Source organism: Bacillus sp. X1(2014) (assembly GCF_007678255.1).
In genome coordinates, this window is record NZ_VEED01000002.1 from 461,372 (window position 1) to 519,042 (window position 57,671).

Here is a 57,671-nt window from a genome sequence, read left to right on the forward strand (position 1 = left end):
TCCACTTCTAGACCCTCGTCACGGAAAAATCCTTTCTCCATGGCAATATAATGTGGGGCATAAAAGATGGAACGGATGACTTCTGAAAAACGAACCTGTGTCAGTTTATCGCCATTTTGTTTTGGGACAGTACCCTCTTTTGAGCTTGTGGTTTGTGCGGAATTCCCACAGCCGGTTAACATCAACGAGAGTGCGGTAAAACAGGCCATCATGACTCCTGTGATTTTTTTCTTTTTGTTCATCGTTTAATTCCCCCTTAAATTTTGATTGATTTCTTAGAAACCAAATAATTTAATGCCATATCCTTTCCATAATTCTGAATCTCCTGATGTCCTGCGCAGGCAAGCGGCATCGCGGTAACCCGCTCTCGCAGAACATAAATCTCGATTTCAGGCAGCAAATATTCCAGGGCATATGCTAGTGGAAGGCCATTTTCTAAGATTTCCACTGAGTGTGGATTTCCGATAATAAAGGTCAGCCCCAGGCGTCTCGCTTCCAAGACCAACGGATGATCTTCCCGTACTCGGCTGATGCTTGCGATAATCGTATCGGTTTCCGGATACAGGTCAAGAGCTTGGTGAAGATGTTCGACGGTAAACCCGGTATGCGGGAAAAAGTGAAGGATATGCTTGACAGGCGTGTCCTCCTTCCCATTCAGAATCCCAGCTGGATTGGCTAATGTCGCCTCTTCCAGAAAATCGGTGGAGCGGATTTCTTGTTCGGATTTTAATAAAGTGGAATCAAACTGGCGTCCGATGTATCCATCAAGCCGCTTCAGAATATCTCCTGCTGTTTGGATTCCTTCTAAGGCAATTCCTTTGTGCAAGACATTCCCATGAATTCCTCCAAAGCTAGTATCAGTTTTGAGCTTCTGATGTCCATGTAAATAGGCTAATCCGGGATGCAGCCCATGAAAGGCTTCATGCAGTTCAATCACGGATAGATTGTAAAGGGGTAAGTACTGGGCGAAGGGAACTCCGCCAGAATTGGCCGCATCCGCAACCGGATGATGGACGACCAGTAGATCGAGCCCCATCCCGGACGCTAATTCAATTCCACATTCTGTCATGGTCATGGCCACTCCGATTTTTTTTACTGGAGCATTCATATCGCCATACACAAGTCCTGGGATTTCAACTACACTTTTTCCAGGGATATTGGACGTCTTCATCAATACAAATGGATTGCTTCCTTTGGCAATTTCATTCCAATCCATTACCATCCGCCCTTTGGTAATGACATTCAAGGCTTGCAACACATCATGGATAGTACACTCATTCTGCATATTTATCATTTTCTCCCTCCTATAACTTTTATAAAAAAATAAAAACCGCTTACCATGAAAACACACCAAAGCAATAAGCTTTAGTTCGTTTCATGATAAGCGGTTTGAAAGCCTCTCCAAAATGGGCCCTAAACCTGCTCATCGTTCTGTTTTATTCGATTGGTTCCTTAAAGATAACGACCGTCAACGCCTGCTCGGTACGTGGATCATAGTCCTTAAAGATAACCTGAATCGGAAGACTTAGAGTTTCTTCGATCTTAGAAGCTAGTATTTCTTTGAAAGCATCGATGATCGAAGAATCGACGGCTCTTGTCAATAATCGCTGTGTTTCATCTAATACTTTCAAAGCGGGGATCCGTTTATGCTGGGCATAAATAAATACCTTGTCCCCCACCAATTCAATTCGCTGTGATTTGATCCCAATTCCAAACAGCTCTTGATTCACCGTGTTGTAGATTTTAATAATTTCAAGTTTTAGTTGGTTAGCGGAGAGCTGCAGCTTCATCCTTTCACCTCTATTTACGTTTGCTATGTATCATAGTAAGTTTGTACATATCCATAATATACATTGATTAAAAACTATTGTCAATATTCTTAATATTAAAATATTTATATACTTCTATTCTTTCTTTATTTCCAAATAATAGGACATAGGGGTCGACATAGGGGTCAGTCCCCCGGTGAAGTAAAGCTTAAACGCATCAGGGGACTGACCCCATAATCCTTCTAAAGTTTTCTAATTTGACCAACTCTTAATTAATAATATATCTTAAGACTTAGGAAATCTTAGGATAATAAATTTTGAATGAGGTGCAGCAGTGAAAGAATTACAGAAATTCGCAAAAGGATATCATGAAGAAATGAACTGGGAAATTAATAAAGATAATTATGAGAGAACTCGTGCTTCACTTTTAAATAACTATATGCTGTTAACAACAGAAGTCGCGGAAGTTGCTGAAGAACTTCGAAAAGCTTTTAATTTGACCAATAGTCACATTTCAAAAGGCAGTGATGAAAAAGAGGCATTTGATTTGGCTAAAGAATCGATCAAAGAGGATTTAGGTAAAGAATTTGCTGATTGCTTAGCCTATATTATTAAAATGGCAAATTACTTTGAAATTGATTTAGAAGAAAGCTTTTATTCAAAAATGGCTGAAGTAAAGAACCGAAAAAATAAAGATGTCGGGTTAGTAAGGTAAGGAATTAGCTTGATTACAAATGATCACCAATATTGAAACAAAAAATAACCGAAAGAGACTTCTTTCGGTTAAATATAGGATAATCCTCAGTTCACTTAGAAGAAAGAATGCAATCATAAATTATCCTAAATATTTTAATGGTTTTGGCAGAGCGTATTTTCATCATTTGATGGGAACTATAGAGACCCAAACACATGGCTTACTTCCAACTCCAACTCCCTTATCAGTGTAAATTCTTCTTTCCTAGGTGCTAATTCTTTTACAATACTGGCATAATACCAATGCTGATCTTTCATGCCATGGTTAAAACGCTCCCATACCATCTCGCCAATCGTTTTACGGTCTTCCTTAATGGATTGCAGATTATGTAATTTATCCGCAGTGATGACTTGTATTTCTTCTATAGATAGATTTTTTAACATATCAATGGTATGTTGTTTTCTAACACGCCAAGGGAGGGTTTTATCAGGTTCCGAAGCAGCTCTGACTAAATTCGCAATATGCTCACCAAATTGCTCTGCTAATGTTTCATAATTTGTATCGGTATCTTCAAGTGTATCATGAAGAATACCTGCAGCGATGACTGAATCCGAACATTTCTCCTTTTGTAAAAGAATCCCCACGGCAAAAGGATGAGAGATATATGGGATATCTGTTGCTTTTCTCGTCTGATTTCGATGGGCTACTGCTGCAAAATTAATTGCTTTTTGAACGATATTCATCTTTATTTCCCCCAGTATAACGGATTTCATGATTTTATAGTTTTATTTTATACTGATTCCGCATCAGTATATGCTGGTTAATTTAAGCTTTAGAAAATTATTTGGAACTGCAGCACCTCTTCCAATATCTGTAGTTATAATATTAGGCTGTCCCCTTACCGGTAAAAACCTCATCGTAACGTTGAAAGTGTTTGGTAATAGATGATTGCTATTCAGTTTCGTTCAGCTTACTAGGTTCAGCAACAAAAAAATAATCCCCCATCTTCCATGATTCGGAACAAACGAGGGATCATTAACTTATATTCTTTTTCTTTTTAAACATAAAATACCTCTCTTTCCTTTTCATTTAAACTCTCTCTCATTGCCTCTTCCCACCACCGATGGCCTTCTGAATTACGATTTTTCATAAGATTTAACCGTTCATTCACATGCTTTGCCTTGATTAACGTTTCTTCCTCCTCCATCATTCCACAACAGATTTCATAGATATCATCAAAGTGAGCGAGTGACATTTCCAACACCTTCTTTCAAAGTTTTGAGAAACTATTGAATCTTTGCCCTCCTTCCTTACTTTGATTATATGATGAATATAGCTATAAATCATTTTAAAATTTGTCAATATTTTGAATTTATACACTCCATCTGGAAACAGCACCATTCCAATTAGTGTGGATGGTGCTGTTTTAATTAGAAGACCATTTCCTCACGCAAAAATATCGGTACAGGACTTCCTTATTCGAGGAGTGAAACTTTTCTATCAAAGCTATATGTAATTAAATCAAGTATTTCTCAGATTCCTTCGTATAATGCACGACTTGATTAAGATGACCATTTTTAAGTTTTACTGCCCATTCTGGATCAGCTAGTATGGCACGGCCAATGGCTACATAGTCAAATTCGCCTGCTTTGATTTTTTCGTCTACAATTTTGAGATTTTCTTCAATTGTTACATGATCATTGTCCTGATTGCTCAAAAAGGCACGGTTAATTCCAACAGAACCGACCGCAATCGTTGGTTTATTGGTAATTCGTTTCGTCCAGCCGGCTAAGGTTAATGAAGGATCTTCATCTTTAAATTCAGGTTCCCATATACGTCTTGTTGAGCAGTGGAAAATATCTACACCAGCTTCAACTAATGGGGTGAGCAATTGTTCAAGCTCATTAGAGTTCTTAGCTAATTTAGCTTGATAATCGGTTCCTTTCCATTGTGAATAACGAAAGACAATTGGAAAATCAGGCCCAACTTCTTTCCGGCAAGCCCGAACAATATCTGATGCGAATTTTGTTCGCTCTCCTAAATCACCGCCATAATCATCTGTACGCTTGTTCGTTAGTTCCCAAAAAAATTGATCAATTAAGTATCCGTGTGCTCCATGCAACTCAATTCCGTCAAAGCCGATGCGCTTCGCATTTGCAGCCGCTTCGGCGTATGCATCAATCATTTCAGCCACTTCTTCTTTCGTTAAAGCCTTTATTTTCTCATTTCTCTGGCCTCTTAAAGTTAATCCAGACGGACTAACAGTAGGTGCGTCAATATTTGGTTCACTGCCTGTTTTTCGGGCAGCACCTACATGCCATAATTGTGGAATAATTTTGCCGCCGGCTTGGTGGACTTCATTCACTACATTTGCCCAGCCATTTAAAGCTTCCTCACCATAAAAACGGGGAATATCAGGGCTCATTACTGCAGCTGGGTGATTAATCGCTGTCCCTTCAGTTATGATAAGCCCAATTCCATTCTCTGCACGTTTGCGGTAATATTGTGCAACATTTTTTCCCGGGATTCCTTCTGGCGAAAACATGCGTGTCATTGGGGCCATCACTAACCGGCTAGCTAACATGTCATTTCCAAATGGTACAGATTGTAACAAAGTATGACCTGCGAACTTTTGATCCAAGGCGAGCACTTCCTTTTATTTATTCGTTTTATCCTGCACCCTTTATTCTATAATTCGTCTATAAAAATATAAACTGATAAGTCCTATGTTTATACTAATATTAAAAACTTAGGCGATTTAGCAGGTTATTTATAAAACGACAAACAAACTAGTCGCGGTACTTTTTATCACAGGAATTCCTACCACAAAACAAAATAGAGTGCAAGGAATCCCACATTATTGGGTGTTACTAAGCACTCTGTATAAAATTCTAATATTTTTTTCTTACTTTCTCTTTCACAGATTCCTTCTTCAATAATTCCTTCACTTTCTGAAAATAGAGAAATGTTAGTTCACCGCTCTGATTACCCCGATGAAGCATGGGATTTCATTCGAATTTCGTAGGAGCTGAAGACTTTTCCATATAAATAGGCAAAACTGAATTGTAAACCAGAAGCTATGTAGAAAGGCAGGGCTAGTGAACCCAATCCAAAAAGATAGCCGGTAAAATACGGTCCAATCGAGATAGGCAGCCTGATTGAAAAGATATTGATGCTTGATGCGAAACCACGGCGCATGTCACGAGTCAAACTCACACTCAACGCTTGCTGTGCCCCTTGTGTACCTCTGTTTAAAGCCGTTCGTATGATATACAAGACAGAAACAAGTGCATAGGACGATAGTAAGGGCATCAAAATCAAAAGCAGGCTTGCAATGAGACGAACCAGCACAATGGACCTTATTGTCCCGTGTTTGTTGGATAATCTTGCTTGTAAGACCGAGGTAACACCTGTCGCAAAAAAAGTGACAGCCAATGTGCCTCCAATCTGTATACTGCTTACCCCGAATTTAGCCGAAAACCAATAAGACATCATGGGTCCCGTAAGTCCAATGGCAATCCCGTTAAGTATGTTAATGGCTGCGAGCTTTAAGACCGCAGAATTTTCTTCGCGCAGGATTCTCTTTTCTTGATTCCCTAACTCCTCTTTTATATATCCTGGTTGTTTATCAATTTTTCCTTCCTGAATGGTTAAAATGATTGCCGCTGTCACAAAGGATAAAACGAAGATAAAGAAGAATATAGGGCGATAGGAAGTGCCTTCTTTAAGATTATGATTCCATAAGGCCGTGATCCCCGCCAGCACTGCACCTGCCGCCATTCCGAAAAAGCTAAGAGCATTATTCAGACTATATACCTTTCCACGCTCTATTTTTGGGATAAAGGCCGCCAGCCAAGCCTGCTCCGCCGGGGCACATGGACTGGGAGAACCGGCGTCCGCTTTCCCAAAACCTGAAAGTGTGATTGCAATAAATAACAAAATAGTATTTGTAGATAATATCCCAATCAACGCACATCCGGCTGTTAATAGTTCAGAAAAAAGGATAAAGGGTTTTCTCCCCAGTCGATCGCTATAAATACCTATGACTGGGGCTAGTCCTACACCAAGCAAACCTCCGGCAGCAAGCACACTTCCAATCGCCGCTGTACTCCAACCCAGTGCAGCGAGGTATAGAGACAAATCAACAACTAGCATGCCTTGTCCAATACTTCGAATAGCATTGACCAGCATAAGTTTTTTGGCTGCCGGATGAATTTGTCCGGCTCCTTCATCATCGTTCTTACCAAACACAAACTTCAACTTTATCACTTCTTTTCTATTTTTCTTACATCATTTTAAATAATTACGAGGGGATATTGGTAAACCATTGGTTATTTACTCTACTTAAAAGAGTTCCAAATTCTCCTGTCATTTATTCACATCCATTTCGGTTTACCTATAAAGGAAACATCACAATGGATGCATTATGCCTTTAGAAAACAAAAACCCAAATAGCGGATACAGCATAAGTTGTTTAAAATGGTGATGTTCGAAGCAAAATAATCCGAAAGGATCTGGCTGACCGATGAAAAACGAGGATAGTTTATTAGAGAGGGAAGGAAGCGACATGGTTAAGCATCCAAACAAATGGGAGGAATTCATACAAAATATTAAACAAAATATCTATATTGTGTATCTCGCATACCGTCATTCGAAAACACCATGGTATGCTAAAGCATTTTCATTATTGATTGTTGCCTATGCGTTAAGCCCCATAGACCTTATTCCAGATTTCATTCCCGTATTAGGTTATTTGGATGAAGTTTTTCTGCTTCCCTTGGGGATATTAGAAGTGTTCACCCTGATACCGAATCAAGTATTGCAAGAATGCAGGGTGATGGCCTCCCGAACGCCTAAAATGCTGCGGAAAAATTGGGCGGCAGCGATTGTTATTCTCCTCGTTTGGATCAGTTTCGCGACCACGGTTCTTTTTAAATGGGTCATATAAAAAAGGCGCAAAGGTTATGTATGCAGTCCCTTAGCACCAAATTTGCAATCACATATTTTTATTAGAGTTTTATGTTTTTTTTGATGCGGGTCTGTCTAGCTGAAATCTCCGATAAATGATAGGTGATGACTGTATAATGGGGGTGCAATTAGCGTCCTGTACAGCTTTTTCAATCAGATAATGTTTTGGCGCCCATTGGCAGACTGGATCCATCGCATAAGCGTCCCCAGTTAAAGCAAAAGCCTGGCAACGGCACCCACCTCCGTCTTGGTGTCTTAGTTCACACGAAAGGCAGGGTTCTGGCATCCATTCTTCACCGCGGAAATGGTTAAAAGACTCTGATTCATACCAAATATGACTTAGTGACGAGTCAAGAATATTTTCAAAGGAAAAACCCTCAATCATCCCGGCTGTCGGGCAAGGAAGGACTGCCCCATTTGGTGCTACCGTTAAGCCAATCGTCCCCCATCCCCCCATACAAGGCTTAGGTGCCTGAGCATAATAATCAGAAATAACCCAAATGATTTCGATTTTTTTCCCAATGCGCGCTTTTGCGGCGTCATAGATTTCACGGGCACGCTCAATCTGAACACGGCTTGGCAAAAGCTGCTCCCGATTGAGCAAAGCCCAGTTATAATACTGTGTATTCGCCAGTTCCAGACGTTCAGCACCCACCTCCTCGGCGAGTTTAATAATCTCATCCAAATGATCAATATTCATTCGGTGCAACACGACATTTAATGATAAATACATTCCGGCGTTTTTTACCGCTTTGCAAGCTTCCCTTTTCTTGTCAAAAGCCTTAAAACCGCCGATGATGTCCGAAAGCTTTGCATCGCCTGCCTGAAAGCTCACCTGCACATTTTCCAGTCCGGCATCACAGAGCCGGGCAGCCTTTTCAGTTGTTAATCCAATGCCGCTGGTTATGAGATTAGTATACATCTCTAATTTATTTGCATGGCGGATAAAAACTTCCAAATCGCCTCGCAAAAGTGGTTCTCCACCGGAAAAATGAACTTCTACAACTCCCAGATCAGCCGCCTCAGACAAAACACGGCACCACTCCCCGGTCGATATTTCCGTTGCCTTTGAAATCATTTCTAAAGGGTTCGAACAATATGGACAATGCAAAGGACAGCGATGAGTTAGCTCCGCGACCAAGGAATATGGGGGGGGAGCCCCCTTATTATTCTTTGTTATCGACTGAACCATGTTTATGGATCACCACCCAACCCTGATCCTCCATTTCCCGGAGAAACTCAGAAATATCTGCTTTCATCGTTTTCAAATCAGGCAAAGCACTTGTATCTGCAGTTTCTGTGTCTGCCTTTAGTGAAGCCCTTATTTTTTCAGTGATGGTGTTCACGGTTTGTCTTCCGTCACATAAAGTAAGAATAGATGCAGCCGTTTCGTTCAAGACCACGACCTTTTCCGGTAACAAAAGAAGATTCTTTTCCCTTACTTTATCAAATTTTAATCGCGCCTTTGCTGCGAGTCTTGGAATACTGTCAGCTAAAATTGACTCCACCACCTTTCATTTATTTTTCGGGTGAGTGATAAAATCATCGTTCACTCTTATAGGGGATATGCGTTTTCGATGGCATCAAGCTGTGCCCACAACACATCACACTTGAAACGCAGTGCGGCAACAGCCCGCCTTTGATCTTTCGGAGTTTGGCAATAGGTTAACACAAGTTTAAGGGCTGTATCGGCATCACGCGGCGCCTGTGAAAGGCGATTTTGAAAATATTCCAGTCCTGCACGGTCAATCCATGGATAAAGGCGCTCAATGACCTTCATTCTCTTTGACATTAAATCAGGAGAAAACAATTCGGTTAGGGAGGAAGCAACGGCTTCCATCCATGGTTTTGTCCCCGCAAAGTTTACATAGGCATCAACAGCAAATCGAACACCCGGAACGACTCTGACCTCCTGCGCTACTTCTTCCCGGGATAACCCCACAGCTTCACCAAGCCGAAGCCATGCTTCAATTCCACCTTCTTCCCCTTGCGTTCCGTCATGGTCAATGATTCGCCCAATCCATTCACGTCGCATATCCCTTGACGGCAGCCTAGAAAGAATAGCTGCATCTTTAATCGGAACTGATTTTTGATAATAGTACCGGTTAGCCACCCAACCGCGGATCTGTTCTCTGCTTAATTTTCCTTTATGCATCGCTACATGAAATGGATGTTTGTCATGATAGAAGGAACTTCCAACAGCTTTTAATTGCTCTGTGAATTCATCCCTCGTCCATAATTTTTCCTTTGTTTCATTTAACACCTTTTCTAGGTTAAGGAAATCACCTTGATCCAAAATGTTCACACCTCCACTTCCATACCGTCATAGGCAATCTCAAAACCTAGCCGTTCCAATGTATGCCTTTCCATTGAGTCCTTCTTAAGAATAGGGTTGCTGTTGTTTATGTGAATCAGAATTTTCCGTTTGGCTGAGTATTTGGCTAGCTTTTCAGCAATGCCCGATGGCCCGCTAATTGGTAAATGTCCCATATTTCTTGCATCGCGCTTGGTTGCACCCAACTCAACCAATTCAGTTTCTGACCAAAAAGTTCCGTCCACCATCAAGATATCCGCCTTCTGAAAGCAAGCTTCTATAGCCGGGGTGATCCTTTCTAAAGTAGGAAAGTAAGCAAGGCATCTGCCGGTACTCTCATTATAAAGAACCAGCCCGACCTCCCATAAATCTTCCGGGTCATTCTCCTCCTTGTTTGACTGGGTATAAAGCGGCGGTTTTTTAGAAACGGGGACCGTCTCGATGATGATGGTTCCTTCTCCTCCTACACCCGGAAGTCCTATCCGCTTGCGATGATCAGGGTGAAGAGACTGCCATTCCCATGAACAATAGTTTTTCAGTATGGGTAACACTGGAAAGAATGACTGCAAACACTTTCGTACTGTCTCGGTTCCATAGATGTTTAAACAAGAACCCTCCCGTAATGACAATAACCCAATCGTATGGTCGAACTCGGCATCGGTTAAAATAACACCAGCCAGCGGAGTCTCTCTTATACCTGGACCCGGATGCAGGGCAGTAAACGATTCAATCTGCCTGTGAACATCCGGTCCCGCATTAATGAGATACCAATCCTTTTCATTCGCACTTACAGCAAGCGATGATTGTAATAACGGCTGGTGCGAATCGTTTCCTTCGCGGACACTATGGCAATTTGGACATGCACAATTCCACTGCGGAAAGCCGCCACCAGCCGCTGCTCCTAAGACTCTAATTCGAATTTGGCTTCAGTCCTTTCACTGGAGACTTGAATACCTTCTTTGCCAATATCCCTAGGTTTACCTAATGCCCTTCCAACTTGCCACCCAATCGCTATATTCACTACAGCCATGAGGGGATACAGGAGATAGTCACCCACTGGTTCTGGGAGCAGGAGATCGACGGCCAACCATCCTCCGGCTGTTGCACACCCAATAATCGCGCCAATCATTGATTTTAGGTACCGCTTTATTTTCATATGCCCTACCTCCATTGATTTATAAAACTATTAAATGCATGCGCAAGCAGGCTGTGCTGTTAGCCAATATAGGCATACATTGTCACCTCAGGAGATGTATTGATCACTTTATACTCAGGCTTCACCCACATATTCGCTACCCCCTTTCATGACACCCACATTGAAAATTCTCACCTGCGCGGGGGTGTCGGATTTTCCCTTTCAAAATAATCTATGTAGATAGATATCTCAAAATAACCAGAATTTTGACCTGAAGATGTCCTAATGTGGTATTGGATTTGGCAATATATTGCAAAAAGGGACAAGAACAAAAAGAAACAACCTAAGTCCGGATGATGATTGAACTCAGGTTGTTTACGTTATGATTATCTACTTACTAATATAATGATTTATTAAATGATCTAACTCTCGTTGTTATAGATGCAACTCCAAGAAACGTATCAATCTTTTAGAAATCCAACTAATCAATAAAAAGATATATCCCGTACGGCTCAAGAATAACTTGGGATACTTTTAGTTTTTTCAACTTCACCTCAGTACTGGCTACTCTTTAAATGAAAATTAACTGTCCATTGTCCATTTTGATTCATTATTCCATGTGTGTGAAATGACAATTCAGAATTATCTGATCTGTAATGTTGCAGCTGTGCTATGATCGTTCCTTTATACTCATTATCACTTATTTTCTGAAACGATTCTGATTCCTCACGAACTAACGTATTCCCAATCCAAATATACGGGTTCCCAATCAAACTTTTAGTATCCGGACTAACTTGGATATTTGAATTTGTGGTTATCGTATAATGCAACTGAATGTCTTGGCCATGGTTTATTATCGAATAATCATTGATAGTTAACCTGATTCCGTTATACTCGGATGAACCTAAGCCATTACTTGACTGAGCATTGGTCAATGTTGGGTAGGCAAATCCAAAGAGTAAGGAAATGCATAAGGCGGCACCAATGAATCGCACGGTATAAATCGGTAATTTCCTCATATTAACACCATCCTTATTTTTCGTGAATATCTGATGTTTCGTCAATGTATAATTATCCTTTTAAGAAACAATCTGAGTCCGAATTAGAGAATCAGACTCGGATTGTTTCTGGAGTAAAAATCATTTCTTTTTGGATAGCCATTCCGCTAGTGCTTCAGCCTCTGCACCTTTGGCCATACCTGCTGGCATGCGGTCGCCACCATTAAGAATTTTATTCAATATGTCCTCTTTAGACATAGTTTTACCTATGTGTTGAAGATTTGGTGCTGTTGCGCCTTGAAGATTATCCCCGTGACAGGAAATACAACTTCTTTTGTAAACCTTTTCCGGATCGATAACAACGTCTGCTTCCCCTTGTAATTTTGCATTTTTATTTATAGCTCCAGGTTTTAACTTACCTCCGAGACCATAAACAACAACCTTCGTACCACCAGTAATGACTGCAACATATTCTTTGCCGTCAACCGTATATATGGAAGGTGCCATTTTGATTTGTTTTCCTCCACTTTGCATGCTCCATAATACTTTACCTGTTTTAATATCAAGAGCATTTACCTTTCCATCCAATTCCCCGTAGAAAGCAAGACCGGCGGCCGTACTTGTGAATCCGCCATACATCGGCTCGTCCGTTTTATTTTGATATACTTTTTTCCCTGTATTCATATCAATTGCTGTAATGGTACCAGAAACCTCAACATCCTTTGGCAAAGGAAGGATCTTTGTTCCTGGGAAGGTATTATTATCTTTTGCAATCTCTTTTGCATCTTTAGCGGCTACCATTAAATTAGGACTATTAATACCTGGAATAAGCACATAGTTGGTGTCAGGGTCATATGTCTGTGGAGCATAGCTTTCTCCACCTGGTGTTCCTGGCCATTGGAGAACTGCTTTACTCTCATCGCTTGGTACGTCCGAATGCTGAATCTTTACAAAAGGTACCCCATCATAAATGGTCTTCCCTGTTTTTGCGTCCCACGCATACCACTTTCCATTCTTACCGCCTTCAACCACAACCTTTTGCTTTTTCCCGTCAACCTTTGCACTGAGAATCATCGGTGTTGCGGCAGCGTCATAATCCCATATATCATGATCAACTTGAGTAGATGACCACTTAAACTTCCCTGTTTTACTATCTAAAGCAGTGATAGAATCGGTATATGGATTTTTTCCTTTTCTATCTGCATCATAAAAGTCCGGAGCTGGATTCCCTACTGCAAAATACATCATATCAGTATCTGGATCAAACGACATCGGTGTCCATACGGAACCACCCCCCGTAAATTTACCTTTCGCCCAGCCCGTTCCTCTTTTAGGAACGGTCCAAAATGGCTCTTTCCATAGCGGTTCCAGGGTATCTGCTTTAAACGCCCAAACAAAACCTCGTGTACCATTATCACCGCCGCTGCTACCAACGTAAACGTTGCCATCATAATACATCGGAGCTGAAGATTCATAGTATCTGTTTTCTAATTTGATAGTAGGTTCATGATCCCAAAAGTTAACCATTTTTAACAGTTTTCCGTTCTTCGCATCCAGTTTGGCCAGCCGATTATCGATCATCAAGACAAATACATTCCCATTCGCCACTGCGACACCCCTACTTGCCACATTGGACTGCCATGGCAAACCATTAATATGATCAAGTACGTCCTTGGGCGGTGTCCATGCCCAAAGCTTCTTTCCACTTGCGGCATCGATTGCAAACACATGATTTTTCGAACTAGTCACATACATGATCCCGTCGTGGACGACAGGGAAATCTTCTTGTAAATTTGGAATATCCTTATTCCAATCTAAGATATCCTGCTGCCATGCAATCCCCATTTTTGTTACATTCTCTTTTGTTATCTCTTTATAAGGCACATGTCGGGTATGTTGAAGGTCATACCCCCAATTTGGGAATCCTGTCACATCTTCCTGACTTGCCTGGTTGGATTCCTTGGTTTCCTCTTTTTTGTTATTAGCATTATTCTTCTTATTATTTGACTGACAGCCAACTATAACGATACTTGCTAACAAAACTAAACCTAATGACTTTAAATATCGCATCACGAAAATACCCTCCTGACATTATGAAATAAAACATCGATTTTTGATGATGAATTTTTCCACTTTCAGTCTTTAAACCTCCTTAAGATATTCAAATTTTTATAAGAACATTGGTATAATTACCTAAGGCACAAAAATTATGCAAATAGTCCTAATTCTTCCTTCTCTCTTTTAGTTTAATTGTACTGTTGGACGACCCATTACTTATTTTAGGCATAAAAAAAGGCAAAATGGGTCAGTCCCCCATTGATGTAAAGCTTCACCACGCTGGGGGACTGACCCAAAATTCTATAAATGGATTTTAAACATATTTTAATCCAAGGAAAACAAAAACCCGAACAATGGACTTTTTAAATGTCCATTGTTCGGGTTATAGTTAAAATAGCATGGGGATTGTAGCTGCTGCTATTCTGGTCGTTCATCCAAGGTGTGATACCAAACAAGCGGACCAAGGTGACCGAACTCCCCAACCGCCTCCTCCATCAACCTGTGTGCCTCTTCATATGCGCAGGCAGGTAAAATATCCAATTCATGATACCCCATATTTCCATAGTTATAGACAAGCAAAAACCTATCTGTCTCCCAAAGCTCAAGTCGAAACACATGCCAATGGTTCCTCACTTTCAATTGAATCCCTGTGTAGAATGTTTTCTCTCCCAGCTGTTGATAAGCAAACTCCGCTGTCCCTCCTTTATAGGACCTACCTTCCTCAAATACAAGTGGGTAACCTTTCGTATATAGGTGTTCCATACCTTTCAAGGTTTCAAGACTGGTTTCCCTTTTTGTCGCCACAATCACAGGAGACAGCCTATCTACTCCTATTTCATGGTATTCGATGGTACCACTGTCATCCCATTGAATATGGAAACCCGCATCCTGAAGCACATTTGCCCACCTTCCGAGATCTGCAGAATTTTTCAATTGTTCGCAAGAGAGAAACAATCCATCCTCCGTTAACAAACGATGGACTATTTCTAAATAACCACTGTCACCATAGGTCGGATTCTCCTTCATGTACTCTAGAAGTGACCAATAGTTTGAAATCATGATAGGCCCCATAATCTCATGAAAGGTCCGTGATGATATGATTAAATCAAAAGAATTCAGGGAAAAGTGCTCAATTACCTCCATAAAATCCATTTGGTAAAAACTCACATTATTAAGCCCTTGCTTTATTGCCAACTGCTGTGCACATTGAATTCCATTTCCACACTGTTCAATGCCAACGATCTCCGCATCTGGAAAAATCGAGGCGTACCAACAAGACAGCAACCCATTATCACAGCCAATTTCCAAAATCCGCTTCGGCTTTAAATGAGTTTGCTGATTGATCCAGTTGAGCAAGGACTGATGGAAATTCATCGTCCATGATTCTACCGCCAAACTGAAGGCCAGTGTTCGGTTTTTCACTTCATAAAGATTCCCTTTTAGTTTGCGCTCCATAATGGGTTGGAGTTCCTTAGCCAAGAAGGAGTCAACATGGGTTACATGCCTCCAAAAGTCTTCTTTGGTTAAGCAGTTTTTGATACCCAGTGACTTAAAATAGGCTGAGACGCTTTGTGACTTTAATTTAGTATTTATTAACATAGTATTATCTCCAGTTTAGGCGTATTTAGTTTGTTTCAAAAGGGTCAGCACCTATTAGTTGGTATTATTATCTAGTACTAATTATAGCATAAAAAAAGCTTTACTCCTTAGTGAAGTAAAGAAAATGGAAGAAATTCGGAATGCCCACCCCCCCTAAAAATATTCCTATAAATCTTAGAAATATACTTGACTAATCGTAAGAAAGAGACCGCCGCAGCGATCTTCATCTTTAACCTATTGCCCCCTATAGTTAAGTAGAAATCTTCACAATCCTAAAATATACCTACTTATTCATGAAAAGCGACCGGTTGTTGAATATCTTAATTAAAATATATTATTTATAGATTTTTATATTCCTGAAAATAGTTAATACAATGCTAAACGCCTACAAAAACCTATAATTTGTAGGTGTTTGTTTATTGCAAAAGGTTCATCGCAAAAAATCGATTCTGCTCCAATACACAATGTAGAACGACCATTAACCCTTAGCACTTATCTGCCAGCCGCAATTAGCTTTATTATCAAAAAATAGGGGATTGGCCCCAAAGTTTCCCATCAAAAAAAGAGAGTGCTAGGTAATCCCACATTAATGGCACTTACCTTGCACTCTGTTAATAATCTAATATTTAATTGATAACCTTCTCTTTTACAGACTCTTTCTTCAACAATTCCTTCACTTTCTGATCGATTCGCTCAATCTCCGCTGAAGAGTTCTTCCACCAGTTTCGACTCCAAATCCGTTCGATGGTCCAGCCTCTGCTTTCTAGGAACCGTTGACGGTAAACGTCTCTTTCCTTTGCATTTGCGGAGCTGTGATACATGGCTCCATCGCACTCGATACCCAATATATATCGGGAAGAATCATGCGGGTGAACAATGGCCATGTCAATTCGGTAACCTGACATCCCTACCTGAGTGGTAACCTCATAGCCGAGGTTTCGTAGTTGATGATACACTTGCTCTTCAAACGGAGAGTCGAAATGTAATTCTTTTTCCTGTACATGAGTATTTACATTTTCATTGACTTCTTGGACAACCGCATTGATCTGCTCCACTTGTGAGTTTGAAACAGCCCGTACATATTTTAGATAGGCCCTTAGTAATTTCGGACCTATTTGCGAAGTGTTTGCCACATTCAGTTCTTCTGGCTCAATACTTGAAACCACCGTGATTCCTTCTTTAGCCCGTGTAACCGCAACGTTCAGTCGGTTTTCTCCACCCTTTTGATTCAGCATCCCAAAGCGGTTATACACCTTGCCTTCCTCGTTTTTCGCATTCCTTGACCGCTTTTAATTCGGAGATAATACAATCCATCATTGGTTTCCCAGCTTTATCAAAGTTATTTTCTCCCCAGTTTTTAATGGCAAGTTCTCTCGTTTCAGGATTGTAGCGAATCAGCTGGTGATGCGTGATGAATCGTTCCATTAATGAATGAATACTTTCAATGGAATAGCCCATATCAAAGGCCATCTGCTTTTTCGTAATCTGATAGATTCCAATTTGAGTACTACACTGATTCGTTAAAAGATATAAATAAAAGTATCTGTCCTCTGGTGTCATTTCCTCCGAAACCATTGGATCCATCCAAAAATCAATACGCACTTTTCTAAACTTTGCCATCTTCAACCATGCCTTTCTTCTAATAAAATTCATTCATATATCATATAGAAAGAAATGAAGAAAAAGGTCATAGGATTTTCACTAGAATGTGAATTTTAAATGACACCTTTTCATCACCATGTCCTTAGCGCGGGGTTTAGGTGTAAGCCCTTACTTCGGTACTTCTACAATATCGAGATTGCCAAGGTAAAGCTAACTGCCAAATTTCAAATTTGAGGGCATTTTGGAGCTTAAACCTCAAAAAACGCCTCCAAATTTGATTTTTGGAGGCGTTTTTTGCAATTTCATTAACTTTTGAGCTTATTTTCAAACGAAACTATTATATTAAATTCCATGTTTGTCCATTTCTTATTATGCTTTTTTAACATATTTTAAATTAAAATCAAAACCTGTGTTCAATTGGAGGCTCTTATGTATAATCAAATTAATATTTTCAACCTGAACGTAAACGGGATGGCACAAAATGCAAGCATTAATATAGGAAAAACCTTACACAATAGCCATACTGCAAACTTAAAATTATTTGGTGCTAATTTTTCAATGGGAAATTTTTCACCTGCTAAATCCATAATTATTACGGTGATTCAAGATTCCAATATAAGTGATCAAGGTCAAAATGAAAATCCATCTTCATCAGACAAAAGTCAATGATGGTTCTAGACCGAGACTTTGTAATAACTCCTTTGCAAATTCCTTATCCTTTGGCGAACAGTGACTATCACTGTTTGCCTGGTGGACTTTCTTCAATGTTAATAGGGAAGAATGTAAAAGAAGCACAGTTCACAATTGAGCCCTGTGCATTTTTCATATCTTTTCGCCATTATTCTATTGAAAAGTACTAGCAAATTCCAGGAAATCTCGTTTTTAAGCGTTTGGTGACAGGAACGCCTATCTCTTTTTCCAGAAGACGTTTCATCATAATAGCGACATGCTTGGCATTATTAAGGAAATCATGCTCCACGAGCGTTTGAATGTACTCACAGTAGGTGCTTTTCAGTCATCTCTAAGGAAAAAACGAGTGGCAGAAATCCTGCCCAACCCGACATTTTTGCAAAATGAAGCATTACGTCGGTTTGACCCATCGATGGTCTGGCAGCGAAAATCGTCATTTTCCCACTCAATAAAAGGACCACTGGCCAAGTAGCATCCCAGTCCATGCAATTGAGTATTCCTTTTAATTTACATTGTTATAGATACAATAGAACAGATGTGTTATAATATATATAGAACAGATTGGAGGGAAAGTACATGATTATTCGAATTGAACCTGATTCCGATATTCCCATTTATCAACAAATCACCAATCAAATAATTGAAGGAATCGCTGGAGGATTGATTCAGCCAGGTAGCTCCCTGCCGTCTGTGAGGGCTTTTGCAGCAGACCTTGGGGTCAACATGCATACAGTCAATAAAAGCTATCATCAATTAGAGAAAAAGGGAATTATCCGCATAGCTCCTAAATCCGGTGCGATGATCTCTTCCCCACAAGATTTCAATGAATCTTCAAGCGAGAGATTAAAGGATGAATTTAAACCACTTATCGCAGAATCTCTTGTTGTAGGAATGTCCAATGCGCAAATTCAGGAACTTGTCACTTCTATTATTGAAGATTTAAAGAAGAGCAATAAAAATCTCAAGTAAAAAGGAGGCGCATTTATATGACTTTGGCCATTTTTCTTATCATTGCAATTATTCTGGTTGGAATTCAAACCGCAGTTCCTTTTTTAGTTAAACGGACCGTTATATTTGGAGTCACAGTCCCCGAAAAATACCTAAAGAACGAAAAGCTTACATCATATAAAAAGGGATATGCACTACTAGTTTCATTTCTTTCATTTCTGGTTTTAGCCGGCTATCTTCTTTGGGCACTATTAAATAAACCTTCTGAAGAACAAACTGTGCTGGTTGGTACGCTTATCCAATTTGGTATCATTCTTTACAGTCTTTCCCTGTATTTTTTCTATCACGGAAAAACGCTTCAATTAAAGAGGAAAAATAACTGGGGAGCGGGTCTAAAACAAGTAAAAGTCACTGATTTATCCGTCCGGAACCAGGATGAAATGCTTCCTTGGTATGTATATTTACTACCAATCGTAATTACTGTCGGGTTCATCGGATACACTATTCTCCAATACGACCTTCTGCCGGAACAGATTCCAACTCACTGGGGAATTAACGGTGAAGCTGATGACTTTACAGAAAAAACGCCCATGTCTGCAATCTTAATGCCGCTAACATTTTTAATTATGCAGTTCATGTTTTTAGCCATTCATAGTGGGACGAAGAAATCCGGGATTAAATTAAGCGCTACTAATACCAGTGCTTCGCGCATGCGCCAGCTCACTTTACGGAAAAATTCAAGCTGGTTTATGTTTATCATTAGTTTCTTGCTGACGGTTATGTTTAGTTTCTTTCAATTAAAAACAATTCACCCTGATTTATTTGATGGAATGACCATTGCAGCAGCACCCATCATTTTCCTTGTCATTACATTAGCCGGAACCATAGTCTTTGCTGTAAAAGTAGGACGATCAGATAAACTCGGCATGGATGAAGCTGAAGAGGGAATAACCGATTTCGACGAAGATGCCAATTGGAAAGGCGGCCTCTTTTATTTCAATCGAAAGGATCCGTCCATCTTTGTTGAAAAAAGATTTGGCGTTGGCTGGACGCTCAATTTTGGCAACCCTCTCGGTTATCTTGTTGTCTTCGTACCGTTGGTAATCATCTTAGTGATTTCTTTTTTGTAGGTACGGTCCATTCAGTGCCTGTCCCCCACTACTCTAGCGCAATAAAGTAGTGGAGGGCAGGCATTTTTTCATTTCGCCACATAATTTTTCATTTGTTTTGACAAAATAACAAATATACTGTAAATTAACATATGTACGAACAATAGGATTTAATTTTACTAGAATATTCGTGTTTGGGAGTGTAATTAATGGATAATGTATTTGATTATGAAGATATTCAACTGATTCCTGCTAAATCTATCGTTAACAGTCGTTCTGAGTGTGATACGAGTGTCACATTTGGTGGACATACATTTAAATTGCCAGTTGTACCTGCAAATATGCAGACGATTATAGATGAAAAGCTTGCGATTTTCTTCGCGGAAAATGGTTACTTCTATATTATGCACCGTTTCCAGCCTGAAAAGCGGATTTCCTTCATCAAAGACATGCAAGGACGTGGACTTATTGCATCTATTAGTGTGGGTGTTAAAGAGGGAGAATACGATTTCATTAACCAGTTGGCCGATGAAAAGCTAACACCTGAATTTATTACCATTGATATCGCCCATGGCCACTCCAACGCAGTGATTAATATGATTAAACATATTAAGAAACTTTTACCGAATAGCTTTGTCATTGCAGGAAATGTCGGAACTCCAGAAGCAGTAAGAGAATTAGAGCATGCCGGTGCAGATGCTACGAAAGTAGGAATTGGACCTGGGAAAGTATGTATTACGAAAATTAAGACTGGATTTGGAACAGGCGGCTGGCAGTTAGCTGCACTAAGATGGTGTGCCAAAGCGGCAAGCAAACCAATTATCGCTGACGGCGGCATCCGTACACATGGTGATATCGCGAAGTCCGTTCGATTTGGAGCATCCATGGTCATGATCGGTTCTTTATTTGCAGGTCATGAAGAATCTCCTGGGGAAACAATTGAAAAGGACGGAAAGTGTGTGAAAGAATACTTCGGCTCCGCTTCGGAATTCCAAAAAGGCGAACGAAAAAATGTTGAAGGTAAAAAAATGTACGTAGAACACAAGGGCCGTTTAATCGATACATTGATCGAAATGGAACAGGATCTTCAGTCTTCTATTTCCTATGCCGGAGGCAACAAGTTAAAAGACATCCGTACGGTTGACTATGTCATCGTGAAGAATTCCATCTTTAATGGTGATAAAGTTTATTAAAAAGTAACTGCCAGTCCCCCACACTTTGTTACCAAATGAGAGGGACTGGCATTTTTGTTATTTTTTAAACTAAAGCTATGAACGAAAAGTACGGCTATACAGGGTGTACTTTTCAATCTTTTCGCGATTTGGTTCATACCCGATACCCGGAAGCCTAGGAATGGTAATCATCCCATCTTCAACGGTTACCTCGGGGTCGATAATATCTTCCTTCCAGTAATGGGCTGAGGCGGCCGTATCACCTGGAAGTGTAAAATTCGACAAGCTTGTGATCGCAATATTATGTGCCCTGCCCACTCCAGACTCTAGCATTCCTCCACACCAGACGGGAATTCCATTTGCCTCGCATAGATCATGGATTCGTTTGGACTCGGTTAAGCCTCCTACACGGCCGATCTTTATGTTAATAATTTTACAACTTCCCAGTTGAATCGCCTTTCTTACATCTTCGACACTATGGATACTTTCATCCAGACAAATCGGAGTCTCAATTTGCGCTTGCAGCTGCGCGTGGTCGATGATATCATCAAAGCCTAATGGCTGCTCAATCATGGTTAAATTGAATTGGTCCATAGCCTTAAGCGTATCGAGATCATCTAGTGTATAAGCGGTATTTGCGTCAGCCATCAATGGAATATCTGGATACCGTTTACGTATCTCTGCTAAAATATTTAAATCCCATCCTGGTTGAATTTTCACCTTAATGCGCTTATATCCCTCTTGCAGACTACCTTCTATCAAACTCAATAGTTCTTCGACCGTATCCTGAATCCCAATACTGACACCAACTTCAATCTTTTCTAACTTTCCTCCAAGAGCGGAAGCAAGACTTACTCCCTGCTGTTTAGCATATGCATCCCAGATCGCCCCTTCCAGAGCAGCCTTCGCCATGTAATTTCCTCGAATATGATGGAACCGTTCGGAAACCTCATCCGGATGAGAAATCGGCTCTTTCAGAAGAAGGGGAATCAAAAAATCTTCCATCATATGCCAATTGGTTTTGACGGTCTCTTCCTTATAGGTGGCATCTATCGCAGCAACGGATTCTGCCCATCCCGTAATGCCATCCTTTGTTAGGACCTCCACTAAAATAAAATCTTTATCATATTCCGTTCCAACCGCTGTTGTAAAAGGGTGTAAAAGATCCATTTTCATATGTCGTAATACGATTCGTTGAATTTCCATTCTATCTATCCCTCACTCCGTTTTAAGTATGTTTCTTCGTTAATACATAGTGATGGAGGTAAGGAAGATTACTCTTTCGTAATGCCGTAACCGTCCATCCTCTGCTTAAATAATAGCTAAAAACCTCGCGCGTTTTCAGTCGCCAATCCAATGCAGTTTCTAAATCATTCGCTTTAATGGTTTGGAATTGATTCGGAACAGGTACATACAGGACATTCACATTCCATTCGTGATCAAGTAGCACTGCTTTTGGAATCGGGAAGCCCTGAGCATCCACTTCCACTTGAATCAAAAGGTGCACTTCTTCGACTTTAGCAGAATCTTCCGATGGCTTCGACGTTTCCCCAGTTATGTCCCATTCCACTAAAAAACGATCAGATGGTAAGCCTGCATTAAGAATATCAGGCATTTCACCGTAACAATTTTCAATATACTGCGTACAAACTCCACCTAATTTGCTCAAATTAAGATATCCATTAACCGTTTCTAGTGGATCATATGTCCACACGATTAATCGGTAGCCCTTTTGAAGAGCTTCTTCTCGCTGCCTTAATTTTAATTTTTCACCGATGCCCATTTTTTGAAAATCTGGGTGAATTCCCATACTGTGTGAGCAAAGATAGATAGTTGTCCCATCAAATCCAGGAAAACTATATTGAAATCCAATTAATCGTGCTCCAGAAAAAGCGCCAATTACCAGCCCGCCATTTTTTACAACGGCAATGCTATGATTCACTGGGACCGGATCTTCATCCGCCCAAATAAGACTTTCTAAATCTCTCACGGCTGTCAATTCCTCTGCCGAATGTAACATACGTATCGTAATCGGTTCTAATATATTCATCTTAAGTAACGATCCTCCTGAAAATTGTTTAGATGACACTTTTTAGAAAACTTTTTAAACGATCACTATTTGGATTGCTGAATAGTTGAAGTGGCGGTCCTTGTTCCTCGATGACACCGTCACACATATAAATCACTCGATCAGCTACTTCTCTAGCAAACTTCATCTCGTGTGTTACGATCAGCATCGTCATTCCTTCTTCAGCTAACCCCTTCATCACATTGAGAACCTCACTAACTAGTTCTGGGTCTAACGCAGAAGTCGGTTCATCAAAGAGCATAATTTTCGGATTCATCGCCATCGCCCTTGCAATTGCGACCCGTTGCTGCTGACCTCCGGAAAGCTTCCTAGGGTATACATCCTTTTTATCTTTAAGACCGACTCTTTCGAGGAGGATTAAAGCCTGTTCTATGGCTTCTGTTTTAGACTTCTTTAACGCCTGAATTGGCGCCTCTATAATATTTTGTAAGACGGTAAGGTGCGGGAATAGGTTAAATTGTTGAAATACCATTCCCACTTCTCGTCTAATTTGTTGAATACTTCGCGGTGAATAGTTTAATTCCATTCCATCAATCGTAATTCGACCAGAAGACAGGGTCTCAAGCCCGTTCAGACAGCGGAGGAGCGTACTTTTACCCGAGCCGCTTGACCCAATCAGAGCAACAACCTCGCCAGGATACACTTGTAAATTAATCCCTTTTAAAACTTCCAGCTGATGGAAACTTTTATGAACTTTTTCAATTTCAATAATAGGATGAAGATGATCTTTCACATGATTTGACACATTAGGTCCTCCTTGACTATCGTTCGCTGATCGACAACTTAAATTCTACTTTTCTTAAGAAAAACGAGAATATCGTGGTCATCACTAAGTAAAGAACGGCAGCTGTAATATAGAATTCAATAAATGCATAATTCGTTGATGCAAATCTTTGTGAAGTCATCATCAATTCTGATACGGTAACAAGCGACGCAAGCGATGAATCTTTTAATAATGTGATAGATTCATTGCCTATCGCAGGGATGCTTACTCTTAGCGCCTGCGGGAGAATAATTCTTCTCATAATTGTGGGATAACTCAGTCCAAGTGACTGAGCTGCTTCCATCTGCCCTTTTGGGATGGACAAGATCCCTCCTCTTAAAATTTCAGCAATATAGGCACCGGCATTTATTCCTAACGCCAGCACTGACGCGGTAAAGGGATCTAGTTCAATCCCGATTTGCGGAAGGCCGAAGTAAACAAGAAATAGTTGCACCAACAGCGGGGTCCCCCTCAGGACCCAAATATAAAAGTCGGCGAACAATGACAAAATCTTAAACTTTGAAATCTTCAGGATTACAATAATAATTCCCATCACTAACCCAAGGATTAAGGAAAGAATCGAGATTTCAAGGGTCAGGATCGATGCCTTGAGTAAAAATGGAATGTATTCAGTTACTAGAGAAAAATCTAACATATCTTTAGCTCCTTATCGGATGTCTTTTCCAAACCATTTTTTACTAATTTCTTCATATTTACCGTCTTTTTGCATTTCAGAGATCACCTTATTGATTTCTTTACGGAAATCATTGTCTTCTTTGCGGATGGTCATGCCCGCTAATTCAGTATTTAATAGTCCGCCAATTGCTACTAAACTATAATTCTGATCGAGGATAATTTTGGCACCGACACCTTGGTCTGTTGAAACACCATCAAGACGTCCATTTACTAAATCTTCAAAAGCAAGAAAATCATTCTTATACAGTTTCACATCGGCCCCAAGCTTGGTGACCTCTTCTGCTGCTGTAGTTGAGATCGTTACCCCAATCTTTTTCCCTTTCATGTCTTTTGGGTCTTTTATCGAAGAATCTTTTGGAACAAACAACTGATTACCAGTGGTAAAATATGGGTCGCTAAACGATACTTTCTTCTTTCTTTCCTCGGTAATCGCCATATCGGAAATGATAATATCAAACTTTTTGCCGGTTAATGCAGGGATCATACTATCCCAGGGGTTTGATACTAAAACCGCTTTCACACCAAGTCTTTTTGCCACTTCTTGAGCAATATCCACGTCAAATCCTTCTAACTCATTGCTTTTATTAATGTAGTTATATGGAGGGTACGCTCCCTCAAGGGCAATCTTTATTTCTCCCTTATCCTTAATCGACTGAAGTGTATCCCCTTTTGCTGAACCACTAACATCCTTGCTCCCACCACACGCAGCCATGATCAGGACAAGACACGCTATACACAAACCAACCATAAACTTTTTCATCATAATCCCCCATCACCATTTATTTTTATGATTATTTGATGCAGCCTTATAAACTAGATTTGATAATATTTTTGTTCCATAGAGGAGCGCTTCTTGATTAAATTCCATCTCCGGATGATGAAGACCAGGACGCAAGTCACAGCCAAGTCCAATCATGGTCGCCTTTATTTCAGGATTTTGAAGGGTATAGAAATGAAAATCTTCACCTCCTTGTGAAATACAGTTATCCACCACATTTTCTTCTCCCATGACAAAGGCCGCAGCCTCCTTTGCCATCTTAATCGCTTCTTTATTTAATCTTGCGGCTGGAACAAATTCTTCCACGGAGGCGCTTATTCTTGTCCCAGTAAGAGCACCTACTTTCTCTAGCAGATCTAATGTTCTGGACTGCAGCTCTTCCATCGCTTCATTTGTTGCTGCTCGTAAATCTAATATAAAATTTGCCGTTTCAGGAATGACATTGGAGGAATTTCCCCCAGCATGTAAGCCCGTCATTTTTATCGAAAAAGAATCAGGGCTTCTTAGTCGAATGTTTTGCAAGGCTTGGATTACGTAAGATGCGGCTTCGATCGAATTATTACCATCTTGGGGCCGCGATGCATGGGCTTGTTTCCCCTTAATGACTCCATAAATGGTGGCACAGGAACTATGCACGATGGCAGGAGCGGCTTTCCCCATCGGAACTTCCATCCAGGGTCGAAGATGTACACCAAATAAGTAGTGGACACCTTCCAATGCTCCATCTTGGATCATTTGTAGTGCACCTTCGCCTTTCTCCTCTGCTGGTTGGAAAATGAAACGAACCGGCTTTAATCGAGCTGGTTTACAAGCCGCAAAAGCCAAGGCAGTATGTAGTACCATCGTGCTGTGAGCATCGTGCCCACAGGAATGATTGGGTTGGACCTTTCCTTTCACTTCTTGTAATAGGGCATCCAAATCCGCGCGTAAAGCAATGATTTCGTCGCCTTCACCTGGTATATCGGCAATAATTCCATAATGACCAGCGAAGGTCTTAAATGATATCCCCGCTCTTGCTAACTCTTCCTGAATATATTGGGAAGTCTTTTGTTCTTGCCAGCTAGGTTCAGCCAATTGGTGCAGGTCAGCATAAGTCTTTAAAATGGTTTGCTCCTGCTCATTTATGTAATGAATAAGCTGCCTCATGAAATTTCCCCTTTCCTCACAAGTGTTCATTCAATAAAAACATGGTAATTCGTGTACAGCTCTTCTAATTTCTGCTGCCGAGCTTGAATCCGATGAGAATCTTTCACCTTCATCCCGGCAATGATGAAATCCAACAATATGATGGCTGGTGTGATGGAATGGGCGGCCGACTCTGAATCTTCCTCCGTGGTTAATGTAAGGTCAGCGATTCGACCAATCGGAGACAATAAACGATCTGTCACGCAAATTAATGGTATCCCCTGTTTTTTGGCACACTCTGCAATATGAAGGGTTTCCTTCGAATAGCGCGGAAACGAGATGATAAATAAAACAGAACGGTCACTTAAATCGCCCAACCGCTCGTAGATTTCTCCAGTTGATGGGCAGAGTGTGACTTGATCCCGAAGAGAATGGAGCTGGAATGAAAACCAGTGTGCCGGTGCATAGGATGCACCCATTCCCAAAATGAAGATTCGATCGGCATTGATTAATTCATTAACAACCTTCCATAGTTCTGTTTCATTCAGTTGATGATTGGTTTGCCGCTGGGACAGAATTTCCTTTTCCAGAATCTCTGTAAAGAGAGACGTGTGCTCTTCCTCTTTCCTTTCTACTTGCGCATCTGAACTAAATGGATGCAAACTTTTGTTTACGATCTGCTGTTGAATGTAATTCTGCATTTCACTGAAACCATTAAATCCTAATGCGTAGGATAGACGAATGACGGTCGTTTCACTAACTTCTACCTTTCGTCCAATCATCATCGCTGTGCTAAAAGCGGATTCATCCAGTTTCTCTATCAAATGTTTGGCAACTTTCTTTTGCCCAGGTGACAAGGTATCATATTTTTCTTTAATAATCGTTTCAAAACTTTTCATACGGCCCTCCATATTGTGCAGTTAATACTTCATTTTTTATAAATGTTGCAGTAACTGCTTTATTGTTTTTTATTATACTTCATTTCTTGAATATTTAGAAATATTTTTTTATTAAATATTGCTTTTTTTTAGCATGTTCGGAAAATCCGGGTCAGTCCCCCGTCAAGTTAAAGCATTAACATACTGAGGGACTGACCCCAAAGTTAATGGAATACAAAAAACCCCGATTCTTTATTATAAGTAGGATCGAGGTTCTAATATATTGAAAATAGGTTATTATGGAGGATTCTTTATGGAGAGTTTTAGCTATTTTTCAACTTGTGAATTTCCCTGGAGTGTTCGGAAATCATCCGGTCATAATATTCAAGGTCATATTTTGTGGCCATAGAATTTTTGATTTCTTTCACATCATCTATAACAATGTTTACTTTCGTTTCCATTGCATCCATTCTTTCGTTTGTTTCGGAAATCTTTACATTCGTGGCTGCTACTGTATTTATTAATTGATGTAATAAATCACCTTGTCTTTTTTGTTCAGTAGTTAATCTGTGGTCCATGTCAGTGATTCTTTGATCCATGCTAGTGATTCTTTGATCCATGTCAGTGATTCTTTGGTCCATGCCAGTTATTCTATGATCCATGTCAGTGATTCTTTGGTCTATCGTGTTTACCTTTTGGTCCAAGGTATCAAGTTTGTCCAATATCAACATGAGTGTTTTTTCCATCCTTCTCACCTCCCTATTTTTATTGCTTTTATTATAGCAGGTTTATGTAGATATTTGTCGAGGGGTCTCAAATTGCTGTTCTACATGGAAAGGAAACATATAGCGTGTAGATCAAAAAAAGGTGCCTGACACCATTCATAAGATTGGATGGTGTCAGGCACTCTTTTAATTTTTCCTATACTACTTTTTGATGCTATTTTTTAAAAGCTGCATCAAGGTACTCTTTATGAATCTGATCTTTATAATTAAATGCTTTCTGGATGTAGCCTGCATCGGCTAATGTGTCGATGGAATCTTGCTGTGCGTTAATAGACTCTTTTGTAAATAGGATATTAGGTTTTTCCGCTGTGATGATTTTCTTAATGAGATCAGCTGGAAGTTTAGTTGCACGTGAGTATATTTCAGATGCTTCATCTGGATTTTCAATTTGCCAATCGGCTGCTTTTTTGTACACTCTTAAATAGGCCTGAACAATTTCAGGATGTTCTTTTGCAAAGCCTGACCTGGCAATAATAGCGCCAGGAGCAAATATTTTTTTGTTTACATCTAAAGTTAATGCAATCCCTTTTTCAACATTATTTAGGTAATAAGGATTCCACGCAGACCATGCGTCTAATTTTTTGGATTCAAAGGCCGCTTGTGCATCATCGGGTTGAAGATTGATGAGTTTCACATCATCTGTCGTTAAACCATTTGCTTTCAAAGCTTTAATTAGATACACATGTGCCGTTGTCCCAAGAGGAACACCCACTGTTCTGCCTTTTAATTCTTTAATCGTCTTTATATCCCCATTTTTTTGTACTAAAATCCGAACATTCGATTCACCTGTACCGGTTTGGGCAATCACTTCAAATGGCAGTTTTTTATCTAAACCTGCGATTAACGCACCATCTCCTAAAAACGATAAATCAACACGATTGGAAGCAAGTGATTCTAAAAGCGGGGGTCCGCTTGTGAATTCACTCCATTTTACATCGGCATTCAGTGCCTTAAACTCTTCTTCGAACCAGCCCTTTTCTCGAGCAATGACTAGAGGACCCATTTTTCCATTTAATGCAATATTCACTTTAACTGGAGCACCTTTGGCATCCGTTTTTTCTGTGGATGAATTGCATCCTGCTAATAAAAAGATCATGGAAATGACCAATAATAATCCTAATAAGTGCTTACGATATTTCTCCATATTTAAACCTCCTCGTATCACATGGCTTCACCCGCTGCATGTGTGTATCCTGATTATGAAAAAAAGAGGTTCGCAATGAGCGTGATCTCCTTTTCGGAACCTCTATTTATTCAATGAGTTAGATTTTATTTCTTCACTAGTAATTGGCTAACTTCATTTTCTTGATTAACAGGTACGTCTTTTCCGACGGTTACACGCCGCACCACCCGATGACGATCTCCGTAGTCTGCTACCGCATAATGCTGCGTGGCCAAGTTATCCCAAATAGCCACATCCCCTTCCGTCCATTTCCAGCGTACGGTATTTTCTAAACGAGTCACGTACGAATCAAAGATACTCAACAATCGTTCAGATTCACTTGTTGTAAAGCCTTCTAACCGTCCCGCAAATCCTCCTAATAACAAATGTTTTTTACCGGTTTCGGCGTGAACATGTACCACTGGATGTCTCGTTTTAAAAACCGTTGATTCAAAAACATCACGATATTTTTTTGTTACCTCATTAACATCAATATCACTTCGTTTATACTGCGCATAATCAAATTCATTGGAATGAATTCCCCATAACTTATCAGCTAATTTTTTTAAGCCATCCGGAAGGTCTTCATACGCTGTATTGGTGTTTGCCCAAACTGTATCACCGCCAACTTCCGGAATCGTTACCCCTCTTAATACGGAGTATTTCGGAACTTCAGGAACAAACGTAACATCCGTATGCCAATGATTCGCTTTTGCACCTACCGCAGAGTCCAATTCAAAAATATAGTTTGTATTATTTTTTACCGGTACGGTTGGATGTGCATATGGTTCGCCTAATAATGATGCAAATGCTTCTTGGCTCGCATCCGTTAAATGATTTTGGCCCTTAAAAAACACTACCTTGTACTCGTTTAGTGCTTGTTTAATTTCATGTAAAATACTTGGTTCTAAATCCCCGCTTAATTGAACACCTTGAATTTCTGCACCAATTCTTCCTGCTTGCGGCACCACTTTTAATTGTTTTGTTTGAAAAGCTGTCATTTTCAAATTCCTCCTCATTATCATGTTTTAATTTTTTTCAACCACTACGTAAATCTCTCTCTTGATCCGCCTCCTAACTTTTTATTTCCCACTTAACCTAGATAAATAGTTGGTTTAATAACCAAAAAACAAAAAGAGATCTAACAAAGTGAGCCTGGAGGCTTCTCTTTGTTAAATCTCTAGTCGTCTAGTGGATTCTTATCACTATTTTTAATTGGTCTATATTGGAAAGTGGTTTGGTTATGAATGCATCTTAACAGGGTTTGAAATAGTCTGTCAATTATTTTTTAAGTAATCCTATAAATTTAGTTGGATTTAAAGTATTGATTATTCATAATCGCCATGGTAAGTTATTATCAATTAATTCATTCGAATGAATCGACTAGTCTACTGGAGATTCGGTGAAAAGACACATTTGTCTTTTCGCTGAATCTCTTTTTTTATTTTTGGCTGTGTTAGAGGTTAATGTTGATTTTGGCACTCTGTTGATTGGAGTGGAAGGCACGAAGACTCCTGCGGGAGTACGGGGCAGGGGAGACCCCGCAGGAGCAAAGCGACGAGGAGGCTCCCCGGCACGCCCGCGGAAAGCGAAGTGCCTGGAACGGAAATCAACAGACAAGTTTAACACAGCATTATTTTTAGAAAGGATGAAGAACATTATGGTATCCACAGTGAAAATTAATCATGTAAGAAAAACGTTTAACAGTGACAATGAAAGAATTAAAGTTTTAGAGGATTTCAATCTTTCCGTAAAATATGGTGAGTTTATGACCATTATTGGTCCCAGCGGTTGCGGAAAAAGTACATTATTAAAATTAATTGCCGGACTTGATTTAGATTTTGAAGGCGAAATTGCGATAGCTGATAAGGCAGTGAATGGACCCTCTAAGGATCGCGGTTTTATTTTTCAAGAGCATCGTTTGTTTCCCTGGTTAAACGTAGAAAACAATATTTCAGGTAACTTGTCATTAAAAGATCCAGAAATACGTTCAAAAGTCGACCATTTAATTTCACTTGTAAAACTTAAAGGATTTGAAAAAGCCTATCCGCGTCAATTATCAGGGGGGATGTCACAACGTGTAGCAATTGCTAGGGCCTTGCTGCGGAATCCTGAAGTGTTATTGCTAGATGAACCATTTGGTGCATTAGATGCATTTACTCGCAATCATCTCCAAGAAGCTTTACTTGAAATATGGGAGGAAAATCAGACGACTATGATGCTTGTCACCCACGATATTGATGAGGCGATCTTTTTGTCCTCTAAAGTCGTCGTCATGGATGCAAAGCCAGGGCGAATAAAGGGGATTGTCCCTATTGATTTGCCTTATCCAAGAACAAGGATTAGTAAAGCATTTCAAGAATACCGAACCGTTATCTTGAAACTTCTTGATCACCAAGTTAACGAAATAGAAGATTGGAGCATTTAACTAAAAATAGAAAGGATGATGTACATGTCTACACAAACAATCGCTCAGAACAAAGCCATTTCAATTAAGAAGAAGAAGTCACCATTAACTAAAAGCTACTCTATATGGCGAGGATTTACTCTGCCTGTTGTCGTATTGTTTTTATGGCAATTGTTAAGTTCACTCGGTATCTTGTCCGAACAATTATTTTCTTCACCATTGCTAATTGTCACCCGCTTCATTGAGCTAGTCCAGTCAGGAGAGATGGCTAAACATTTGCAAATTAGTTTATTTCGAGCATTTCTCGGCTTTGCTATCGGCGGTTTTCTCGGATTATTAATAGGTGTCATTGTTGGCATGAACAAAAGGGCGGAGGAATATTTAAACCCTAGTATCCAAATGCTCCGAACTGTCCCACTGCTTGTGATTACACCGCTATTTATCATGTGGTTAGGGTTTGGTGAATTATCGAAAATATTACTCATTGCTTTAGGTGCTTTTTTCCCTTTATATTTACAAACCTTTTTAGGCATTCGAAATGTAGATAAAAAACTTTACGATGTTGCTCAAATATTAGAGTACAGCCGAATAGAGCAAATCACTAAGTTAATGATTCCAGCTTCTTTACCTAATATTTTACTAGGTATACGCTTAGCTCTAAGCGCTGCCTGGATGTGCTTAGTTGTCGCAGAGTTATTGGGCGCAGATAGAGGTGTGGGCTTCATGATCCAAGATGCCCGTTCATTTATGCAGACAGACACTGTCTTTGTAGGCATTATCATCTTTGCCCTTGCTGGTAAAATATCCGACTCGATCGTCCGCTTTTTAGAAAATCGTTTACTTAAATGGCAAGATAGTTTTAAAGCTTAACCCAATATTAAAGAATCCACATTCAAACCCTTAACTAAGAAAAGTCGGCTAAGCCTCCAAATTACTACAACATTTAAAGACTACTTCCTTATTATATGGGAAGTAGTCTTTTCTGTAGAAAAAACTATATTAACTGATATTGTTGGCCTTTTTTCTTTTTATAATCATGATACTTATAAGATAAAGATCAATTAATTACGAAAAAACCGCATAAATGAAAAAATCACTGTGCGGTTTGATATATATTCGATAGGTATTAATTCGCCTTTTTCTCCTCAATTCCAGAAATCCCCCATACCTTTCGAAGTTCTGTAGGGATAAGAAACGGTGTATATTCATAATCAGTCACAGCAAGTGTCTGGCGTTCCAACAGCGCCAAACCCAGACGATTGATTATGCAGCCGAAGAATCCTGTATGATCGGAATCAAGAAATAATCCCATTAGTTCCTTGTGTTTCATTAACTTTTTCCAACTCGATTGAGGAATTTCCATCCAATCAGAGATCTCGTCTCCCACCATTTCTCGAATCAATGCGGGTATGACATTATCAAAAAACTCACCTGGTATAAGACCGGCATGATATTCAAGCAAAGCGCGAGTCATTTGTACCCCCTCGGGAGAAGGACCGTGATGCCACCTTTCAATCGACCTTTTAATTATTTCTGCCTCTTTCATGTTTTTCGGAAGAATACCCTTCCTGATACCCAACATTTCCCCGACAATTCTCCAAAAATACAGATAATCTTCAGCCTGGCGATCTGTAACCTCCATACCCAAACGTCGAAGTCCATCGATAATGACACTAGAGAAAGTTAATAAAGTACCTAACAAATCCTCCTGGCATATAGGAACACCAAGTTCCCCTTCGTTCCATCGACCAGTTCCTCTAATCAAGTGGCGGATGGCCGAATGCATTAATCGAACCTTTTGAACTGCTTTTATCCCTTTTCCCCCTGGTTCAAGACCGCCCGGCGCCATGACAAGCAGAACAAATTGTCCCGTTTCAGATATTCTGCGATTAGCATCCTGCCCTAAGCGATAACTGAACGTGAGAGCCTTTACACCTTTATGTGCAGTATAGCAGTACACAAGTGAGCTTGTTCCTAATAGTAAGGTTATGGCAATCCCATGCTCCTTAAAAAAATCTGTTGCGCTTCGAATCCGGTCCCACTCAATATCTATTGGACAATTAGCGGTTTCTTTCAACCAATATTCGATATTATCAGGCAGTGCCTCAGTATATGTTTGCTTATTGTTAATTAGTTTTTTTAGCAATTCATTTACTGCTCCAACTTGACCGGTCCGGAAAATTTCTCCCACAATCTTATCTAAAATTGGGTCTCCTTCCATCCGTAACTGATCCATAATCTCGTCTGTATATTGCATCAAATTCTCCCCTTACTCACATTTGTTGAAGAAATATATAATTCCGTAATTCATCCTAAGATTTACTATTCAATAAAGGAGAAATACTTAATTCAAAGGCAATTCAAACCAAAAGTGTGTATATCCTTCTTCAGGACTTTCTACACCGATTCTCCCATCGTGACGGAGAATGATTTCACGTGCAATGGATAATCCTAGACCACTCCCGCCCATTCGACTTGTTCTCGCGGTATCGGAACGATAGAATCGATCAAATATCCGTTCTCTTTCTTCAGAAGGTATACCAGATCCACGATCAGCTACTTCCACACGAACCCAATTGCTTTTAGGAAACACACGAACCCTGATCCAATTTCCACTTGCTCCATACTTAAGAGCATTTTCTAAAAAATTGCTGATCACTCGTTCTATCTTACCAGGAGTGATGCTTACCCAATACTCCTCATCCGGCACATCGATATCTAGCTCAACACCTGCCGTCTCTAATTTAGGAAAGACTGCCACTACTTCCCGTCGAACTAATTCCGTTAGATTCAAACGAACTCGTTCCCATTCTTCTTGATGTGCGTCTAATGAGGCAAGTTCGAATAGATCGTCAATCAATCCTTTCAGTAGTAATCCTTTATTATGAATAACGGAAAGCGATTGTTGCGGATTCTCTGTAATTCCATTTTCTAATGCTTCCGCATGGGCAAGAACTGCGGTAAGTGGTGTACGAAGGTCATGAGAAGCAGCTGCAACCATATACCGACGAGCTTTATCCAGCTCTTCAATCTTTCTATTCGCTACTTGAAGATTATCTGCCATTACGTTTATATCCCTACCAAGGGTACCAATTTCATCCCCTCTATTAAAGAAATCGACCCGTGCGCTTAGATTTCCATGCGCAAATTGTTCTACAATGCTCGACAGCTTCAATATCGGATTAACCAAAATCCTGCCGTAAACGGAAAGAAGGATAAAACCAATCAGTATTATCGTTATAAGTAGACTTATCACCCAAAAAAGAGTGCCCGGCGGAGAGGTTATGTGATCAACGTTAGGGATTGAACTGGAAGGGATTGTTATAATATATAACCCCCAAATCTGTCCATCTTTTTTAATTTCGACCACATAAGGTAACTTATCTACATACTTCACTTCCCAAAGTTGTTTTGAATAAAGGTATAGATAATTCACTGCTTCTTGCAAAGGAATCGACTCTTCTTTGTTTTTATTAAATCCCGGACCAGAATCAGCGAGAACGGAGCCATTCATTTTAATTACTTGGATTCGTTCCCCAGGATAAAGTTTTTTGGGCATATAGATATCTTGAATACTAGTTTCATTGTTATCGTGTATAGCCTTTTCAATTTTTTCTACTCTTTCCATAGATGAATTTTTCAAGTCAGAAAGGAGATTATATGCCATCGATGGACCACGATAATAAGAATAAAGGATACTAAACAAAATGAAAAAGACGGATGCCAATGTAACCGCAGCGATATAAACGAAAACCATCTTAACTTTTAGTTTTTTAAGCATATAGATATCTCCTATTTTTGAAGATTAACGGTTTAATAAAAATATAGGTCAATATAAATGGATAATTGTTAACATTTTCCTAGTTTTCTTGTAAAATATATACATTGGCCAACAAACGATTAGTTCTTAAATATCATAATGGGGGTATCATATGGTTTCTTTAAACCGACTAGTTATTTGTCTCATCCTGCTATTAAGCATGATTGCAAGTCCAGCGTTTGCTGCGGATAATCCAAGTGAGATTAATCAAATCAAGGCTTTAATGTTCTCCTCACCGACTTTTAAGGAAGGCGAAAAGGCGTTAAGCGAATCTGGTTACGAAATTGATCGATCCAAATGTGTTATTATCGATTTAGGAAACCGGAGTTATCAGGTTTACCTTACATATAAGGGATCAGAAAGTGAATACGATATTGAGTTTCAAATGAACTTACCGGAAGGGAAAGTATCGCATCGAAAACCCGATGACGACCAGTGGTCTTGGCCATGGCTCCCTATTTTCTGGTAAAATAAACTTTAAGGTATGCCATGGGCATACCTTTTTTACTTTTTCCTTTCATAACATATACCATCATTACACCTCCTTTAGGTTAATAATAAGGAGACAATCTTACATAAACCTAAATAGAAGCTTACAAGTTTAAGTGACCTCCTTTAGGCATCCTTTGCAAAGCGGTACCCAAGACCACGTACGGTTATAATATAACGAGGTTTGGACGGGTCTATTTCAATTTTCTCGCGAAGTCTGCGTATATGGACCATTACTGTATTATCATCGGTGGTATAGTAGCCATCACTCCAAACGTTGCTGAAAATTTGTTCCTTTGTAAATACTTGCCCTGGGCGAGATAGGAGGAACCGGAGTAATTCATACTCTTTAGCCGATAACGTTATTTCATGTTCTTCCCTTCGAACCACACATGCCCCAAGATCGATTTCTAAATCGGAGAACCTTAAAACATCCGTTTCATGATTGCTCTGGTTTCCTTTTAATTCACGATAACGTCTCAGATGCGCCTTCACTCTTGCGGTTAGCGCTAACCCTGAAAATGGCTTAGTTATGTAATCATCTGCCCCAAGTCCAAGCCCCAAAACTTGATCCACTTCTTCTCCACGAGCTGTAAGGAAAATGATCGGTACATCAATACTCATCGTACGCAGCTTCATACATATTTCAAACCCATCCAATCCTGGAAGCATCACATCAAGTAATAGTAGGTCCCATTCACCAGTAGATGCAACCGTTACAGCATCAATTCCATTATCAACCCGTTCTATTTGAAATCCCTCTTTCTTAAGATACGTCCCTATAATACTTGCGATCGCATCATCATCCTCAATTATTAACACTCTTCCATCCATAAACTTACTCCTCTCTTTATAAACATCCTTTATTGATTCCATATCCAACCGATTATCCCTGCCAGCAAAGTTAAGATTTAGTAAAGTTTGTAAGATTATTGTTTCTCATTTTTAAGATACCGTTTATAAACATGTAAGGTTCAAACCTTACGATAATAATCAAGCAAGGCAACAAAGAACAAAAGAAACAGGAAATGTAATGACACTTATAGTGGATTTTAGAAAAGAAGGTGGAAAAGTTGATTCGTGAATTGTTTATTGGTATGGGGAAAGAAAGAAATTATAACGTTCTGCCAGAAGTGTCCCTTGTTAGAGAAAACCAGGACACATACTATATCGGCTCGGCGGTAATGGCACACATGCATTTGTTTGAAAAAAAACAACATACTCCTGCATCTTATGTTGCCGCCCAAAGAATATTTTCGAGCAAAAGGCTGCAGGAGATTGGCAAGTATCCCTTAGCTACATCATTTGAGGTCATGTTATCAATGTTTCGGTTCGGTGATACTGACGGTCGAGAAGCTTTACGATTTGCTATAGATTTTGTCTGCAAAGCCATTAACGGCGACCCAGGCAAACTGATCTTCCTCGCACCGTATGAACTTGGATTACGCAATGATGTTCTTTCACTAGGTATTTCTTCGAATCGTGTGATTAGTTGGAATCAAAGTTTGGAAACCAGTTTAGGAGATGGCAGGCCTACTGGCTATTATGTCAAAATGTTCTACCCCTACCGGCACGGCATTATTCCTATTGGTTCAATTGGTTTTATAGAATCAAACGGTAAACTATCCGTAGATAGTGCTTTTTTTATGGAGCGGCTGTCCTTTGTAAGAGAAGGTCTTCCTACATTTTATCAGGACCGATACTTTGCTCCTTTGATGAATATGGTTAACAACCATGAGTTTTTTGCAAATTTGTCTTTTTACGAAAAGAATTTATGGATCAATCATATAAGATCGATCGTTGCGTTATTAGTAGATGGGGCCACTTTTGATTCCAAAGGTGCTGGTCATGCCTTGAAAAAAATGGTGCGCCAGCTTGCTGTAACAATTTTGGGTAAAAAATTTCCATACGAATTAGGAGAAAAATTGATCATAGCTGCCAATCAATGCCTGTTTCACTTAGGTTATTTAAATAAAATTGAATACCAAAAACTACGTGATACATTGATTGCTAAAATTGATACTGCCTCTAATCAAATTTTAAAAGGTAAAAAAGCATTTATTAAAGCTTTACGCTCCAATCAAAACAATATGTCTATGGAAGAATTACAAAAGTGGGATTCTGAACGAGGTCTAAAACTCGAATGGTTGGAAAAATTTGCTATACAAGAAGGGGTTTCTTTGTTATGCCCGCAAAAGATAAAAAAACATCAATTTAGAAATGAGTGTTACTCTTTCTCAGAAACGGACCGGATTAAGGACCCTATACAGTTTATTAAAGATTCTGAAAACCAAAAAATGAAGGGAGTATTGATTAAACATGGGTAAACACATTTTAGTAATTGGCGGATTTAGTATTATGCACAAACGGTTAAAAAAATTGGGGGCAAAAATAACACTGATCAACTTAGCTTCCGAAATTAAATCTAATGAGAATGAAACCTACCACCGTGTCATTGGTGTACCAAAAGATAAGAGCATGATTGAGTGGAAGGAGATAGCTGCCTTCTTCCATAACATTGACCCTTTTGATGGCATAGCATGCTTTCATGAAATGGATCAAGAAAAGGCAGCTTATGTTGCGCAAGAGCTACAATTATTTTATTTAGAACCAAAGGTTATCGAGAGAACCCGCAACAAAATCTTAATGAGGTCCGTTCTAAAAGAATATGGTGTGGACAAAACAAAAAATGCCATCGTTAACACAACTGATGAGATTTCTAGTTTCGCCCAAGAGCATGGGTATCCTATTATTCTTAAACCAGTAGATGGCTGGGGAAGTATTGGTGTAGCTAAAATAGAAAATGCGGAGGAATTAGAACATGCGTTAGGCTGGTATCAAACCGCTGATTTTGGTTCTGGCATGATTGTTGAAGAATACTTAGCTGGAAAAGAATTTAGTGTTGAAGCCTTTTCAGAGAACGGAATTCATAAGATCATGTGTATCACTGAAAAATTTAAAGAGGAACAACATTTCGTAGAAGTCGGTCATCGACTTCCATATCAAGGGGTGTATTCTGATTATGAACGCTCCATACATGAATTTGTTCAACACGCCCTCACCTCTATCGGAATTACGCATGGCCCAAGCCACACTGAAATCATTTTGACAATAGATGGTCCTAAAATCATAGAAACACATACCCGCTTAGGTGGTGACTATATTCCAGAGTTAATCAATATGGCAAGTGGTATAGATTTACTAGATTTATGGGCAAAACAAGCGATGGGTGAAAGCATTATAAACGAAATTCCACAAACACCAAACATGAAAAAATCAGCCGCTATATGGTATGAAACGCCTTCTACAACTGGGCTGGTGAAAGAAATAATAGGTGAAGAAGAAGCTAAATCGACAGTAGGAGTTGCAAGAGTGGAAATCTTGCAAAAACAAGGAAATAAGATTACTGGTATGAAAGACTCCTTCTCCCGTTCCGCTTGCGTACTGGCCACAGGAGACAACACAGATCTCGCCATGAGTAATGCCCAGCTTGCACTTAGCAAGATCCAATTTGTCATAGAAGATGAGCAAAGTGAAGAGGTAATCGTATGCTCCAGTTAATAAAGTTCAGGCCTTTCTTTCTCTATCTATTCAGTCATACTCTTTCTAACATTGGTTTGGGAATTCACTTATTCACCATGTCTTGGTTAGTACTGGACCTGACGGAATCAACGTCTTCCTTGGGGTGGTTATTCTCCTTGTCAACCTTACCAGTCATTATCCTCTCACCCTTCATTGGGGTGTTAATAGATAATTGGGATAGAAGATTGATAGTAGTCGTCATTCAACTCTTAAAAGGGATTCTATTGCTTACTGTTCCGATTCTTTTACTGACAGGGACCTTTCATCTCTCCGTCCTATATGGCATTTCGCTGCTAATGTCCATAGCAGACCGCTTATATTATCCTGCCTCAAAAGGGCTCATGAGGGAAATGTTAACCAAAGATCAATTACTGTCGGCAAACTCCATGGCCGGTGTAGCTATGCAATTAGGAATGCTGATTGGGTCGGTTATTGCCGGGTTTTTGCTTCACTTAATCGGGGGAGCCAATACCATTCTAGCTAACTCCATACTTGCATTTGCTTCTAGTTTTATTATCTTCTTTACGCGAAAAGGGATTGTTAATCCTAAATCAAAAATTGGAAAAGGATATGACTCATTTTTCGGTGAATTAAAGGATGGCATGCAGTATGTAAGGGAAAACAAAACGATTTTAAAAATGGCTGTTTTGGTTGCCGTAACAGATTTCACGATTCAAATTTATAATATTCTTAGTGTCCCCTTGATTCGAAATGATATGAAAATGGGCCCAGAGATTTTGGGTTTACTAGATTCCTTTTTTGCCTGGGGAGCTATTCTTGGAGGAATTACTCTAACGACTATGGTTGCTTGGTTTGGCAGGAAACATTTTATGTCGATCAGCCTGCTGCTGATGGGAGTTTTCTTTGGCTTGATCCCTTTCATGGAAGGAATTTTTTCTGGAGGCGCTATTTTCCTCTTGTTTGGAACCACACTCCTACAGGCACGTACCTTGTATAGCACGTTAATCCATGAACAAGTAGAAACACATTACCAAGGCCGAGTAAACAGCATGATTTATACTCTAACGTCAATATTCGGATTCGTTATCTATGCGTTAATTGGCTATATAGGCGAAATGGTTACCCCTTCCCTTGTATTTCATACGATTGGTTTTATCATTGCGGCCGGATCGATCATTTTGTTTATTGTTTCTGATAAACTTTTACGGGTAAAAGAATCTGGGCCTGCCACTGTTGAAGTAGTTAAATAGAAACAGGGAAATTAGCTGAAATATTTGGAAAATAATAATTGTCCAACAAGCATGAAGTTTGAGGTAAAGCTTTTATAATTGAACAATAATAAAAGCACTGGAGAACAGCAACTGTTACTGTTCTCCAGAAATGTTTGTTAAGTTGCTGCCTTCTTTTGTTGACGCCGAACGTCCAAGAGGAATCTCTTAGACGTTTTTTAATGTGCAGTAAGCTGTTGATTGAAAAATGTTTATTTTTTGTAAGTATCACAAAATAATATTTTATAGTAGCAGAACATCATTCCACTATATTTTAAAAATCCATATCTATAACTTCATTAATAGTCCCTTTAACTTGATCACTTTCGAGCAATTGTCCTTCTTTAATATCATTCACTTCTTCCGCATGTTCCAAAGCAGGATTAAACTTGTTTGGATTGGGAGGAACAACTGGACGGAAAACACGTTCATTTTTAAGCGAGCTAATCTCATCTAATAAATCGCTTCGAAGGGAGTTTAACAAAGTTTTGAATTCTTGCTTGTCTAATTTTTGCTCACCAAGTTTCGTGACAAAATCACGCAACTCGTTTGCTTGGCCAGCCCCCCTCTGATCAGCATCAACAACAAGACGGGAGGCGAATTCTTGTTTAAGTAAGTTGATTTTACCTAAAAACTCTTTACGTAGGGTATCAACTAAGGCTATGTTCTCTTCTTCCTTGTCTAATTTATCTACATCTTGCTCAACTAGCTTCGTAATATAATCCTCCAGCTGATTTGCTTTTGCCTTTTGCTCGAGAATTGAATACACCTTTGGAGAAATTTTTGAAGTTTCTAAAGTTAACATTACAGGTTCATCATTTCTTCCTGATTCCTTATTCATTAATCCAACCACATCCGTTTGGAGATTAACAGCGGATATAATAAAGTTCGATAGTGCGTAAAAAGGTGCAATCATCTGTGCCCCTAGATTTGAATACATATTGTTTAAATTGCCAACCAACTTTTCACCATGAAGATAATCTTTGTTGCTCATATGTTCTCCTCCTCTACTTAGGCGAAAACTACGTTTGTTTCATGCCTGCTTATAATTTCTAGACCATATAAATTTAACTTTCTTGTATCTGGAAGGAATATATGATTTTGCTCTCTAATTTCGGCCCCATACCTTATATCGATCGATTCTTGGATGAATCGTTTAAGGATGCTCGCTATTCCACCAATATAAACATATTTATAGACCTTATCTTTTGGTGAGGGGAATGTGTTTTCAATTTTCGTTATTAAAATTTGAGTGTATTCTCTTAATGACTCATGGATTTGCTCTGTGAGATCAACCTTTTTACCGCTATTTCCATCCATTTGTTCCATTTTTGTTTTTTCAATGTTATTGATAATGAATTCTTCTAGTGAACGAACATCATCAAAGTACTCGAGTAACTTTTCACTTCTTAGTTTATCAATGTGTTTTAGGTACGAAATGTCAGCGAAGCAGTTCAATGATTCCCTGCTCTTAGGAGCCTGAAGTCCTGATTGAAGCAATGCAAGATCAACGGTCCCTCCTCCTAAATCCACAATTAGAGTTTCATAGTTTTGAAATGAATTTGCTTCCTCACGATCTTGTAATTCAAAATCTTTTTTAATTGCCCAACGAGCAACTTCACTTTCAATCCGACATTTGCTTGTTTCGACGTGAATGGATACAACTCTCTCAAATCCTGGAGTTAAAATCGTTACATGGTGCTCCCCTTCAAATCGGCTTGCCATTTTATTTTGCATATCACTGAACTTGTTCGTTTTCTTAAGCAGCCAAATTGGAAGCATCGTTGAAAAATAATTAATGTTCACTCGATTATCTTCTTTGCCGTTTCCTTTTATTACATTGTAATAAGCAACTGACGCAAGGAACATCACTTTGGGAATCTCTGATTCCGTTTTATCATGAAGTTTGTTGATATGAATGTTTCCTAACACTTGTTTTTCCGCTGAATCGCCCACTAGATAATATTTCTCTACACCGTCTATCGTTGTTGAAATCAGTAAACTTTGTAAAAGGGATTGGGGATCATGGAAAGTAGACGGAAAGTGGCCGTCTGCCTTTTCCTTCGTTATTTCTACTACATTTGTAGGAATCTCAAAATAATAACCGTCCACAAGGGTTTGAAAGACTGAATTACCAAAATCGACATTTTGACGTTTTATATCCATTATTTCTCCTCTTTTCCTGCTATTTCCTCATAATAATTATATATTTTTCTGCTTTATTTGTCTAAAGTTGTTTATAAATTTAGATTAGTAAAAAAATGCTTACCATTATCTTAATTCATCCAGAGATTTCGCCACTGGGTGGGAGGTTTCCATTCAACTTCCTTAAACAGTGCTACCACAGAAATAGTAAGTTAGGTTATATAAATGAGGAATCTAAAGCATAAACGACAAGAAGCCTTAAATTTAAACAAAAAATGAGGAAGAACTTAATAGAGGACAACTAATGATAAACCGCACAACGAAAAATCACCGTGCGGTTATTATTTTAATATGTAGATTGGCGGGACTGCCTGGGAATCGAACCCAACAGACCTGGCACGCTGTTCTCAAACTGTTTTGAAGTTAGAGGGATGTTATTCTTTTTGGTTCCATAAAGTTTTATATAATGCCGTAAAGTCTTGATTTAATGCACTTTTTAAAAAGTAATATATCAATTTATCTAGTTTAATATAAAAATATCTAATCCGTGACCAAGGTGTGACCCTTTTTCTTACCTTATATTAATGGGAGAAAACAAGAAATTGAGGAGGTTTATATAAACCTCCTCTTCTTCCATTTGTCACCCAAAAGGAGAATGAGTATAAAAGAACCTGTAAGCCCAACCCAGTCAATGATAGATATACTTTATGATTACAGTTTAATTATGAAAGTATTGTTAACAAGGATTTTCAATAAGTCTATTATAATTGAATTTGTATTATAAGAAACAGTTTGCACAAATTTGTCCACAATTTTCCAAGAAATACTCGTTCAAAAAAGGGTACTTTTTCAAGCACAATGAAGGAACTAAAAAGAATTCGAGATAACATCTACTATCTCGAATTTATCTATATTGATGTAAGTTCCTGAACAGACCGTTGTACCTGAACCTTATCAAAATGCTCTCCGATGAACACAGCTACTTGTTCTACTGACTGTTGTGGGTTAATTTTTACAGTTTCAACTTCTCTGTAGGCATATTGAAACAAATAATACTCATGATCCTGTGCGAATTTAACCACCCCTTTTGCGCGATACACTTCAGTAGGTATTTTACTAAACAGTTTCTCGAATTTCTGACGATCGACCACCCCATCGAATCGATGAGTATAAGTCATGACGTGATTATGCGTACGATGTTGTGAATGCTCTTTCGTTTTTTCAATAGAGGGCTCCTGCTGCTCATTCTGATCGTAAAGATCAGCTTCTCTATGGATAGAATTAAACATTAGGCACATATCTATGTCACAACGCACTGTTTCTATAATCTTTACATGCTGATTTAATTTTTCAAGTATGTTCTTGACTTCGTTGATATATTCATCTGGGAGTTGGTCAGTTTTATTTAGCAGTATCAAATCGGCACAACGAATTTGTTCCTCCATAAGGCGAAGGCTCTTGCCTCTTTCACGATGTGCGAGTGCAAGGTATCACTTTCTTTTCATCTTCCTCTCTAATTCCTTAAATTAGTACTAGACTAGCTTACCTAACGTTAAATGTATTGATATTATTTGATATGTAAAGTTTGATCTTTATCGATGTTTCAACTACATTAGATTTACAAAATCGCTATTCCCTCACCCTAATAAATAAGGTTGAAAGTATTAATTAGTTGTTTTATTGAATGATACAGATGCATACGCATCGTGAAGATGGATGGATTCTTCATTACGACATTCTACTTTAAATGATTGGACAAATGGTACTTCATATAGGTCTGCAGCCACAAGGCGAACCATGTCCTCGACAAAGCGAGGATTTTCATAAGCTTTTTCAGTCACTATTTTTTCATCGGGACGTTTTAAAATCGGGTGAATTACAGCACTGGCGTTGGATTGAGCAGCGTTTAACAAAGTAACTTTCCAGTCAATCGATTCATCATAATCATCCGTTAACAACACATTCATTTTAATGAACCCCCGTTGATTATGAGCACTGTACTCACTAATTTCCTTGGAGCAAGGGCATAAGGTGGTTACCGTACAGTTTAATTCAACCTTTCTTTCTACAATCTTTCCATTTCGATACGAAAACAAGATTCTTGCATCAGCACTGTTCAATCCTGTAAGACGAGATGAAGGGGCTGTTTGTTCATAAAACCAAGGGAAACTTACTTCTAGTTTTGCATCCTTTTGGCCCAAACGTTCTGATAAATCTTTAATAAAATCGGATAGTTTCGAAAAGGTTAAGGTAAATCCTTGTCTTCGATACAGCTCCAATTGTTCTGTAAAACGACTCATATTTGTTCCCTTTACATTATGAGGAATAGTAGATGTCAGCGTAAAGGTAGCAATAGTAGTTTGCGTTAGTGGCTCTATCGTTGAGATAACAGTAACAGGAGTTTTAACATTTGTAATACCAACGGCATCTAGTCCAAACAAGAAATTTTTCTTCATATTTTGTAAATCTAACATCTTTTCTTTTTCGCTTGGCTTCGTTTTTAATCCTGGTTCTATGGAGCCAAACAGCTTTAATCGCTCACTCTTCGAGGGAAGTTTAAAATCTTTCATACATACTCCTTTATAATTCAATAAGCAATACATAACTATTAAATTATTACCATTTTAATAACTCTCCATTTTGGAGTCTTTACGTATTTCTCTGACTAAATGGGATATCTCTGGTATAATGAGTTTTTCCATAGCTAGTTTGACTGCCCCACTAGATCCTGGCATAGAAAAAATAGCAGTATTATAAGCTACACCGGCAACGGCTCTGCTTAAAATCGCTGCAGATCCAATATCCTCTAAATAACTGAGCATTCGGAATATCTCCCCAAATCCTGTCAGTTCCTTTTCTAATAAACTTTGAACAACCTCCACTGTAACATCACGACTTGCAATACCTGTTCCACCATTTATTAAGACAACATCAATCTCTTGTTCAAGACATCCCTTTTTAATTGCTTCTTCAATTACCTCAAAATCATCTGTAACGATTTCATAATCATGTATTATATGAGAATTTCCTTCTAACAACCTGATAATTAAGTTTTCACTTTTATCTGTATCGTTGGTCCGTGTGTCACTGACTGTGATGACTTTGCAATTTACTTTTTTAGGCGATTCTTTCTTATGCTGCTCAACGCCCATTTTCTTTCCCTCCTTTTGATTACTTTTATCTTCATCTATTAGAGAACTAATCTCGCATTAAATCCAAAAATAGAGAGAAGAAGTTAATCAAATTCTTTAAATTTGTAGTTGTACCTCGAATTTAATTCTACAGATTCTTCATCTAAATAGACTCTGCTTTTAGTGGTCCTGTTTTGACAACAATATTTTCCCATATAGGGAGTCATTTCTTGATCTAAAGTAGCTAGGACCAACTGACAGATACGCATTCCTGCTTTTAATTCGATTGGAACACGGTTAGCATTATAAAGTTCTAAAGTGATATGCCCTTCAAAACCTGGGTCCACCCATCCGGCATTTTGAATAAATAGACCTAATCTTCCAATGGAGCTTCTTCCTTCTACAAAAGCAGTCAAATTATTAGGTAAGCGGATCCACTCAAGGGCAGTTCCTAATACGAAGGATTGAGGTGGTATAATAATCGTATCTCTACAAAATTCTTTATAGTCGGCGGGTTTGTCAATTTTAATAAGTGGAACAACCTTTTCATCCACTGTTAAAAAATGATTGGATAACCTTAAATCAACAGAAGCAGGCTGTAGTTGCAACTGTGATAAAGGCTCAATCATTAGCTCCTTCTCTTTTAACTTCTTCAAAATGGTCTTATCAGAAAGTATCACACTCTAACCTCCTATCTTTTCCTATTTGCTTTTGCCCAAAATGCTTAGGTTAGTAGAATTCTATTATTCTATGAAGAAGTATTATTAGTGTATTGTTCCCTTTAAAGTGATTGTAAAAAGTATGCGCCTTTGTCGAATAAAGGCGCACAAGGGATAAAACGTTATATCCTAATTACTTAAATCTTTTTTATTTTGTTTCGCGATGTAATGTATGTCTTTTTAAACGAGGGCAATACTTCTTTAATTCCAATCGATCTGGATGTGTTCGTTTATTTTTGGTTGTAATGTAATTTCGATCACCTGTTTCTGTACATGCTAAAGTTATTTTTACTCTCATCATAAATTCCTCCTAATTTTGTTTTATGCTTCCACAAATGGCGGTAGTGGATCTTTAAATTTAGACCACTCTACCGTTAGTTCATCTTCGGTTAACAAACAGTCATCAAGAGTTTTTTCAATCTCTTCCTGGTCCATGTCGATTCCAATCATAACAAGCTCTGTTAATCGATCACCATAAACTTCATCCCATCTATCCAATAATTCAGGGTCTTCCTGAAAAATCTCTTGTTGTTCCTCTTTAGGGTAGGCTGCAATCCACTCTCCAGCCCCTTGAAATGTGATGGACGGGCCAGCTTGTGAAAGCAATGCTACTGTATTATTGCGGGATGCCAGCCATATGAAGCCTTTTGCCCGAACAACTTCCACTGGCCACTCTTCTAACCAGTTCATTAATCTTTCCGGATGAAAAGGAAGGCGTCTGCGATAAACGAAAGATGTGATTCCATACTCCTCTGTTTCCGGTATATGTTCATTATTTAATTCTTTTATCCAGCCGGCACCTTGGCTTGCTTTTTCAAAATCAAATCGTTCTGTATCTAACACTTGTTCCAGTGGAACTCTGGAATGATCTGTTTCAATAATGCAAGCATCCGGATTTAGTTTTTGAAGGACTGACTTTAATTCACGTCTATCTTCTTTTTCTATCAAGTCCACTTTATTTAATAAAATAACGTTGGCAAACTCGATTTGGTCAAATAACAAATCGACTACTTCCCTTTTATCGCTTTCATCAGTCCCTTGTTTCCGATCAAGCAGGCTTTCACCGGAGGAAAAATCATGCCAGAAACGATTCGCGTCAACCACAGTCACCATCGTATCCAGTCTGCAAAAAGCCGATAAATCAATTCCTAAATTTTCATCAACGTAGGTAAACGTCTGGGCAACGGGGATTGGCTCACTAATGCCGGTTGATTCAATCACAATGTAATCAATGTCTCCTAGAGAAGCAAGCTTCTCCACTTCTTTGATTAAATCTTCCCTCAGCGTGCAGCAAATACATCCATTCTGCATTTCCACCAGTTTCTCTTCTGTACGCAAAAAGCCTCCCTGCTTTACTAAAGACGCATCTATATTGACTTCACTCATATCATTAACAATCACAGCAACCTTTTTATTTTCCCGATTAGCTAAAATGTGATTTAATAATGTCGTTTTTCCTGCTCCTAAATATCCACTTAATACGGTTACTGGTATTTTCTTCACTTTTATTTCTCCTCTTTAAACCTGAATGATTACGATTTAGATGATATACCTTTACACCTAATCATTTGATTTTTTCTTTCCATACGAAATTAAGATATCGAAAATTGGGAAGCATAGGAGTCTTGAATAGTCATAATGTCTATATCTTTCCCAATTAACACCATACAAGGATCTAATGTAATTTTTAGCGGAAAATCCCCTATGTGAACTTGATTCGAACTGTATTGAAATGGATACAATCCCGGTTTATCTTGCAAGTATATGTATCCTTTTCCCCGCATAATCCCTTCTGGCAATGACTTTAACCATTTCTTTAGTTGTCTTTTTGTTACAGAAGGCACATCTTGAAATGTTATGGTTTTAATGCTGGTGTGCTGTACATGATCATGATGGTGTTTATGGTGATTACAAGAAGAATGCAGGGAATCCCCACAACAATTTGTTTGATGTTGATGTGAAAAGACAGTCGTGTTCGATCGTTTTTGTAATAATTCTCTTAGATCAACATTTCCATATGAAGTTTTTATTACCGGTGTATTGGTATTTAGCAGCTTACTTATTTTCACTTCAATTTTTTGTAATTGTTTTTCTTTCACAAGATCAACTTTATTGAGAACAACCATTGTTGCCCCCTTAATTTGGTTTTTAAGCAAATCACGAATGGTTTTCGAAGTAAATATATCTTGATTATCTAAGTATGCATTTGCATCAATCATACTAATGACGGATTGTATGTCAATCGAATTCACAAAAGGGGGACTGGCGATTACTTCTACGATCTCTAACGGATTGGCAACTCCTGTTCCTTCAACCAATAATACATCTATCGGTTTTTCCATGTGTGACTCTACCAGAGTTGTTAAGGTAGCTTTTAAATCCTCTTGAATGGAACAACAGATACATCCATCCAATAACTCAAATACATTTTCGTCTTCAAACAAGTGATTTTCAACATTCACACTTCCTAGCTCATTTAAGAGAATGGCAGCCTTCTTTTTTTGTGATTTAGAATATTTTAATAAATGTAGCAGTAATGTTGTTTTTCCGCTTCCCAAAAATCCTGAAATAATATAAGTCGGTATTTTTTTCAAAATAATCCTCCTCGAATATCAATTGGATAATAAAACCTAAAATTTAGTCTTATATTACAACTTAAATGACCAACATCACCCATAAATAATTGATAAACACCCCATTCTCCCAGCGGAATCGAAATCGTAACCATTACGATTTATATGATAGCAATTGTTAATTTACCACTTTTTTATTTTTTGAGCAAGTTCTTTGTTAAAAATATTAAAATTATTTGTACCTTTGTGTAATAACGTAAGTTCTGTAATTTGGGCTCGTATGGTATGTACTCCTTAAACCTGAATAAGACAGCATGTCCCCTACTTATTGATTGAACCCATGTTTATCCAAATTATGTTGCAAATGGATTAAACATAGGTTAAAATAACATCATTTAAATCGTAATGATTTCGTTTTATCTCTAATAAGTTGTAAATACAAGGAAAGGATGTAATAGGTGTAGTAAAAAAATCGAGTAAAGACAGCTATCGATTTTAAATCGTAATGATTTCGATTTAAAGAAAGGAATGAAAAATATGGCTACATGGGATTTAAGTAAGACTAAAAATCATGTTCTAATATGTAATGGGAGCAGCTGCAGCCGGGTGGGTGCAGAGGAACTAACACAAGCAATTCGTAAAGAAATCTCAGACCGAAATGCAGACGACGCTATCCATACAACCCGAACTCGTTGCAATGGAAGATGCCAAGATAAATGTGTTGTCATCTCCTATCCTAATGGGACTTGGTATAAAGATTTAAAACCTGAGGATTCCTCCATCTTCATTGATTCCCTTCTTGCCGGTAAGGATTATAAAGAAAAGATAAGCCATTTATTTAATAGTGAAGGTTTTGAACGAGTAAACGGAGTAGTCACCGGGATACAAAAAGACAAAGAAAAAGTAAGCAAAGTGTCGAAAATACTTTAAAAGGTGTGGAAAATAATGACTTTTGTAGGATCAAAGAAAATCCCAGTCACCATTCTGACTGGATATTTAGGTGCAGGAAAAACAACACTTTTAAATCGAATATTAACGGAAAAGCATAACCAAAAGATTGCGGTTATTGTAAATGAATATGGAGAAGTTGGAATCGACAATCAGCTAGTGGTTGGTGCAAATGAAGAAATTTTAGAAATGAACAATGGCTGCATCTGTTGTACAGTACGTGGGGATTTAATTCGCATTTTACGTACACTCGTTTTTTCAATGGAACAAGGAAAAACGAGCTTTAATCGAGTTTTGATTGAAACTACGGGATTAGCGGATCCTGCTCCAGTTGCCCAAACATTCTTTATGGATGAATTACTTTCCGAAAAATTTGAAGTGGACAGTATTATAACCGTAGTCGATAGCAAGCATATTACAAAACATTTGGATAGTCATGATGAAGCGCAGGAACAAATTGCCTTTGCAGATGTCATCATTTTAAATAAAACAGATTTAGTTTCGGAAGATGATTTAACTATGTTGGAACGAAGGATTAATCAAATGAATCCAACAGCAAAAAGATTGCATGCAGAAAATTGCAATATAAAGCTAGAAAATATTTTAGGTATTCACACATTTGATGTGAACCGAAAGCTTGAAATTGATCCCCATTTCTTAGAGGATCATCATCATCACGACCATGATGATAAGGTGTCATCAGTTGCTTTTCAAGAAGAAAAACCCCTTGATCTTGACAAGGTAGATAAATGGATGAGTTACCTTATTCAAGAGAAAGGGGAAGACTTATTACGCTATAAAGGTATACTTTATGTTAAAGGTATACAAGAACGGATTGTTTTTCAGGGACTTCATATGCTGTTTTCAGGACGACCTGATAGGCAATGGAAAGAGAATGAAAAAAGAATCAGTGAACTCGTTTTTATTGGTAAGGATTTAAATAAAGAAGAATTAGAACAGCAATTTAAAAATTGCATTGCATAGCAAATTGACAAATCTCTTTATAATACTAACCATCAACTATCGGAATATTAGAAAGAAAAGTTATGTAAAGTTACGATAAAAGGGGGAAACATCTATACCATGCTTGATAACCTGTACCGACAAGTTATCATGGACCATTATATTCACAAAAGAAATTTTAAGGAACTTTACGGTAGTACAATCAGAAAAGTGCATTATAAAAACCCTACTTGTGGGGATGTAATGACTTTATTTATTGAACTTGACCAAAATCAGATACGGAACGCAGCGTTTATAGGGGAAGGCTGCAGCATTAGTATGGCATCTGCCTCGATGATGACGGAACTCATTAAACATAAATCAGTTAAAGAACTTTCATGCTTACGAACTGCTTTTGAACAGTTAATCCGATATGGAAATATAACTGAAGGGATTGACCTTGGTGACAGCCTATCACTTCAAGGGGTGCATCAGTTAAAAGCTAGACACAATTGTGCATTAATGACCTGGCAAGCTTTAGATAAGATTTTAAAAAATGAAAAGGAATATTGTACTCCTTTAAGGAGTTATTAGTACTGGAAACTGATTACTATTGCAAAAAAGAACAAAAAAACTAATTCCAACGGATTAGCTTTTTTGTTCTTTTATTATGTTTTATTTTATTATAAATACTTTCAAATTAATAACCGATAATAGAGGTATATTCTTTTATAAATGCTTTACGATCCGTTCGGCTGCTTGTCTGGCTCCAGAAATGTTACGAGCAATCGGGCCCATTTCAAGCTCTGCTAATGCACCGGTAACATATAAATCCTGACCCCATTGTAAGGTTTTCGTTACGATAGGATACCCGCATTCCGCACAAGGTAAATCCAAAGTCTCCACGATTGGCAATATCCATTCACTTCCAGGTAGGCATGGTAAATATCCAGTTGCAAGCAGTACAGTCCCTGTTTTTGTAATAAATTTTCCATCCTTGTCCAAAAGATGAATGCAAGCATTCTTAATATGACCTTGAACGATCTCCCCTTCTTCAACAACAAGGGATTCATTTTTGATACGATTTAATAGCTTTATATATAAGTCATGGGGAATGGAACCCCTATGTCTGGCACTTAAAATCTCCTCCCTCCTTTTTACATAACTTTTTTCATTTCGAAAAGCATTCTGCAGTTTTGGACCTAACCAGCCTGGGTCGCTATCAAAATCATGGATCCTGAACGAATGCCGTTTCAACAACTTGACTTGATTTGGGTACAGTTCACTCAACTTCAGTGCCAAATGAATAGACGTAATTCCTCCCCCTACAATTGTAATGGGAAGCTTCATCCTTTCGAATTCAGGTATTGGTTCATCAAAAATATGATAAACACTTCCAGGAGATTGTTTATCAAGATCCATTGCCCAATCCGGTATATTGAGCTGTTCGCTTATTCCAATGGCCAATACAAGCTTTTTCCCCTTTATTTCACGGCCGTTTTTCAACTGTACCTGCCAGCCTTCAATTGTTTTAAATACCTCCTGTACCTCTCCTTGAACCCATGTCTTTCTTATCATTAGGTCATTTATAAGATGATCACAGTGAGCGTTAAACATTTCCAGTGATGGACGCTTATATTGACCAAAAAAGGCAGTACTTTGATGATAGGATCCCTTCTTTACAAATGATTGAAGGCTATACGGATCAACGTCCAAATGATGAACGGATGGGGAACGCAAATATGGCATCGAGATCACCTTCGTATTTCGCTTCCAATTCGCTAATGGTTCGTTATTACGGTCGATAATCGCAAGTTTATCCACCTTTGTTTTTCCCGTTTTCAGCATAAAAACTGCTAGCGTTACTCCTTGAATTCCACCGCCAATAATTACCCACTCATACATAAAAAACACCGCCTATAACTGACTAAGAAACAAATGGTTATCCTTTCTTCCTTTCACATATCTCATCATCTCCGTACAATCAATCCACTTCGTGCGATTACACCTTTCCTCTATCACATGATCAATTTCTGCCTGTGACTCATCCATTAAATCCTTTATGTATGAAATATGGAGTGAAAAATGGTCTGCAGTCGCTTTAAATGGTGACTTTTCACAAAGTAGCTGAATAAACTGCTCCTAATTTATAGCGATTTCCTCCAATTGATTTTCTTTACTCTCTATAAACTGATAGATTTCTCGCTTTCAATCCGGTAATTTTAAAACAGCACTACGATGTAAAAATCCCCATAAAATTGGATTCATTCTGTACACCTCCATATTTCCAGATATGTTCAGACATCAAATTTCTCAATATGACGGCTGAACGAGTATAACATTTACCAACTTGATTTCTTCACTCCCGGAATTTGCCCTTTATGAGAGTACTCCCTAAAAGCAATCCGAGACATTTTAAACTTTCTTAAATACCCTCTTGGTCTTCCAGTTACCTCACATCTATTCTTTAAACGTGTCGGTGATGAATCTCTAGGAAGTTTCCTTAGTGCCTCAAAGTCCCCTTTTTCTTTTAGCTCCATACGAAGTTCCGCGTACTTCTTCACCATTTCCTGACGTTTCTTTTCCTTTACTATTTTCGATTTTTTTGCCATTACTAGTACCTCCTATTATTATCATCCATCCTTATTTAAAACGTAATAATTACGATTTATGTATTAAAAAAATAGATCAATATTGATCAATTTTGAAGTATTTTTTGATTAAAAACAGGTTTATCATTCTCCTTTCCTTTGTTTTGATAATCGCATATTATTATAAATCGTAATCATTACTATTTTCAAGTTTTTCTTCAGGAAAACCGATATTACTTTGACCAACCGGACGTCAATTGGTCCAATCATGTTGTTCACATCTTTCTTATTAGAAAAACATTACTCTTTGAAAGGGATATGAACGGTATCAATAAAATCATTTAAAACCAGAGACAATATAATCACAAAGATGAATAAAGAAGATTTCATGAAGATACTGAACAGTGAAGAAGATGGATCACAAACTTCACAATCGCAATCTGCCCCATTTAAATCGCTGTTCAAAAGACGGAAAAAACCGATGATAAAAAGGCTTATCATTGCAAACAACAAAAAAGGAATCATCTTGGGTTCCAGTATAATCAAGATTTTGTTTGATACATAAAGCTTAAAAATTACTAAACTAAAACCAATTAAAAGGATTCCTTGTAATTCATTATTAAATTGCCAAATAGGAACTTGCTTTTTCTTCATTCTTTAAAAACCTCCATTTATTAGGTGGGCTGCCAGCAAGGATAGAATAAGTACTGTTATCGTAACAACAAGAAAATAAAATATGACAAATTTAATCTTGAATGAAGATAACATCACAAATACATTCTTTAAATCCAAAATGGGACCATAAACTAAAAAAGCTAATATTGCACCTGGATGAAATACATGTCCTAGAGAAGCCGCAACAAATGCATCTGCTTCTGAACAAAGTGAAAGAATAAAGGCAAACGCCATCATCATGATTGTTGAGTTTACCGGGTCTTTTGCCGGTACAATTAGGGTAGATTGATGAACATAAACTTGAGCAATACTTGCAAGAAATGCTCCAATCATAAACACCTTTCCTACAGCAAAAAATTCCTGGCAAGTATGATGCAATACCCCCTTTAGCTTTGAAGATCCTCGGTTTTGATTTAATGACCTGTAAAGAGTCAAATCCTCCATATTATTCTTCAGAATGTTCACTTTGTTAAAACTAACATATATTACTGTTCCCGCAATAACAGCTGTAAATATACACAAAATAAATCGTCCGTATAAAATTTCAGGCTGATGTTGAAAGGCATAATAGGTAGAACCAAATACAACAAAATTCATTATTGGTGCTCCAATCAAAAGTATGGTCCCGGCATGCACTGGCATCCCCTTTTGAATCAATCTTCTGACTACCGGGATAATTGCACATTCACACACAGGAATGATGACAGATGCAAGTAATGCTGTCATCATTGCAGGGATTGGCCTTTTGGGGATCAATCTCTGAATGATATCTTCGGATACAAATATTTGAATCACCGATGCCATAAATGCACCAATGACGATAAAAGGAAGTGCTTCGAGTAATATCCCAAGAAAAACAACAAATACAGTCTTCCATTCATCTTGAAAAACAACTCCTATGATTTGAGGGATTTCATCATTTCCAAAGAAAAAAAGATACACAATAAACAAAAATAAACCAAATAGGAATATGTCCTTTAAAGAAGATGAAATTGTCATAATATAGCCCCTTTTAAAACGAAATAATTACGATTTATTATTACGCTTGTCTTCTTTAAGACATTCCTGTTTTTTGTGAACCAACAAAAAGGATATCATCTGAGTTGAATTTTTTCAGAAAATGTTGACAATGTAATTCGTAATCATTACTATTATTAAAGTATAAATCGTAATCATTACGAATAACTTTTATTGTAATCTTTGAATCTAGTGTTTGAAAGGAATGGATTAAGTGAAAAATGCAATTACACTTAATAACGTGAATGTCCACCTTGGAGGAGAATGGATTCTTCGAAATTTGTCATTCAATGTAGCCTTTGGAGAATTTATGGGAATTATCGGACCAAATGGAGCAGGTAAGACAACCTTACTGCGGGTGTTATTAGGAATGATTCAACCACAGGATGGAACGGTGAAAGTAGGTGGGAAAAATATTAAGTCTGCGGGATCTTCTTTGATTGGGTACGTTCCTCAATCGCGTCAGATTGATCCGGAAACTCCTATTCAGGGGAGAGATTTTGTAAGCTTTGGATTGCCGCATAAATATAGGCCTTGGTTAACAAAGCAAGACCGTATACTGGTAGAAGAAGTTTTACGTTTGACAGATTCAGAAAAATATGCAGATAAACCACTAGGTAAACTTTCAGGTGGGGAAAGACAACGACTGTTTTTAGCACAAGCACTACTTCGAGACCCCAGGGTGTTATTACTCGATGAACCGACCTCTAACCTTGATCCTGGTGCTCAAGAAAACCTTGCAGCTGTAGTTCAACGAGTCAACCAGGAACGTGGAATCAGTGTAGTATTTGTAAGTCATGATGTGAATTTAATCTCTAAATATGCGCATCAGATCTTGTACTTAACACGTGAAAAATATGTAAAAGGAACAGTTGAAGATGTGATGCAACCTGAAGTATTAACGAAGTTATATGGTGTACCGGTTGAAGTGATGAGGTCGGGTGCAAAGTTTCTGATGTCCTCTCCAAATTTAATGGAACCTGTAACACCTATCTGCGTTCATCCACATCCTGAAGTTTCATAGGAGGTAAATGATGTTTCAATATGATTTTATGCAACATGCTTTTGTAGCGGGAACGTTAGTTGCAATTATGTGTGGTGTAATTGGGGTCTATGTCATTGCAAGAGGTGTATCTTTCATTGCCCACATGTTCTCAGAAATCGGATTTGCTGGAGCTTCGTTCGCTATGTATATGGGTTGGAACCCAATAAACGGATTACTGCTTTTTACCACCACTAGTGCATTGGCGATTGGTCAATTGGGTACTAAAGTGTTTCGAAGGGATCTGTCCATCAATGTGATCATAAGTATTTTTCTTGGATTTGGACTGCTTTTCTTATCCTTATCGACTAAGAATGCGTCAAATGCATTTTCTATCCTCTTTGGCAGTGTGTTAAGTATCAGTACACAGCAAGTATGGGAGGTTTTAGGTTTATCTATTGGGGTTTTGATTTTGCTTTTAATAGGGTTTAAGATGTTAACCTTTGATTCCTTTGATCCTGTAGGTGCTGAGGCTGCAGGTTTGCCCGTTCGTTTTATCTCAATTTTCTTTTTACTTATTCTCTCGATTGCAGTGGTTGGCGCTGTACAAATTGTAGGTGCCCTTCTTGTATTCACCCTGATGACCACACCCGCTGCAGCAGCTCGTCACTTAAGTCAAAAAGTGTCACGAATGATTCTATTTTCTGTTCTTCTTGCTGTTATCGGGTTATGGTTGGGACTAGTGATTGCATATTATACGAATCTACCAGTTAGTTTCTTTATTACCGCTATACAGGGAAGCTTTTATTTCGCTGCACTAGGTTGGAGGAACTATCATGAACGGCTACGGATAAAAGAGTCTTTAGATGAAACCAGTACAAAGACAGCAGCATCTTAATCAAGCTATTTAAAGGGATAACTATTTAAAATAAAGGAGAAATATTAAAATGGAAAACAAAATCATGCGAAAAAAATGGTATTCACTTTTAGCTGTAGGATGTTCTGCTTCCCTTCTACTTCTGTCAGGTTGTGCTGATTCATCAAAAACAACAACTTCAGCACCAGATGGTTCTGATTCTAAAATTAAAA

Annotated in this window: 62 protein-coding genes and 1 pseudogene (2 of these 63 running past the window's edge); 18 read left to right on the forward strand and 45 right to left on the reverse strand. The window is 38.5% G+C overall.

What is annotated here, in order from left to right:
- The 3 genes from FS608_RS06160 to FS608_RS06170 all read right to left on the reverse strand — a co-directional run.
- Window positions 1-242, reverse strand: the start of a protein-coding gene (locus tag FS608_RS06160; protein ID WP_186328622.1) for an ABC transporter substrate-binding protein. It extends 814 nt beyond the left edge of the window; 242 of the gene's 1,056 nt are visible here — the first part of the coding sequence; the start codon lies at window positions 240-242; its stop codon lies off the left edge, out of view.
- 14 nt (window positions 243-256) lie between these two features.
- A complete protein-coding gene (locus FS608_RS06165; RefSeq protein WP_144548370.1) occupies window positions 257-1,294 on the reverse strand; it encodes a Nif3-like dinuclear metal center hexameric protein in 1,038 nt (345 codons plus the stop codon).
- Window positions 1,295-1,436: 142 nt separating this feature from the next.
- Window positions 1,437-1,790 carry a Na-translocating system protein MpsC family protein gene (locus FS608_RS06170; protein WP_144548371.1) on the reverse strand — a complete coding sequence of 118 codons (354 nt, stop codon included), beginning with the start codon at window positions 1,788-1,790 and terminating at the stop codon, window positions 1,437-1,439.
- Window positions 1,791-2,103: 313 nt separating this feature from the next.
- Between FS608_RS06170 and FS608_RS06175 the strand changes: the two genes are divergently transcribed.
- Window positions 2,104-2,484 carry a MazG nucleotide pyrophosphohydrolase domain-containing protein gene (locus tag FS608_RS06175; RefSeq protein WP_144548372.1) on the forward strand — a complete coding sequence of 127 codons (381 nt, stop codon included), beginning with the start codon at window positions 2,104-2,106 and terminating at the stop codon, window positions 2,482-2,484.
- Between the two features lie 176 nt (window positions 2,485-2,660).
- On the opposite strand, the gene FS608_RS06180 is transcribed toward FS608_RS06175, so the two are convergent.
- From FS608_RS06180 to FS608_RS06200, 4 genes are all read right to left on the reverse strand, one after another.
- A complete protein-coding gene (locus FS608_RS06180) occupies window positions 2,661-3,206 on the reverse strand; it encodes an HD domain-containing protein (protein ID WP_144548373.1) in 546 nt (181 codons plus the stop codon).
- Window positions 3,207-3,520: 314 nt separating this feature from the next.
- A complete protein-coding gene (locus tag FS608_RS06185; RefSeq protein WP_144548374.1) occupies window positions 3,521-3,718 on the reverse strand; it encodes a hypothetical protein in 198 nt (65 codons plus the stop codon).
- A gap of 261 nt (window positions 3,719-3,979) precedes the next feature.
- Window positions 3,980-5,104 (reverse strand): NADH:flavin oxidoreductase, encoded by a 1,125-nt coding sequence (locus FS608_RS06195; RefSeq protein ID WP_260871591.1) that lies wholly within the window; start codon window positions 5,102-5,104, stop codon window positions 3,980-3,982.
- Between the two features lie 344 nt (window positions 5,105-5,448).
- Window positions 5,449-6,714 carry an MFS transporter gene (locus FS608_RS06200; RefSeq protein ID WP_260871612.1) on the reverse strand — a complete coding sequence of 422 codons (1,266 nt, stop codon included), beginning with the start codon at window positions 6,712-6,714 and terminating at the stop codon, window positions 5,449-5,451.
- Between the two features lie 274 nt (window positions 6,715-6,988).
- Here FS608_RS06200 and FS608_RS06205 point away from each other — a divergent pair, with 274 nt between their 5' ends.
- The gene (locus FS608_RS06205; RefSeq protein ID WP_222127311.1) at window positions 6,989-7,411 is read left to right on the forward strand and encodes a YkvA family protein; all 423 of its coding nucleotides are present in this window, start codon (window positions 6,989-6,991) and stop codon (window positions 7,409-7,411) included.
- 69 nt (window positions 7,412-7,480) lie between these two features.
- Here the strand turns inward: FS608_RS06205 and pqqE are convergent, their stop codons facing one another.
- The 10 genes from pqqE to FS608_RS06255 all read right to left on the reverse strand — a co-directional run bounded on the left by pqqE (window position 7,481) and on the right by FS608_RS06255 (window position 17,155).
- On the reverse strand, window positions 7,481-8,623 hold the full coding sequence (gene pqqE / locus FS608_RS06210; protein WP_144548377.1) for a pyrroloquinoline quinone biosynthesis protein PqqE: 1,143 nt from the start codon (window positions 8,621-8,623) through the stop codon (window positions 7,481-7,483).
- On the reverse strand, window positions 8,598-8,942 hold the full coding sequence (pqqD, locus tag FS608_RS06215) for a pyrroloquinoline quinone biosynthesis peptide chaperone PqqD (RefSeq protein WP_144548378.1): 345 nt from the start codon (window positions 8,940-8,942) through the stop codon (window positions 8,598-8,600). Before pqqD ends, pqqE begins: the two co-directional genes overlap by 26 nt.
- Before the next feature lie 44 nt (window positions 8,943-8,986).
- A complete protein-coding gene (pqqC, locus tag FS608_RS06220) occupies window positions 8,987-9,727 on the reverse strand; it encodes a pyrroloquinoline-quinone synthase PqqC (RefSeq protein WP_222127312.1) in 741 nt (246 codons plus the stop codon).
- A gap of 5 nt (window positions 9,728-9,732) precedes the next feature.
- Window positions 9,733-10,665, reverse strand: coding sequence for a pyrroloquinoline quinone biosynthesis protein PqqB (gene pqqB / locus FS608_RS06225; RefSeq protein ID WP_144548379.1), 933 nt, complete (start codon window positions 10,663-10,665; stop codon window positions 9,733-9,735).
- Complete coding sequence (locus FS608_RS06230) at window positions 10,647-10,901, reverse strand: hypothetical protein (protein ID WP_186328624.1); 255 nt, start codon at window positions 10,899-10,901, stop codon at window positions 10,647-10,649. The genes pqqB and FS608_RS06230 overlap by 19 nt, the downstream gene beginning before the upstream one ends.
- 533 nt (window positions 10,902-11,434) lie before the next feature.
- Window positions 11,435-11,899 (reverse strand): hypothetical protein, encoded by a 465-nt coding sequence (locus tag FS608_RS06235; RefSeq protein WP_144548380.1) that lies wholly within the window; start codon window positions 11,897-11,899, stop codon window positions 11,435-11,437.
- Window positions 11,900-12,019: 120 nt separating this feature from the next.
- A complete protein-coding gene (locus tag FS608_RS06240; RefSeq protein WP_260871614.1) occupies window positions 12,020-13,948 on the reverse strand; it encodes an outer membrane protein assembly factor BamB family protein in 1,929 nt (642 codons plus the stop codon).
- Window positions 13,949-14,353: 405 nt separating this feature from the next.
- The gene (locus FS608_RS06245; RefSeq protein WP_144548382.1) at window positions 14,354-15,535 is read right to left on the reverse strand and encodes a class I SAM-dependent methyltransferase; all 1,182 of its coding nucleotides are present in this window, start codon (window positions 15,533-15,535) and stop codon (window positions 14,354-14,356) included.
- Between the two features lie 626 nt (window positions 15,536-16,161).
- Window positions 16,162-16,788, reverse strand: coding sequence for a DUF559 domain-containing protein (locus tag FS608_RS06250; RefSeq protein ID WP_260871592.1), 627 nt, complete (start codon window positions 16,786-16,788; stop codon window positions 16,162-16,164).
- Window positions 16,781-17,155 carry a replication protein gene (locus FS608_RS06255; RefSeq protein ID WP_144548630.1) on the reverse strand — a complete coding sequence of 125 codons (375 nt, stop codon included), beginning with the start codon at window positions 17,153-17,155 and terminating at the stop codon, window positions 16,781-16,783. Before FS608_RS06255 ends, FS608_RS06250 begins: the two co-directional genes overlap by 8 nt.
- A 411-nt stretch (window positions 17,156-17,566) precedes the next feature.
- Between FS608_RS06255 and FS608_RS06260 the strand changes: the two genes are divergently transcribed.
- On the forward strand, window positions 17,567-17,806 hold the full coding sequence (locus FS608_RS06260) for a spore germination protein (RefSeq protein ID WP_144548383.1): 240 nt from the start codon (window positions 17,567-17,569) through the stop codon (window positions 17,804-17,806).
- Window positions 17,807-18,132: 326 nt separating this feature from the next.
- Here FS608_RS06260 and FS608_RS31615 read toward each other — a convergent pair whose 3' ends face one another.
- A complete protein-coding gene (locus FS608_RS31615; RefSeq protein ID WP_313958696.1) occupies window positions 18,133-18,312 on the reverse strand; it encodes a DnaB-like helicase C-terminal domain-containing protein in 180 nt (59 codons plus the stop codon).
- Window positions 18,313-18,403: 91 nt separating this feature from the next.
- Between FS608_RS31615 and FS608_RS06270 the strand changes: the two genes are divergently transcribed.
- From FS608_RS06270 to guaC, 3 genes are all read left to right on the forward strand, one after another.
- Window positions 18,404-18,796: a GntR family transcriptional regulator gene (locus tag FS608_RS06270; RefSeq protein ID WP_144548384.1), complete on the forward strand. Its 393-nt coding sequence runs from the start codon at window positions 18,404-18,406 to the stop codon at window positions 18,794-18,796.
- Between the two features lie 17 nt (window positions 18,797-18,813).
- A complete protein-coding gene (locus tag FS608_RS06275) occupies window positions 18,814-19,905 on the forward strand; it encodes a DUF1648 domain-containing protein (protein WP_144548385.1) in 1,092 nt (363 codons plus the stop codon).
- Window positions 19,906-20,093: 188 nt separating this feature from the next.
- On the forward strand, window positions 20,094-21,077 hold the full coding sequence (gene guaC, locus FS608_RS06280) for a GMP reductase (protein WP_144548386.1): 984 nt from the start codon (window positions 20,094-20,096) through the stop codon (window positions 21,075-21,077).
- A gap of 75 nt (window positions 21,078-21,152) precedes the next feature.
- On the opposite strand, the gene menC is transcribed toward guaC, so the two are convergent.
- From menC to FS608_RS06330, 10 genes are all read right to left on the reverse strand, one after another.
- Entirely contained in the window at window positions 21,153-22,262 is a 1,110-nt protein-coding gene (gene menC, locus FS608_RS06285; protein ID WP_144548387.1) for an o-succinylbenzoate synthase, read from the reverse strand.
- Between the two features lie 22 nt (window positions 22,263-22,284).
- Window positions 22,285-23,106 carry a GNAT family N-acetyltransferase gene (locus tag FS608_RS06290; RefSeq protein ID WP_260871593.1) on the reverse strand — a complete coding sequence of 274 codons (822 nt, stop codon included), beginning with the start codon at window positions 23,104-23,106 and terminating at the stop codon, window positions 22,285-22,287.
- A gap of 28 nt (window positions 23,107-23,134) precedes the next feature.
- Window positions 23,135-23,857 carry an amino acid ABC transporter ATP-binding protein gene (locus FS608_RS06295; RefSeq protein ID WP_144548632.1) on the reverse strand — a complete coding sequence of 241 codons (723 nt, stop codon included), beginning with the start codon at window positions 23,855-23,857 and terminating at the stop codon, window positions 23,135-23,137.
- Window positions 23,858-23,906: 49 nt separating this feature from the next.
- Window positions 23,907-24,563 carry an amino acid ABC transporter permease gene (locus FS608_RS06300; RefSeq protein WP_144548388.1) on the reverse strand — a complete coding sequence of 219 codons (657 nt, stop codon included), beginning with the start codon at window positions 24,561-24,563 and terminating at the stop codon, window positions 23,907-23,909.
- A gap of 12 nt (window positions 24,564-24,575) precedes the next feature.
- A complete protein-coding gene (locus FS608_RS06305; protein ID WP_186328625.1) occupies window positions 24,576-25,364 on the reverse strand; it encodes a transporter substrate-binding domain-containing protein in 789 nt (262 codons plus the stop codon).
- 12 nt (window positions 25,365-25,376) lie between these two features.
- On the reverse strand, window positions 25,377-26,528 hold the full coding sequence (locus tag FS608_RS06310; RefSeq protein WP_144548390.1) for an amidohydrolase: 1,152 nt from the start codon (window positions 26,526-26,528) through the stop codon (window positions 25,377-25,379).
- 26 nt (window positions 26,529-26,554) lie between these two features.
- Window positions 26,555-27,406: a MurR/RpiR family transcriptional regulator gene (locus tag FS608_RS06315; protein WP_144548391.1), complete on the reverse strand. Its 852-nt coding sequence runs from the start codon at window positions 27,404-27,406 to the stop codon at window positions 26,555-26,557.
- Between the two features lie 302 nt (window positions 27,407-27,708).
- Complete coding sequence (locus FS608_RS06320) at window positions 27,709-28,131, reverse strand: hypothetical protein (protein WP_144548392.1); 423 nt, start codon at window positions 28,129-28,131, stop codon at window positions 27,709-27,711.
- Window positions 28,132-28,324: 193 nt separating this feature from the next.
- Entirely contained in the window at window positions 28,325-29,314 is a 990-nt protein-coding gene (locus FS608_RS06325; RefSeq protein ID WP_144548393.1) for an ABC transporter substrate-binding protein, read from the reverse strand.
- Window positions 29,315-29,439: 125 nt separating this feature from the next.
- Window positions 29,440-30,333, reverse strand: a complete 894-nt coding sequence (locus FS608_RS06330; protein WP_222127313.1) for a TauD/TfdA dioxygenase family protein — start codon at window positions 30,331-30,333, stop codon at window positions 29,440-29,442.
- A 659-nt stretch (window positions 30,334-30,992) separates the two neighbouring features.
- On the opposite strand from FS608_RS06330, the gene FS608_RS06335 reads away from it, so the two are divergent.
- Window positions 30,993-31,760, forward strand: a complete 768-nt coding sequence (locus FS608_RS06335; RefSeq protein ID WP_186328648.1) for an ABC transporter ATP-binding protein — start codon at window positions 30,993-30,995, stop codon at window positions 31,758-31,760.
- Window positions 31,761-31,778: 18 nt separating this feature from the next.
- Window positions 31,779-32,609, forward strand: a complete 831-nt coding sequence (locus tag FS608_RS06340; protein WP_144548395.1) for an ABC transporter permease — start codon at window positions 31,779-31,781, stop codon at window positions 32,607-32,609.
- 256 nt (window positions 32,610-32,865) lie between these two features.
- On the opposite strand, the gene FS608_RS06345 is transcribed toward FS608_RS06340, so the two are convergent.
- The gene (locus FS608_RS06345) at window positions 32,866-33,996 is read right to left on the reverse strand and encodes an oxygenase MpaB family protein (protein WP_144548396.1); all 1,131 of its coding nucleotides are present in this window, start codon (window positions 33,994-33,996) and stop codon (window positions 32,866-32,868) included.
- 87 nt (window positions 33,997-34,083) lie between these two features.
- Window positions 34,084-35,520 (reverse strand): sensor histidine kinase, encoded by a 1,437-nt coding sequence (locus FS608_RS06350; protein WP_144548397.1) that lies wholly within the window; start codon window positions 35,518-35,520, stop codon window positions 34,084-34,086.
- A gap of 151 nt (window positions 35,521-35,671) precedes the next feature.
- On the opposite strand from FS608_RS06350, the gene FS608_RS06355 reads away from it, so the two are divergent.
- The gene (locus tag FS608_RS06355) at window positions 35,672-36,028 is read left to right on the forward strand and encodes a hypothetical protein (RefSeq protein ID WP_144548398.1); all 357 of its coding nucleotides are present in this window, start codon (window positions 35,672-35,674) and stop codon (window positions 36,026-36,028) included.
- A gap of 146 nt (window positions 36,029-36,174) precedes the next feature.
- On the opposite strand, the gene FS608_RS06360 is transcribed toward FS608_RS06355, so the two are convergent.
- Window positions 36,175-36,882: a response regulator transcription factor gene (locus FS608_RS06360; protein WP_144548399.1), complete on the reverse strand. Its 708-nt coding sequence runs from the start codon at window positions 36,880-36,882 to the stop codon at window positions 36,175-36,177.
- Between the two features lie 230 nt (window positions 36,883-37,112).
- On the opposite strand from FS608_RS06360, the gene FS608_RS06365 reads away from it, so the two are divergent.
- From FS608_RS06365 to FS608_RS06375, 3 genes are read left to right on the forward strand one after another with little or no spacing between them, the layout of a single operon-like run.
- Window positions 37,113-38,375, forward strand: coding sequence for a hypothetical protein (locus tag FS608_RS06365; RefSeq protein ID WP_222127314.1), 1,263 nt, complete (start codon window positions 37,113-37,115; stop codon window positions 38,373-38,375).
- The gene (locus FS608_RS06370) at window positions 38,368-39,609 is read left to right on the forward strand and encodes an ATP-grasp domain-containing protein (protein ID WP_144548401.1); all 1,242 of its coding nucleotides are present in this window, start codon (window positions 38,368-38,370) and stop codon (window positions 39,607-39,609) included. The genes FS608_RS06365 and FS608_RS06370 overlap by 8 nt, the downstream gene beginning before the upstream one ends.
- Window positions 39,597-40,841, forward strand: coding sequence for an MFS transporter (locus FS608_RS06375; protein WP_144548402.1), 1,245 nt, complete (start codon window positions 39,597-39,599; stop codon window positions 40,839-40,841). The genes FS608_RS06370 and FS608_RS06375 overlap by 13 nt, the downstream gene beginning before the upstream one ends.
- Before the next feature lie 292 nt (window positions 40,842-41,133).
- Here the strand turns inward: FS608_RS06375 and FS608_RS06380 are convergent, their stop codons facing one another.
- The 10 genes and pseudogenes from FS608_RS06380 to FS608_RS06420 all read right to left on the reverse strand — a co-directional run bounded on the left by FS608_RS06380 (window position 41,134) and on the right by FS608_RS06420 (window position 49,448).
- A complete protein-coding gene (locus tag FS608_RS06380) occupies window positions 41,134-41,853 on the reverse strand; it encodes a hypothetical protein (RefSeq protein WP_144548403.1) in 720 nt (239 codons plus the stop codon).
- Between the two features lie 17 nt (window positions 41,854-41,870).
- The gene (locus tag FS608_RS06385; protein WP_144548404.1) at window positions 41,871-43,025 is read right to left on the reverse strand and encodes a ParM/StbA family protein; all 1,155 of its coding nucleotides are present in this window, start codon (window positions 43,023-43,025) and stop codon (window positions 41,871-41,873) included.
- Window positions 43,026-43,912: 887 nt separating this feature from the next.
- Entirely contained in the window at window positions 43,913-44,302 is a 390-nt protein-coding gene (locus FS608_RS31160; RefSeq protein WP_313958702.1) for a CobW C-terminal domain-containing protein, read from the reverse strand.
- 36 nt (window positions 44,303-44,338) lie between these two features.
- Window positions 44,339-44,464 (reverse strand): annotated as a pseudogene (locus tag FS608_RS31165) (GTP-binding protein); the annotation flags it as partial.
- A 204-nt stretch (window positions 44,465-44,668) separates the two neighbouring features.
- Window positions 44,669-45,574, reverse strand: coding sequence for a GTP cyclohydrolase FolE2 (folE2, locus tag FS608_RS06395; protein ID WP_144548406.1), 906 nt, complete (start codon window positions 45,572-45,574; stop codon window positions 44,669-44,671).
- A gap of 54 nt (window positions 45,575-45,628) precedes the next feature.
- The gene (locus FS608_RS06400) at window positions 45,629-46,156 is read right to left on the reverse strand and encodes a MogA/MoaB family molybdenum cofactor biosynthesis protein (protein WP_144548407.1); all 528 of its coding nucleotides are present in this window, start codon (window positions 46,154-46,156) and stop codon (window positions 45,629-45,631) included.
- Window positions 46,157-46,239: 83 nt separating this feature from the next.
- Window positions 46,240-46,815 carry a dCTP deaminase gene (gene dcd, locus FS608_RS06405; protein ID WP_144548408.1) on the reverse strand — a complete coding sequence of 192 codons (576 nt, stop codon included), beginning with the start codon at window positions 46,813-46,815 and terminating at the stop codon, window positions 46,240-46,242.
- A gap of 187 nt (window positions 46,816-47,002) precedes the next feature.
- Window positions 47,003-47,152, reverse strand: a complete 150-nt coding sequence (gene rpmG / locus FS608_RS06410; protein WP_144548409.1) for a 50S ribosomal protein L33 — start codon at window positions 47,150-47,152, stop codon at window positions 47,003-47,005.
- A gap of 23 nt (window positions 47,153-47,175) precedes the next feature.
- Window positions 47,176-48,357, reverse strand: coding sequence for a GTP-binding protein (locus FS608_RS06415; protein WP_144548410.1), 1,182 nt, complete (start codon window positions 48,355-48,357; stop codon window positions 47,176-47,178).
- An 89-nt stretch (window positions 48,358-48,446) separates the two neighbouring features.
- Complete coding sequence (locus FS608_RS06420; protein WP_144548411.1) at window positions 48,447-49,448, reverse strand: CobW family GTP-binding protein; 1,002 nt, start codon at window positions 49,446-49,448, stop codon at window positions 48,447-48,449.
- Between the two features lie 516 nt (window positions 49,449-49,964).
- Here FS608_RS06420 and FS608_RS06425 point away from each other — a divergent pair.
- From FS608_RS06425 to sufU, 3 genes are all read left to right on the forward strand, one after another.
- A complete protein-coding gene (locus FS608_RS06425) occupies window positions 49,965-50,357 on the forward strand; it encodes a (2Fe-2S) ferredoxin domain-containing protein (protein ID WP_144548412.1) in 393 nt (130 codons plus the stop codon).
- A 15-nt stretch (window positions 50,358-50,372) separates the two neighbouring features.
- Window positions 50,373-51,359 carry a CobW family GTP-binding protein gene (locus tag FS608_RS06430; protein WP_144548413.1) on the forward strand — a complete coding sequence of 329 codons (987 nt, stop codon included), beginning with the start codon at window positions 50,373-50,375 and terminating at the stop codon, window positions 51,357-51,359.
- Window positions 51,360-51,458: 99 nt separating this feature from the next.
- Window positions 51,459-51,911, forward strand: a complete 453-nt coding sequence (gene sufU / locus FS608_RS06435) for a Fe-S cluster assembly sulfur transfer protein SufU (protein ID WP_144548414.1) — start codon at window positions 51,459-51,461, stop codon at window positions 51,909-51,911.
- 135 nt (window positions 51,912-52,046) lie between these two features.
- Here the strand turns inward: sufU and FS608_RS06440 are convergent, their stop codons facing one another.
- From FS608_RS06440 to FS608_RS06455, 4 genes are all read right to left on the reverse strand, one after another.
- Window positions 52,047-53,222 (reverse strand): FAD-dependent oxidoreductase, encoded by a 1,176-nt coding sequence (locus tag FS608_RS06440; RefSeq protein WP_144548415.1) that lies wholly within the window; start codon window positions 53,220-53,222, stop codon window positions 52,047-52,049.
- Between the two features lie 437 nt (window positions 53,223-53,659).
- A complete protein-coding gene (rpsN, locus tag FS608_RS06445) occupies window positions 53,660-53,929 on the reverse strand; it encodes a 30S ribosomal protein S14 (protein WP_144548416.1) in 270 nt (89 codons plus the stop codon).
- A 279-nt stretch (window positions 53,930-54,208) separates the two neighbouring features.
- Window positions 54,209-54,562, reverse strand: coding sequence for a DUF1980 domain-containing protein (locus FS608_RS06450; protein ID WP_144548417.1), 354 nt, complete (start codon window positions 54,560-54,562; stop codon window positions 54,209-54,211).
- Window positions 54,563-54,565: 3 nt separating this feature from the next.
- Window positions 54,566-55,582, reverse strand: coding sequence for a permease (locus FS608_RS06455; RefSeq protein WP_144548418.1), 1,017 nt, complete (start codon window positions 55,580-55,582; stop codon window positions 54,566-54,568).
- A gap of 232 nt (window positions 55,583-55,814) precedes the next feature.
- Between FS608_RS06455 and FS608_RS06460 the strand changes: the two genes are divergently transcribed.
- The 3 genes from FS608_RS06460 to FS608_RS06470 form a co-directional block, all read left to right on the forward strand.
- On the forward strand, window positions 55,815-56,624 hold the full coding sequence (locus tag FS608_RS06460; RefSeq protein ID WP_144548419.1) for a metal ABC transporter ATP-binding protein: 810 nt from the start codon (window positions 55,815-55,817) through the stop codon (window positions 56,622-56,624).
- A 10-nt stretch (window positions 56,625-56,634) separates the two neighbouring features.
- Window positions 56,635-57,480 (forward strand): metal ABC transporter permease, encoded by an 846-nt coding sequence (locus FS608_RS06465; RefSeq protein ID WP_144548420.1) that lies wholly within the window; start codon window positions 56,635-56,637, stop codon window positions 57,478-57,480.
- Window positions 57,481-57,544: 64 nt separating this feature from the next.
- On the forward strand, window positions 57,545-57,671 hold the 5' end (the start) of the coding sequence (locus FS608_RS06470) for a metal ABC transporter solute-binding protein, Zn/Mn family (protein WP_186328626.1). Its footprint extends 791 nt past the window's final position; 127 of the gene's 918 nt are visible here — the first part of the coding sequence; it begins with the start codon at window positions 57,545-57,547; its stop codon lies beyond the right edge, outside the window.

Excerpts from the sequence above, each read along its gene's own strand:
- FS608_RS06165 (WP_144548370.1), bottom strand. The coding sequence starts at position 1,294 with ATGATAAATATGCAGAATGAGTGTACTATCCATGATGTGTTGCAAGCC.
- FS608_RS06170 (WP_144548371.1), bottom strand. The coding sequence starts at position 1,790 with ATGAAGCTGCAGCTCTCCGCTAACCAACTAAAACTTGAAATTATTAAA.
- FS608_RS06180 (WP_144548373.1), bottom strand. The coding sequence starts at position 3,206 with ATGAATATCGTTCAAAAAGCAATTAATTTTGCAGCAGTAGCCCATCGA.
- FS608_RS06185 (WP_144548374.1), bottom strand. The coding sequence starts at position 3,718 with ATGTCACTCGCTCACTTTGATGATATCTATGAAATCTGTTGTGGAATG.
- FS608_RS06205 (WP_222127311.1), top strand. The coding sequence starts at position 6,989 with ATGAAAAACGAGGATAGTTTATTAGAGAGGGAAGGAAGCGACATGGTT.
- pqqE (WP_144548377.1), bottom strand. The coding sequence starts at position 8,623 with ATGGTTCAGTCGATAACAAAGAATAATAAGGGGGCTCCCCCCCCATAT.
- FS608_RS06230 (WP_186328624.1), bottom strand. The coding sequence starts at position 10,901 with ATGAAAATAAAGCGGTACCTAAAATCAATGATTGGCGCGATTATTGGG.
- FS608_RS06235 (WP_144548380.1), bottom strand. The coding sequence starts at position 11,899 with ATGAGGAAATTACCGATTTATACCGTGCGATTCATTGGTGCCGCCTTA.
- FS608_RS06240 (WP_260871614.1), bottom strand. The coding sequence starts at position 13,948 with ATGCGATATTTAAAGTCATTAGGTTTAGTTTTGTTAGCAAGTATCGTT.
- FS608_RS06245 (WP_144548382.1), bottom strand. The coding sequence starts at position 15,535 with ATGTTAATAAATACTAAATTAAAGTCACAAAGCGTCTCAGCCTATTTT.
- FS608_RS06255 (WP_144548630.1), bottom strand. The coding sequence starts at position 17,155 with ATGGCAAAGTTTAGAAAAGTGCGTATTGATTTTTGGATGGATCCAATG.
- FS608_RS06260 (WP_144548383.1), top strand. The coding sequence starts at position 17,567 with ATGTATAATCAAATTAATATTTTCAACCTGAACGTAAACGGGATGGCA.
- FS608_RS31615 (WP_313958696.1), bottom strand. The coding sequence starts at position 18,312 with ATGGACTGGGATGCTACTTGGCCAGTGGTCCTTTTATTGAGTGGGAAA.
- FS608_RS06270 (WP_144548384.1), top strand. The coding sequence starts at position 18,404 with ATGATTATTCGAATTGAACCTGATTCCGATATTCCCATTTATCAACAA.
- FS608_RS06275 (WP_144548385.1), top strand. The coding sequence starts at position 18,814 with ATGACTTTGGCCATTTTTCTTATCATTGCAATTATTCTGGTTGGAATT.
- guaC (WP_144548386.1), top strand. The coding sequence starts at position 20,094 with ATGGATAATGTATTTGATTATGAAGATATTCAACTGATTCCTGCTAAA.
- menC (WP_144548387.1), bottom strand. The coding sequence starts at position 22,262 with ATGGAAATTCAACGAATCGTATTACGACATATGAAAATGGATCTTTTA.
- FS608_RS06290 (WP_260871593.1), bottom strand. The coding sequence starts at position 23,106 with ATGAATATATTAGAACCGATTACGATACGTATGTTACATTCGGCAGAG.
- FS608_RS06300 (WP_144548388.1), bottom strand. The coding sequence starts at position 24,563 with ATGTTAGATTTTTCTCTAGTAACTGAATACATTCCATTTTTACTCAAG.
- FS608_RS06305 (WP_186328625.1), bottom strand. The coding sequence starts at position 25,364 with ATGAAAAAGTTTATGGTTGGTTTGTGTATAGCGTGTCTTGTCCTGATC.
- FS608_RS06310 (WP_144548390.1), bottom strand. The coding sequence starts at position 26,528 with ATGAGGCAGCTTATTCATTACATAAATGAGCAGGAGCAAACCATTTTA.
- FS608_RS06315 (WP_144548391.1), bottom strand. The coding sequence starts at position 27,406 with ATGAAAAGTTTTGAAACGATTATTAAAGAAAAATATGATACCTTGTCA.
- FS608_RS06320 (WP_144548392.1), bottom strand. The coding sequence starts at position 28,131 with ATGGAAAAAACACTCATGTTGATATTGGACAAACTTGATACCTTGGAC.
- FS608_RS06325 (WP_144548393.1), bottom strand. The coding sequence starts at position 29,314 with ATGGAGAAATATCGTAAGCACTTATTAGGATTATTATTGGTCATTTCC.
- FS608_RS06330 (WP_222127313.1), bottom strand. The coding sequence starts at position 30,333 with ATGACAGCTTTTCAAACAAAACAATTAAAAGTGGTGCCGCAAGCAGGA.
- FS608_RS06335 (WP_186328648.1), top strand. The coding sequence starts at position 30,993 with ATGGTATCCACAGTGAAAATTAATCATGTAAGAAAAACGTTTAACAGT.
- FS608_RS06340 (WP_144548395.1), top strand. The coding sequence starts at position 31,779 with ATGTACATGTCTACACAAACAATCGCTCAGAACAAAGCCATTTCAATT.
- FS608_RS06345 (WP_144548396.1), bottom strand. The coding sequence starts at position 33,996 with ATGCAATATACAGACGAGATTATGGATCAGTTACGGATGGAAGGAGAC.
- FS608_RS06350 (WP_144548397.1), bottom strand. The coding sequence starts at position 35,520 with ATGCTTAAAAAACTAAAAGTTAAGATGGTTTTCGTTTATATCGCTGCG.
- FS608_RS06355 (WP_144548398.1), top strand. The coding sequence starts at position 35,672 with ATGGTTTCTTTAAACCGACTAGTTATTTGTCTCATCCTGCTATTAAGC.
- FS608_RS06360 (WP_144548399.1), bottom strand. The coding sequence starts at position 36,882 with ATGGATGGAAGAGTGTTAATAATTGAGGATGATGATGCGATCGCAAGT.
- FS608_RS06370 (WP_144548401.1), top strand. The coding sequence starts at position 38,368 with ATGGGTAAACACATTTTAGTAATTGGCGGATTTAGTATTATGCACAAA.
- FS608_RS06375 (WP_144548402.1), top strand. The coding sequence starts at position 39,597 with ATGCTCCAGTTAATAAAGTTCAGGCCTTTCTTTCTCTATCTATTCAGT.
- FS608_RS06380 (WP_144548403.1), bottom strand. The coding sequence starts at position 41,853 with ATGAGCAACAAAGATTATCTTCATGGTGAAAAGTTGGTTGGCAATTTA.
- FS608_RS06385 (WP_144548404.1), bottom strand. The coding sequence starts at position 43,025 with ATGGATATAAAACGTCAAAATGTCGATTTTGGTAATTCAGTCTTTCAA.
- FS608_RS31160 (WP_313958702.1), bottom strand. The coding sequence starts at position 44,302 with ATGTGCCTAATGTTTAATTCTATCCATAGAGAAGCTGATCTTTACGAT.
- folE2 (WP_144548406.1), bottom strand. The coding sequence starts at position 45,574 with ATGAAAGATTTTAAACTTCCCTCGAAGAGTGAGCGATTAAAGCTGTTT.
- FS608_RS06400 (WP_144548407.1), bottom strand. The coding sequence starts at position 46,156 with ATGGGCGTTGAGCAGCATAAGAAAGAATCGCCTAAAAAAGTAAATTGC.
- rpmG (WP_144548409.1), bottom strand. The coding sequence starts at position 47,152 with ATGAGAGTAAAAATAACTTTAGCATGTACAGAAACAGGTGATCGAAAT.
- FS608_RS06425 (WP_144548412.1), top strand. The coding sequence starts at position 49,965 with ATGGCTACATGGGATTTAAGTAAGACTAAAAATCATGTTCTAATATGT.
- FS608_RS06430 (WP_144548413.1), top strand. The coding sequence starts at position 50,373 with ATGACTTTTGTAGGATCAAAGAAAATCCCAGTCACCATTCTGACTGGA.
- sufU (WP_144548414.1), top strand. The coding sequence starts at position 51,459 with ATGCTTGATAACCTGTACCGACAAGTTATCATGGACCATTATATTCAC.
- FS608_RS06440 (WP_144548415.1), bottom strand. The coding sequence starts at position 53,222 with ATGTATGAGTGGGTAATTATTGGCGGTGGAATTCAAGGAGTAACGCTA.
- rpsN (WP_144548416.1), bottom strand. The coding sequence starts at position 53,929 with ATGGCAAAAAAATCGAAAATAGTAAAGGAAAAGAAACGTCAGGAAATG.
- FS608_RS06450 (WP_144548417.1), bottom strand. The coding sequence starts at position 54,562 with ATGAAGAAAAAGCAAGTTCCTATTTGGCAATTTAATAATGAATTACAA.
- FS608_RS06455 (WP_144548418.1), bottom strand. The coding sequence starts at position 55,582 with ATGACAATTTCATCTTCTTTAAAGGACATATTCCTATTTGGTTTATTT.
- FS608_RS06465 (WP_144548420.1), top strand. The coding sequence starts at position 56,635 with ATGTTTCAATATGATTTTATGCAACATGCTTTTGTAGCGGGAACGTTA.